Source organism: Pseudomonas sp. MDT1-17 (genome assembly GCF_054898105.1).
On sequence record NZ_JBUBVM010000002.1, the window covers coordinates 55826 to 103154 of the forward strand.

Below are 47329 nucleotides of genomic sequence, written 5' to 3' on the forward strand. Positions count from 1 at the left end.
CACCATCGGCGCCGATGGGAGCAAGACCCTCACTGATACCGTTTTTCTCTAGGAAACGAAGCATGAAAATTTTGATGGTTATTGCGGTACTACTGCTCGTGGTTGGCATCGTCAAAAGTGACGTGATCTTGGGTGTGCTAGCGGTTAGTTCGTTGCTTTTCGCAGGTGCCTCAATGCTCGACGTTCGCAGCCTCCCCCAGCAACCCGCTGCGGCGTAGGAAACTGCGATGATTCCAACACCACGGCAAGAACGCATGCTGTTTGGCGATGAGGCCGACGCTCACGCCTTTTGGAAAGACAAAGTATGGAAGACTTTCGCCGTGGATCTGATCGAGCACCAGGGCAAGAAACAGAAGGTGATCCACACCATGTACGTGCGGGCAAGAACTGGTTCCGCTGCCGCAATTTGTGCAAAAGAGAACGACAGGCAGCGTAAGCCTAAGCCTCGCTACGTTGCTCGCCTTGCTGGCCCTCGCGAGTTGGGCTGCACACCATCGATTCCGAGGAACAATCATGGCTGATGGGACTGCTGATGTAATTGATGTTCGCTCCGCCTCGACGTGCGTTTGCGACGATGAATGCGACTGCCCGGCTCATGACAGCCTGACGTTCACCGTCAATGGCCTAAACGGCTTTGGCGGGGGCGATCTGGTGATGGACAAAGGAGGTAGTGTGTTCTTTGCCTGCAAATTCTTGGCATGGGAATTCAACGCTTCAGACAGTTACGACGCTGCCGACAAGATCAAAGCGTTCTTCGGCGGTTTCAAGCACATCGCGGTGCGTTGCTTTTGACCAACGCCTGAATCAACGGAAAATCGCGCCGTACACCACAGCCCGCTATGCGGGCTAAGTCAGTAGGAGAGGGGCACTTTCGGCCCTCGGGATTGAGCAGGAAAACACATGAAGTCCAAGTTTTTGTTTTTGCTTTTCACTGTTGCTTTGGGGGCTCAGGCAGAGATAAAGCCAGGTTCACCAGAAGCAGCCCAGGCGATGGCCATTCCGTATCTGACCAATCGGTTTATCGTCATAGCCCCACCAGAAGTTAAAGGCGACGAAGCCACGGTAAAGGCGCTGTTCATGGGACAGGAATGCACCCTCAATATGGTTCGAGCTCCAAGCTCGCAAAACGAGTACGGTTGGTCGGTTTACGGATCGGTTTGCGGAGCAAGAACCGCTGCGGAGCAAGAAAAGTGGATGGACGACCTCAATGCCAGCAGTTCGTCGATCCATAAATCGGGCGTGAAACTGACCGGCCCAAGCACGAACAACTGAATCAACGGAAATTCCCATGAAGACCGGTATGAAAATTTCAGAGTTACAGGCTTGGCTTGAGGAACAAAAGGCGTTGCATGGCGACATTGGCGTTGTCTGCATGACCGCGTTCGGCAGCGTTGCGGAGGGGGAAGCGCTTACCAGTGACGAACTCGTTGTGATCACGCCCGGCATGCTTGGCCTGCTCCGCGATGGCCTGGACGAAGACACGAAAGTCATAGCAATCGGTTACGGCAGCGACTTCTAGGAATCTCAGCAGGAACACTGATTCTCGCATGCGAGAAACACCCCAAGCCTCGCCTAGTGCGGGGCTGGGTCAGTAGAAGCGTACAGGGATGGCCTGGACGCTATGAAGGAACGACTCACCATGAAAGTCCGTATCACTCTTGTTGCATCTGCTCTGGCCCTGTTGTCGCTCACTGGCTGCGCATCCCAAGCTCAGATCGATGAGCAGAACAAGCAGCTCGCAACCATGACGCTTGTGCTGACGCAGATTCAGGCAAATCAGTTGAAGTCGATGGAGTTCCAGAAGGCTCAACTCACGTACCAACAGCAGCAGCTCAACCACGATTTGCAGCAGAAGTAACCCACAAGCCCTGCTACGTGCGGGGCCTGTCGGGAGTCGATTCAGCGAGTCGGTTGCCGACAGTCACAGACACAATGGAAAATCACGCCGATCTGCAAAACCCGAATGGCAGGAGTCAAGAAGATGCAGCAGCAAAAAGTGTTTTTTAACGCAGCCGGTCCCGTGCTGGGTGAAGCAAACCGCAATCCGACTGAGTTGAACATTGCGCGAGGTCTGGTTGCCGCGACGGAAGAATTCAAACGTGGCTGCTCACAGGAGGGCAGTCATGGCGAGCCGTGGGCATGTCAGGCATGCACCGAGGCTTACCTCGAAGCGGTGCGCAAGCTGATCCTTGATCCACCCGAATTCAAGATACAGGGGGCCAAAGCGACTTCCATCCTGGACCCCAGCGACCGAAGCTAAATGTTCAAGGAATTGCAGCCCAGGTACATCACAGCCCCTTGATTGGGGCTAAGCCCGTACGAGAGACACGTTTTTCGCGTCGCGCTCATACACTGAAAAAGGACAGCCATGTCATCTGAAAGTACGCCGGATCGTGAACTTTTCGAGGCTTTTGCAGCCGACCGCCGCCTATTGAGTGTTCGCAATCTCAGACAGCAGCACACAGAGCCAATGAGGTTTCTTCGCGGGCAGGTCAATTGCTTTAGGGAGGGGGAGCGAGAGCTTACACCTGCGGGTGTGACGGTCTTGCGTGAATCTGTTCTGCGCATGTTGCAGCTTCAGCATTCAATGATCGAGGCCTGCGCAACTATTCCCGCTGAGTACAGCGCTGTCAAAACACGAATATTGGCTGACTTTGATACTCAGCAGCCGGTTGTCTATCTGACACAAGTGAACGAATGGCTGCGGTTGGTCGAGGGCGTCCCACTCGTTTCGCCATAAGTGGGGAAAACCGTGATCTTCAACGTACGTACAAAGCAAATCGAAATCAGGGCCGCAAAGCGTTTCCGCCTGCTACCTGGCGGCGACTTCTCTGTACCTGGTCATGCGCTAATGAACTGGCTGGGTTTGATGATTTTTATCAAGCCTGCCCCACCTAGGCTGGACGCATAGGAAAATCCGCTGCACTCACAAGCCCGCCGCCGTGCGGGCTTTGGCAGTACCAGGGTACGGTCGTCGTGCCGAAAATGGAGTCGCGCAAATGAAGAAAATAGAGGATTTGTCTGTTACCGAATGGCTCGCCAAAGTTCAGGCAGGGCATGAAGAAGCTGTAACTATCACCCTTCACCCGAACGGCTCGGGCTCTATTCAGGAAGGTCAAGGCAAGCCAGCATATTTTCACGCTCCTGCGGATGCACTTCACTGGCTCGGTGGGCCTGAAACCGAAGTACAGATCTAGATACGAAAGGAGCATGCACACCACCGGCCCGAAAGGGCCTTTTGCAGTAACAGGGCGCGGCTTTCGCGTCCGCTGATCGAGGGAATGCCCATGGTTGAAGTAACCCGCGTAGACGACTTAGCCGCCTTTGCGACTGTGGATGAACTCCGCGAGCTTTTAGCGGGCATTCCAGGCACTGCCCAAGTCAGCATTGACGCGCTACCGGAAGGGTCGCAATTCGATTCGCTGGTTCTGCTAACGGCTCTCGACAACGGCGACTTGCGCCCAGAGTGTGTACTGCCGTCTGCGCTTCATCGGATCACCCAGGTGTCCATTTGCGAAGCTAGTGGCATTTTGGGGCAGTTGATCAAGCGGCACTTGCCCTCGCATTGAGTAGGAAAATCCGCTGCACTCGCAAGCCCGCCCAGTGCGGGCTAAGCCCGTAGGAGAGGCGCGGTTTTCGCGCCCAGGATCGAGCAGGGAGATACCCAGTATGACCAGCACGAAAATTGCCCCGAAAACAACGTTCCTCAACTACCTGCGCATCAAGATCAACAAGATCGCCCGCACCGAGCGCCGTTACATTGACCGGGCCGAGGAACATGTGCGCGCCTATGCCGAGGCGCTGGCAGACGCGAATATCATCACCGATGACGAGCGCGACGAGTTTTACGAGATGGCCAAGCAGGCCGCCGAGGACGCGGTGCGCGCATTCAAAACTGCCGAGCAGGCATAAGGAATCAGACCATGGAAATCAAGGCTAATCAGTTTGTAACGGGCTCCAGTGAGACGGCAATGCTCACCCCCGACATGCTTGGCGTCACTGATGAGAATCCTGATTATCGGGCTACGACCTCTGAAATGTTCGTGACCATCGGCTATCAGCGTTAGGTAGGAAAATTAGCCATGAAACGTCAAATCAGATCAGAGTTAATCGAGTCAGTGCTTGCTGAAATGGATCGTGTCTGGGGGCCAGAGGGGTTTGGCGGTGAGTTGGAAGCCTATACGTGGCTGAAAGCGCACTTTGGTATTTCGGAAGAAGAAGACGTGCAGTGGCAGGACGTACTTTCTGACTGGGCTGGTACGTTGGACGAAGATACGGCGGATCTGGAAGAGAACGACAAGGACCAAGTGAAAGCGTTTCTTCAGGACGATTCCGCCGTGACTACTTTCCTGGAAGCATTGCTCAAACGCTATAGAAGCTCTGCCGCGACATACCCGAGTTAAGTTAAGGGAAAATCCTTCATGAGAGTTTTCAAAAAGCCCCGGAAAAAAGCCGGCAGTATTGCCCCCCCATCAGTCGCAACTTGGCCACTTTGGGCAAATTGGTGCGCGCTCGATCCGCTCGGTTATTGGATTTTCTTCGAAAAAAAACCAGAAATAACAGCGAAAGGTTGGCTGCCCGATGGGGTGAAGTGGGGGGAGCCGCGAGAATCCATAGGTAATATTTCAGATTCTTGGGAATCCTTGCTGTTTTCATCTCAAGACGCAAATTAAGGGAAATTTATGAAGCAGATCATTGGAGCCATTATTGGTGCAGCGCTCGGCCTCGGGATCGGTTACTGGTGGCTGTCCCCAGCGCAGTCGGACGATCAGCTCAGAGCTGCGAAGTTGGTGTCGATTTCTGAAAGCCAGCAGGCAGCGCAGGCTAAAGATGATGCAGCGCTAAAAGGTATCTGTAGTGGAGGGAGCTGGAAGGCGCTCCCTAGCGGGAAAGTTGCTGTTTGTGCCGAAAATGTAGGATGGCACCTGCCAACTGGCCCAAGCGACGCATCACAGTAAGTTCGAGGAAAATCCCATACAGGTGCACCCAAGCCCAGCCGTAAAACTGAAAGGAACTCCATTATGCCCCTGATCCAAATTGAGCAAGACAACCCCGAGCTGCTGGCCAGCACGCGCGCCGAGATGGCGAAATCGGCCGAAGCCGTTCGTCAGTCGTACGGCAAAGCCGAACCGATGGGGATTAGTACCCGCACCCATGAATCGGGGGTGATGGTCGGCTACCTGAACGCGCTGGCCAGAAATCACCTGCTGAGCCATGAAGTGTGGTCGACGCTGGTTGCGGAGTGGGAAGCCGCCAAGAAAGCCTCCATTGCGAGCGCATAGGTGCGGCCTGGCGAGCGGTTGACATGGGTGCAATCGGCACCCGACACCATCATGAGCTGGTCACGGAAAATTCCGCACAGATCCACCCAAGCCCCGGCCTAAAACCGGGGCCAGGTCAGTAGAAGGACGCCGATTTTCGCGTCCGCGAAATCGACAAAGGACACGAATGAAACGCACGCTCTTAGCTCTCACCGCATTTTTGGCATGCACCGCACATGCCCAAGTTGCAGGTCCATCGAATAACCCGCAGGTTTGGCGGGTAGTCGTCACGCAGACAACAATCGTTCGGCCCGAACCTGGCACCGACGCAGTAAGGTCGCTCTCACTGGATGTACCAGACGACCAGTGCCGCATTGGCATCGTGAAAGCCTACGATCATCGCGGCCGCAAGGAATCGGACAAAAACATAAAGCTGTGTGTCGGGCAGATTGATGGGCTGCCGACAGTGACCGGCTGGGTGCTACCAGATCACATCCAGCAAGAACTTGCCGCTGGGAAATTTGAGCCAGACGTCGAGCTGTATGAGTCGTTTTCTTTTGGCTTTGACGGCACGAAAGCTGTTCTCAAGTCACTGACATACACAGTGTCCGTCACCAAGCTCTGAGTTGAGGGAAAATCCCATGAAGATGCAGAGCGCAGATCAAGCAGTGTTCAAGTCCGCTGTGCCGTGTGCGCCTGCATCGCTGCGAACCTTCCGCCTGCACTTGACGGTAGCCAGGCCGGGGCACCCAGCAAGGGCATGGCTACGCCCAAAATGCTCACCCGTTCAGACTCGCTCTGCTCGCTTAGCTGCGGCTTCCGCTTTTGCCCTTGCAGTGCGCTTTCCCGGCCAGTCAACCGGCGTGCTACGGCGAAAGGCACTCAGCGAAGCAATGGTAACTACCTCGGGGGAATCCGATTTGAATCACTCTCAAGCAAATCAAAATCCGGCTCAAGCATCTAGCAAAGCAATGGTTGAAGCGCATCTGAGCGTGGAGCTTCTGCGGAGTAATCCGGACAAAATCTACGTCTTCGGCGACAACCTTTTGCGCCGTGGTACTGCCGGCCAAGCAGCCGTGCGAGGCGAGCCGAATGCTTTCGGCATTCCTACCAAGCGGGCACCGTCTATGGCGTCATCGGCCTTCTTCTCTGATCGGCCTGACGAGTTGCAGGCAGTGCTGCAAGCGTTGCGCGAACTCTACGTGCTTGCGCGTACCAGGACTGTCGTGTTTCCAGCAGCGGGACTGGGTACTGGCCTCGCACGGATGGCGACCAGCAGCCCGCAGGCGTATCAGCAAATGCGCAGCATCCTTTCGGCTCACTTCGGGTTCGATCAGTGATTGTCGAGAGCCGATTCAGTGAGTCGGCTGCCAACAACCACAGTTAACGGAATAACGAAGCAATCCGCGAACAGAATCAAACAGAGGGCAAAGCATTTATCCCAAAAGGCGCCACGCTGAATGGCGATTGCTTCCCTGCTGCAAAAGCAGCAAGAGCCGCAGAGTCGAAGTAGGAAGGAAAAGAAGCCATGAACACAAAAGCGCGGAAAGAGAAACCGAGCCGGCCAGCGGCATCAGCTCCGATTGAATGGCCGCGTGCCGATCCAGCCGCATTGGACAAGTTTGACCCGGCGACGAAAACTTGCACCATGAACTGTGGCCCGCACGCGCATGACCCGCGCAGCCGCAAAGAACGCCTGTTTCTGTGCAGCGATTGCTAGCCACCCAGCGTCACCGATGCCCCGCCAAGTGTGGGGCTGAGGTCGTAGAGGGGGCGGCAACACAACATCTGGTGCCGCTGACCAGCTGATCGACCACAACATCTATTGCTGGAAAGGAAAATCCCATGACCGACAAGGCCGAATCCCCGTTCCAACGCCATCGCGCCGTGCTGCTCCAGCACGACTATTCGGCGGCGCAGACCCTGCAATCGTTCGTGCTGTCCTGCTGGAACGGCAACACTTGGCAGTTCCGTGGCGACCGCCTGACCAACCTCGACCAGGAGCACCGCCGGGCTTTCCTGGAAATGGCCCAGTCGTATGCGATCCGTGGCGAGGGGGACCCGGTGTTTATGGAAGTCTGCCGCGAAATGATCGAGCAGCGCCGCCGCTGGGCGGTTGAGAACAAGGCCAATCTGGACGAGCTGGCAGCGTCGTCGCCCGACGATCACCCTGACGGCCGGACAGAGTATTGGCGGGAAATGGACGAGCTGGGCAAGCAACATACGCTCAACCAAGAGCGCTATTTGATCGACCGCGATTGATCCGGGAAAAGATGATGAGTCCACAGAACCTGTTATCCGACGCCCTTGAGCGCGTCCAACTCGATTCGGCCGTTGCCTCGCTGCCGCCGATTGAACAAGCACTCAAAGCCGCTGCGCTGCTGCTAATGGAATCTACCCCTAATACTGCGAGCAACGCAGTTTTCGACGGTGAGCGTTATACCGCAGGGTTAGCGTACTTGGTGGATGGGCATCTGGAGGCTGATGGGCACGAAGACAAAACCAACGCACCCTTTTACTTCGGCCACTCCGCTATCAAAGCGTTTGAAGCCGGTGCTGTCTGGCAGGTTCAACGCAACACTGAACGAAAGTAGGAAAATCAGCTGCACCCACAAGCCCGCCATTGTCGCGGGCTAAGCCCGTAGGAGAGGGTCACTTTCTGCCCTCTGGATCGAGCAGGAAAACGATCATGAGTCAGCTTATCGAGGCGGTCGCTAAGTGGCGTGCAGCCAACCAGGATCGCCGTGGCGGTGTGGTGTTGGTTTGGCAGGGTGAAGTGTATGGATGGAAAAACAGCTTGCGGGATGCGATTCACGAACGCCCGGGAGCTTATGCCGTTGACGAGGCTGGCCACGTCTTCATCGCCGAGGGTGGTGATGACTACAACGGCGCCAAGTGCTGGGTTGTGGTCGACCCAGCCACCAGTTCCCGTAAACAGCAGCGTTTGGCTGCGTGGGAACTGCTGTGTAGCAAGTCTGTTGCGGCTGACGATCTTGAAAACTGGAACATTCAACTGATGGACGAGGTTGATGAAATGCTCAATGAGAAGCTCATCAACTTGGATGAAGCCGACGCTCTGCGTCTGAGAGCCGAGTTCCGCTGGACCGCTGAAAACTCCAGGCCGGACGAACCCATCCAGTAATCACGGAAAGACCGCCTAGGTACGTCCCAAGTCTCGCCATTGAGCGGGGCTGACCCAGGCGGCTACCCAAATTGGTGGGTTGCTGTTTAAAACGATGCGTCTTTTGCAGAGTCTTGCTCAGGACGTCACTTTAACCCCACCACTCCGGCCTTGCGCGGATCTGCTGACCAACCCCTCACCCCCTCCTGGATCTGCTGTGCCAATCGCTCATGCCGCGCCAATCGGCGCCGGCTTCGAGCACGATCACCTGCAGGTGATGCCGGCGCCGCCGGCAACGAGTTCGTCGAGCAACTGCAGGAGTTGGCCAGCGCCGATCGGCGCACCTGGTGCGCGATCAGCCGCGGGGAACAGCAGGGCAGGGCACAGCCACCTGGTGGTGGCCACCGGCGCCGGCGGGCCTCCTCGAGCACCTCTCACCCACGAACCCCACCACCTGCACGGGGATTCCTGACCCATCCCCTAACTCAGCCCGTGGATTTGTGGATGACGGCCAACACCGGCCGCCGACGGCGACCATACCCAACCCCCCCCGCCCTTCCCTTCAGGAAGGGAGCGCTGCGCTTCTGTCCGCACACGTTCGGTGCTCGCCTGCAAGCAGGCTGCGCGCCGCGTGCGGCTTGCGGGCAGACCCTTGACCAGGCAAAAGCAGGAAAACCGTATGCAGGCGCTAGAGCAGCCATTGAGTACGGACTCGTGCCTGACGAGCATTGAATGCCTGTAAATAGCAGCTTACGTATGTGCGTAAGTACGTATATAATTGTTTCATAATTCTGTATTATGGCTATTATACAGAATTAACAATCTAATTCGGAAGATCAATTGAACAATTCAGCATTAAAGTCCCAAGTGAGGAGCAACGCGCCAGAGCACGCAGCTGTTGGAGTGGATGATCGCGAGTTGGCAGAAATTGTCGCTGCTTTTGCAGAGGCGAAGCGTTGCATGAATTCTGCTGAAGAACGCACGCACCATCTGTTTGACTCGCCACAAGCTTGCGAAGTAATTCGTCTCAAGGACAAGGCATCGGTTTATCACAAGGCCCATGGTTGGATGACACCGGCAGAAGCCCGCGATCGTATCGATGGTTGGAAGGCCCGAGCGGCGACGCAAGGGGACCAGCGAAACAATTCCGACAAAGTGGTGCTGTCCTTTTTCGACAAAACAGGCGCTTGGTCCCGCCCATGGGAGGAAGCGGGGTATCAGGTGTACCGCTTCGACATCCAAGACAATCCCGAAACTGGCGATGTCAATCTGTTCGGCGCCGAATTTTTTGGTGATTGGTTCGGTGATTTCAATGGTTTGGACATTTACGCGATTCTGGCTGCATGCCCATGCACCGATTTTGCAGTGTCCGGGGCTCGCCACTTCGCCGCCAAAGATACCGATGGACGTACCGTTGCGTCAGTACAATTGGTTCACCAAACGCTGCGTGCAATTGAGTATTTCAAACCCTCCATTTGGGCAATTGAAAATCCGGTCGGACGTATTGAGAAGCTTGGGGGCCTTCCACAATGGAGACTGGCATTCGACCCCTATCACGTTGGTGATACGTACACGAAAAAGACCCTTATCTGGGGACGTTTCAATGCTGACTTACCCGTTGCGCCAGTAGAGCCCACTGAAGGCTCGAAAATGCACCGCATGTACGGCGGTAGCAGCCTGGCGACCAAAAACGCGCGTAGCGTCACCCCCGAAGGGTTTGCCTATGCGTTTTTCATGGCTAATAACGCTATCGACCATCCAAAGATGGCTGTTTCTGCCAAGTATGACCGGCTGTGTTCACGCCTACTGGGTGAAGCGGTCGAGTGCGGTTTGTCGCCTTACGAAATTGGTGGTTTGGTCGACGATTATTACTACATGGATCTCAACGATGAAGGTGCTGAAGACACCTTGCGTATGGAGCTGACGGCCCGTGGCGCCAAACTAGCCAGCTACCCCGAAGCCAGTGGACAGTTCGCAATGTGGCTTTGAGGCCCAGATCCACCGCCGAGCCCCGTCTTTCGGGGCTTCGGTAGTACCAGGACTCGGATTTCTGAGTTCGCTCAATGAGGCGGATTTATGGCAACCATTCTCAAGCAGGAACTGCAAGATCGCATCGCTCAGGCGGCCAACTTTGAAACTCCTCCTAAGGATGTCCCCGAGCCAATCAGGAAAGAATCAGACCTTTGCGACTTGTTCATTCGCGAGTTCAACAAAGTTGAAGGTTGGACGTGTTATCCGGAGGCAGCAGGCTTTGATGTTCTGGTTGTCCACCAGGATGGCCGCCAGATCGGCGTGGAAGCGAAGCTGACGCTGAACGCGAAAGTCGCTGACCAGATCCTGCCAGGCAATGGCGATGACTACTATGGAAGACCTGGTCCGGATCATCGGTTGGTAATTGTCAGTAGAATTACTGATGCAAGCGCTGTTATAGCCAAAATGTTGCATCGCCTAGGCGTGAAAGTAATGAGCCCTAGGCAGAATTGGGAGCGCACAGGCTACGAACACACGTTCGACCTGCGACATTCGCTCCTTATCGACGAAACTGGAGATACTCTGTTCGGCAGGGAGCGTCTATTCGACTGGTCGCCGGCCGAGCGCTGCTGGGTACCCGCACTTGTTACCGATCTTCCTGCTGGAGTACCGGCCCCAGTACGGCTGACCCCATGGAAGGAGGCAGCTTTGAAGGTGATCGCGTTGATGCGCAGTCAGGGATTCGTTACTGCGAAGCAGATTGCCGCACACGGCATCGGTGCTACAAGCTGGACTCAACCTGCTGGTAGCAAGCCTGCATGGTTGGCAAAAGGTACAATTCGAGGGCAATGGGTGGAAACTGAGCACATGCCTGCTTTCGATAAACAGCACCCGAGTATGTATGCTCATGCAGTTGAAGCTGTGGCTACTGAGTCAAAGAAAAGCTTTGTTTTGATTTAGGTAAACTTTACCCATTGAAAGGATCCCGGCCATGAACGAACCATTGACCGAACCGCGCTACCCCCTTCACCTGACGGCGGGCCAGTTAAACGACCTGAAGATCCACCTTGAGAAAGTGTCGGCCAGCGAAGCCGACCCGGACGCCGAGGTCTTTACGCTGCTGGACCTGGTGCGCGAAGCGCGCAAGCAGGCCGCAGCTTCACAAGTCACGAACTGAGTAGAAAGGAACCTCGCCATGGCTGAAGACATCAACCTGCCGCCGGAACTGGTCGCCATGCACCCGGACAAGGCGCGCCTGTCGTTGGCCGTTACGGCAATCAAGACGCACGCCCCGGTGTTGCGTGCCGCCTATAAGCGACTAGTCCGCCTGGCGACGGATCGTGGCCGGCGCGTGGTTAAATATGATGTGTGGGCATTCTTGATCTGTGATGAGGCCTTGGAGGCCGGCGGCTCGAGTACCGAGCTAGCCCAGGCGATCGAGCGTCTGGCCGATTACAGCGTTAAACAATCCACGCGCAACTCGTCTCACTGAAAGGAACCTGGGCGCGTCCACTTGTGTGCACCAGGTGCGCGATCAGTTGCGGAAAAGAACAGGGCAGGGCACGACCTTTTGGTGCTGGCCACTGGCGCCGCATACAGCGCCTGGCCTGGGACGTCGCTTAAACCCGCCACGCCGATCGAGCGCGGATCTGCTGCCAACTCCTCACCCCCTCCTGAATGTGCTTCACCGGCGACCGTCGGCCGCGCCATGCCGATCGGCACCAGCCTCGATCGTGATGACCTGCAGCAATCACCGGCGCCGCCGGCATCGAGTAGCTGACCAGGAGCTGGCCCGGGCACGTCGACCGACGTGCACCAGGTGCGCGATCAGCCGCGGGAAAACGTAGGGCTGGGCACGGCCACCCGGCGGTGGCCACCTGCACCGTATGCAGCGACTTATCCGGGACGGCGCCCGATAGCCGGCCGGACAGTGTCGACCAGAAATGACCAGTCCTGACACGGATAAGTCTGGAATCAGTTCATCGGATGGCTTTAGCGGTCAAGTTCGGACATCAATGGCCTGGAACGTTAAAACGCGCCCAGGTCCATTGAGGGTTATACGAATGGAAGTACAAATGCAGCCGAAAGGCCTAGGAGACTGATACCCGCAACAACAAGCCCAATCCTCTTTCCTTGGCGAATTTCATGTCTCGCCGTCCATATGGATGATGCAACCGCAGCACAGCCACAAATTGCTGCGATCCATCCGGCCGGCGTTCTTGCAATCGTAGAAAGAATAATCGCCAAGGGATGCTGACCTGGGTTGATAACTGCCCAAAAAGGCATCCGGCCAGTGCCCAGGACGAATCCCACAAACGTGCATAGAGCGCCAAATGCCACCAGGGCAAGCATGGTGATACCAATGAACTGATATCTGGACGCAGCCACGGCCTTCACCGCGACTGCTTCACTGGTTCGAGCTACCGCTTCCGACAGTGTTCCAAGTGCCTTTTTGGTTTCAACATCCGCAACATCTGCAGCTGTCCTGCGAATGTCCTCCATGACTTGCCCAGCATGCTTGGAGATCATCCCTGGATACTTGCTAAACAGCGTGTCATAGGACTGCAGCGTCATCAGTATGAGCCAGAGCGAATCGTTGTCTCGAATGTTGAGCGCGTTTTTTACACGATACATCGCCTCGATTTCCTTCTCTGACGGTTGCCGACCTAGCAACTTGGCGAAGGCAGAATCGAGGTCAGACATTGATCAACTCCCCGAGTGTTTTCTTGTATTCATTTCTCCAGCGAGTCAGCTCAGCCCTGTTGCCGATCGGCAACTCTTTCATAGCTGCCTCTATCGACAAGCGCTTGCTGTACAAATCATCGCTGACGCGATCTGCGAGGTCTGGAAAGGTAATCGAGTTGCCTCCGGCAGCTTCAACCGACTCCCGCAATTTTGAGCCGTTGTAGAGCTCAAATTTGCCTTCGTCACCGAAATAGCTGTTGCGGACTACGTTCACGACTGAGTCAGGAATTGCGTCCATATAGTCTTTCAGCAATTCCAGGCTATCTCGTTGACGATTGATTACCCAGAACGTCACCAGCTTCCTGTTCAACTCTTCAAGAGTTGAATTCAACGTGCTCCCATATGCGCTAACACCTTTGTTGTTACGTGCAGCGGTGTTGATGATGACGATTGCATCCTTATTTGCATCGCAGAGGTTGACCATATCGATCCAGCCGTTTGCAACGTCGAGATCAATCAGGTGAGTTTCAATCTCGTCTTTGTACATTTTGTAAACGTCCGGATTAGAGGTATCCGATTCAATCAGAATTACCTTCTTTCTTTCGTGCAAAGCGGTATCGATAAGTGCGATGGTAATCATCGATTTACCGACACCGCCTTTGCTACCACCAGATACAAAAATTGGCTCATTCATGTGCTTTACCTAAATCTCTCGACTGTCATCGCGTGGTTGAAATGTTCCGCTTTTAACGGGTTCTTTAGGAATCGTTTTGCTGCCAGTAGGTTCCACAACAGGCGTTGTACTTTTTTGATCAGCAACTGATGCTGTTTTGCCTGCTACAGAATCTTTATCGGTTTGCTTTTTTCCTGCTTCATCGGATGCTTTTTTTCCGCTTCCGTCAATCGGTTTTGTGAGCGGCTTCGTACGTGCTTTGGAAGCGCGTTTCTTCGGACCCTTCGAACCCCTCGCCCTCGTGAGATAGCTTTTCAAGGTTTGCGGCTTTATTTCCAAGCCATGCTTGGTAAATATCTCGGCAATCATCTCGATGGTATAGCCCTTATCTTGCAGCTCGGTTACCTGAGCTGCAAGCAGCTCTACAGCTTCTGGTTTGCTTACCTCACGCTTTTTGACTTCAACCGCAGGAAGGCTTTTCAAGCTTTCTTGCAGGTTTTCGATCGTCTCGATCGCAATCTTCATTCTGTCACCTGCTAATTATGCTTTTCCGCATTCTAGCTTTTGTCGTTGCTGCGTCAACTACTGCGCTATATAGTTGAACACAATAGCTCTTAGAATCTGGGACAAGGTAGGGTTTGTACTCCCGCAATAAATGGCGATCCTACAATCGGCAGCGCTCCAGTCGTTCCACTCCCTCTGCGCAGCCTACCTCCCCTGCTCAGGGCAAGCCCCGAGACCCCAAAACATTTCAGGACCTAATATGAGTGACAGCGAGCAGCGAAGACGCACAGGCCGGTTACCGCCCGTGCGCTGCTTTGAGGAAGAAGAGAAGACGGTGCGTGAAAAGGCCGAAGATTGCGGAATGAGCATTGGTCAGTTCATGCTCAGCGCAGCGCTTGCGCGCAAGACTAAAAGCAAGGTCGACAAGCACATCATTAACGAGCTACGAAAACTCGGCGGGCTTCAGAAGCACCTCTTCAAAGAAGGTGGCGGTGTCTTCTCGAAGGAGTACGCAGCGGTGCTCGTGGAGATCCAAGCGGCGATCAGGCGTATCGAGGAGAAATCATGATCGCCAAGATCCCGGATAAGCGTGAAGACGGAGACTCATCCTTTAAGGATCTGGTTGAGTACATGACGAACAGGGATGAAGACCAGGAGAAACTTACCGATGAGCTCAATACAAGCGACCGAAGAAGACACCTCGACGTTCTTAGGGTTATTGGAATCAATCTCGCTACAGCAGGCGACCATCTGCGCGCAGCTGGACGAGTTGATGTCATTGATGGAGACGCCATCAGAATCCTTCTTGGAAGTGTTGGAAGGCCTGCTCACTCCGATGCAGGAAAGCATGACCGATCTGACCGAAACGTTGACAACCCAATTGAAGGTGAAATAGATGGGCGTGAACATCAACGAAGTATTGCCCGCACTCGCGCAAATCTTAGAGCAGCAGGTCGCTATCTCGGACAAGCTCCTGAAGCTGATAGAGACTTTCAAGAAAGAGCCAGAGCCCGTCGAACCTACCTTGCGGTTGCTACTGACGCCGCTGAACGACGGAATCGACGTAATGCAAGAGACGTTGATGCAGACGAAAAACTAGCGCTGCTCCAACTGATGGGTGGGCCACAGGAGGTAGTCACGAGCTCGGGAGTGGTGTGCCAACACAACTGCCTAACGCTTGAAAGCGCCAGTGCTGAAATGGCGGCGGTCGCCGCTCAGAATGCCCGCGTCAAAGACCCGGTTTATCACGTAGTGCTTTCCTGGGCTCCGGGTGAAAACCCTACTGATCAGGAGGCCTTCGAGAGTGCGCACTACGCGCTGAAAGCTGTTGGCATGAGCGATCACCAATATGTCTTTGCCGTGCACCGCGACACCGACAACGCGCACGTTCACATTGCTGTAAATCGGGTTAACCCGGAGACGTTCAAGGCGGTCTACCCAGATCGCGACTACTACAAGCTCGATCGTGCAATGCGTGAACTTGAACTTGCCAATGGCTGGCAGGAAGTCGAGGGTGTTTTCTCTATATTTGAGCGTAACGGAAAGAAGGTCATCGACTGGACGAGCAAGTCGCCTGATTCAAAAGGGAAGCGACCAAGTAAGGCTTCGGAGATGGAGCGATACGACGGCAGCGAGAGCTTCTTCACTTACGTCCGAAATGAACCTCGAAAAGCCATCGCAGCCGCGCTGAAGCGGGAGACACTTACCTGGCAAGCCATTCACCACTTGCTCGCCAAATTCAATCTTGAGTTACGCGAGAAAGGGCAGGGGTTGGCCATCTATGACCAGGGCTCGGACGCAACCACTCCGATCAAGGCCAGCGACCTCCACGAAGACCTCTCAAAGTCCCGCCTGGTAAAACGCCTTGGTGACTTCCAGGAGCCGCGTCCTGTCGAGGTAGAACCCTCGACAACATACGACAAACACAAACCGTTAAAGCGCGACCCTAAACTTCGTGAGGATCGCCGGCAGGCAAGAGCTGACGCACGCAGAGCTCTGCGCGATCGCTACCAGGCCTATAAAAAGAGCTTTGTCACGAAGCGTCTGAACCCGGCTGACGTCAAGCGCCGTTATGCGGAAATAGCCGAGCAAGCGCGCGATCAGCGATCAAGGGTCAAGGCATCGAAAGGCAGCGCCGCGGCAAAAAAAGCGATGTACAGCGTCATCGCCTTCGAAACCCTACGAGATCGGGAGCGCTTGAAGGCCGAAATTCAGCGAGAGCGAGACGAACTTCGCCAAGATCCACACAACAAGAGTCGGACCTTCAAGGAGTGGGTTGAGGAACAAGCAGCGGCCGGTGACGACGCCGCGATCAGTCAGGTGCGTGGCTGGGCTTACTCCGAAAAACGCAAGCAGAAGGAAATCCAAGACGCTGATAAAGACGATCGGCGTAACGGGTTGCGACACGATAGTGAAGCTGATCCTGTTGCGAAAACGAACGTCGTTGGCATGACCTTCAAGGTGCGCCGGAGCGGAAGCGTTCATTACCAGAATGATCGTGGCCAGGATCAGTTCATTGACCAGGGGCGCTCGATCCATCTGTTGCCAGGCGCTGACACTGAGCGTGCTGTTATCGCTGCTGCTTTGGTATTTGCCAAAGAAAAGTATGGGGGACGATTCGAGCTCACTGGGACGGACGAATTTAAGAAGATCGCCGTTGAAGTAATGACAGAATACAAAATATCCGTGACGCTGAATAATGCAGTGCAGGAAGCCGCTCGAAAAGCTTACGAGGCTGAATACAGGGCTTCTGAGCGTAAAGGAGGCGGGAAGGGACATAGACCATCTTAAAACTGGAATTGCGCGACCTCATTCCGTATAGTACCCTTAATACAAAATTTGGGGGTCTTTATGGATTCGTGGCGTTTCTCTGTTGGGGTTCTTCTTCTCACAACCGGCCTGGCTGGTTGTGCGACGAAGCCGAACCCCGCTGATGCTCAAACCGAGATCGATCGACTAATCCTGGATTCCGCCCGGACGATCCAGGCTGCACAAGCCGATCTTTATCAGGCAGGCGCACTCAGCAAACCTGCAAACCCATCGGCAGCTCGCATTTTCAGCGGGCAGCAGCCGATCACCTTCACCTGGAAAGGTGATGCCTACCTTCTTCTCCAAACCCTTGCGCAAGACAGAGGGTTTTCTTTTTCAACTGTCGGGTTACGACTGCCCCTTCCATTGAACATGGACGTCAAGGATATGCCTTTCGATGCGGTGCTTACTCAGGTGAGCGCACAGATCGGCTATCGAGCGTCTATCGACAGAGGAACTACCAGTCTCGTTCTCCGCTATAGCCGGCCAACGCCGTAAAGGGAGACGTGATGAAACGCATTGCAATCGCAATCATCTTGGCTCAAGCGACTTGGCATTCCTATGCAGTGGCAGATGCCAGAAGCATGAGCACAGATCCGCGACTTGGTAGCGGTGGATCGACTCTTTCACTGGATTCGCTCATGAATCCAACCTCAGAAGCGAGCACCGGCGTAAACAGCTTGCGCGCTCAACTGCTCGCTGACGGCGGGCGTACCGTTGGCTTTCGCGGTGGTCTCGCAGCGCGTGCGCAAGACCTGATCAGTGGTCTGCGCCTTCGTGAGCGGGCTCTCGATGTTCAGTATGAGTTTGGCTCCCTGGTGAGCCCTAGCGGGATGCTTCCACCTGTGATTGTCGAATCGCGTGATGTTGCAGCGTTTACCCCCGACCAGATCCGCACCGCGAATCGCGTCTACAAGAAAGAGCGAGATGAGCGTTTTGTAAGTGTCCCTCCAACATGGCGCGACTATTTGCTGGTTGGCTTGCCAACGCAGACGAATATCGATTTGCCTGTAATGGAAGCGCGCCCGGTCGACTCAGCAGAAATGAAGATTTGGCAGGAAGCTGTAAAGCAGGGCTGGCAGGAGGGTGCAGATCAGGCATTGGCAATCTTGGACGCTAACTTCAATCGACTGACCCGTGACTATAAAGGCATGCTGCTTTACTCAACGTTGCTTCAGCAGGGCATGGTGGGGCAGAGCCAAGTTGCTGAGTCCCAGCAAACTGTCACCGGCGACGGTGGTCAGCTGACTCTTGGCGACAAAATGCGTCGGCTCGTAGGGAAGGCCGAGTTCCAGGTGGACGCAGCACGGTGGCGTCCGACGATCAAAGTTGGGGCCTTGCCACCACCACCAGTCCCCGTTCCAGCGAAATCGACTGTCGCCGTTCCGGCGCAAAGCGCGGTAGCCACGGCGGTACCGCCTGCGCAGAAAATCACTGTTGCCGATACATCATCGAAAATCGCTTCGGCGACTGTCGCCGCACCGGTTACCGCTGCTTCTACAACACCTGCAGCGATGCCGACAACAGCACGAGCACCTATCGACGTAACACCAGTGCGTGCAGCGACCCCGGTTGTCTCCCCGGCAACCCCCCCAGTCGGCGCGACGGCCCAGTCGTTGGTAGCTGGCCAGGCTAAGTCCGCTCCAATCGCACCGGTACTGGCGGTGTCGACGACTACCACTGCACTTCCTGCATCTGCTACGCCGGCTTCTGTTGTAGCCGCTACTCCAGCCAAGCCCGTCGCTGCGGCAGTCCCCGCCAAGAAGCCACTCCCTGTATGGGAAGCCAAAGACGGTTCCACGCTGCGCGCGACAGTTGAGCAGTGGGCAAAAACCGCTGGATGGACCGTGGAGTGGGTGCCAGACGATCTCAACTACGAAGTCCCATACCTGCGTATCGAAGGTTCCATAGAGGACGCCGTACTCAAGATTTTCTCGTACTACCAAAACGCAGAACGTCCATTGCTACCGAAAGGCTCTCGGCAGCAGAAGTTCATCAGAGTCATCGAAGTCACCAATTCCAACAACCCGAGGAAGTCTGCATGAAAATCAGATACGTAGGCAGGCTGACTGTCGCTTTACTGGCTTTTGGCCTTATATCTGGCTGCGAAGTGTTGCGGGTTCACAAAACCGTCGATCGCGTCGACGCACAGGCCGAAGAAGCATCCGATCTTGTTGCCTCTATGCGCGACCCCAAAAAACTGGGGCGGCAACCTTCAGCGTTCCAGGATGAGCCCCTGGTAAATCTCAAGCCGCTGCAGGTAAAGCCAGGCATTCCGACCAATAGCGATTGCAAGATCACCTATACCCAGGAAGGCGACATCATGGCGCTCGCGAGAGCGATCACCAAAAGTTGCGGTCTTCCAGTGCGCGTAACTTCGGATGTGATGGACGGAGGCGCTCCGCAATCTCAAGGGCAATCCGGTGGGCCTGGTCCAGCACCAATGTCTGCTAACGATATTTCCGGTTTGTTTCCAGGGGGCTCGGCTAATCGTTCGGCCAGCGGCGGCTCAGGTTCATCCTACCGTGGCCGCGACACCCAACTCCGGAATCTGAATTACACCGGCGATCTCTCTGGCTTATTGGACGTTGCCACGACCCAACTGGGACTGTCCTGGAAGTACAACTCGCATGACCGTTCGATCACGGTCTTCTATCTCGATACCCGGACCTACAACTTCTACGTGTTTGCCTCAAGCACCGACATGCAGTCGACCGTTCAGTCGGGTACTACTGCATCAGCTGGTACAGGCGGCAGCGGCAGCGGCTCGGGTTCGGGTGGCACCTCAGGCATTTCCGGCTACTCAGGTAGCAGCCAAGCTACAACCTTGAGTCTGAAAACTTCGATCACCGATGATATCGAGAAGAACGTAAAAACGATGCTCAGCAATGTCGGGCGCATGTCGTTCTCCCGATCGACCGGCATGATCACCGTGACTGATCGGCCTGACGTTCTTGACCAGGTCGGATCCTACGTCGCAGCAGAAAACGCAAACCTCTCCAAGCAGGTTCTGCTCAACATCAAAGTGTACTCCGTGACACTGAACGACCAGGACTCCGCCGGCATTGACTGGAACCTCGTTTACAAAGCCGCGAACTGGAACTTCAACCTGAAGAACACCTTCCAGGATGCTGCGACCAACTCCGTTAGTGGTGCTGTCGGCATTCTCGATGGTTCGTTCGCAGGCTCCAACGCTGTTATCAAAGCGCTTTCGCAGCAGGGCAGGGTGTCTGTAATTACCTCGCCGTCCGTTACCACTCTCAACCTCCAACCGGTCCCGGTCCAGGTTGCTCGCCAAACTGGCTACCTGGCGTCGATCCAGACCACCAACACTGCTCAAGTCGGCTCGTCCACCTCGCTCACACCGGGCACCGTGACTTCTGGTTTCAACATGAGCCTGTTGCCCTTCGTCGAGTCTGATAACCAGATGCGTCTGCAGTTCTTCATGAACATCAGCACACTCATTCGTCTGCGCGCGGAGTCTAGTGGCGACAACAGGATTCAAGTGCCAGAAATCGACAACCGTATCTTCAATCAGACAGTGCGATTGAAGTCTGGTGAAACGCTGGTTCTATCCGGTTTCGACCAGACCTCCGAGCAAGGCACGAAAGCCGGTGTCGGTGAAAGCTGGAACTTCCTCCTGGGTGGCGGCGTTAACCGCACTACCGTCCGCGACGTGATCGTCGTGATGATCACTCCGATCGTGAAGGGCTGATAGATGGCGACCATCAATCAACGAGCTGCGACCGAACCACGCAGCCGTCCGCCAGCTTCGGTGACTACGATCAACGGGCAAAAGTTTGTATCGGGCCTGTTCTGGCAAGCGCTTACTCAGCCCCGCGGCTACATGAAAGAAGCCAAGGAAATTGGCAAGCGCGAAGGCTTGGACATTGTTGCCATACGGGACACCGTCGAGGTCAAGCAGGCCGGTTTCGTCAGCAAAGCAGACGGCGTCTATAAGGGCATGTATAGCCTCGCGGCGGCCTTGGCTGGGCAGCTGGGCGATACGTGGATTGGCGCGTTCAAGCTCCCGGACGGCCAGTACGCGGTAGTCGCCGTAGACGGCGGCGCCGTCGTTCCTGGTGCCGACAAAATCGGTGATCTGGAAACGATCAAAAAGCAGTTGAGCCGGCTGTTTGGTCGTGGAACTACGCAGTACAAAAAAATCTACGCGCCTGAAGAAATGAACTTCGGTGGCGAAGTAATGGATATCGAGGAGCTCCTGAAGCCCTCGAACCTCAACAAGTCCTACACCCTGAAGCCGCTCACGTTTGGCCTGACAAAGAAGGAGTGGATTGTCACCGGTGTTGCGGTAGCCGTTCTACTGGCACTCATTGTGGCTGGATGGCAATGGCATCTTGAATCAGAGCGCCAAGCGAAAGCTGCACGTATCCATGCCGCTCAAATCGAAGCCGCACGCCTTGCGGAATTGAACGCGAAGACTCGCGCTGCTCAGGCTGCGCCGGCATTGAAGCACCCCTGGTCTACACAGTCAGGTGTAGGCGATTTTGTCATTGCCTGCCTGAAGGTCGCGAACTCTAAACCTCTTTCGCTGGCTGGCTGGCCAGCGGTCTCGGCGAACTGTAAATCCGATCTGTACGCCGTCACCTACGCGCGAGCGGGATCAGCGACTGTCAACCAATTCATCCAAGCCGCCAAACCCTTGTTCGAACTTGCACCGGCATTCACCAACGGAGGTGATGCTGCGTCGCTGAATCAACCGTTGGAAATGCAATTGGCGGGGGACGAGGAACTCACTGATCTGGATACGGCATTGGCGTTGTTCAACAGCCATTTCCAGCAAGTGCTGATCAAGCCGGAGCTCGCGGAGGTCAAGTACGTACCTCCAGCAGCACCAGAGGCGCTGCCTGGCGCCGATCCAGCTCAAGCGCCGCCCCCACCGCCACTACCTGACTGGATCGAGTTCTCTTTCACTATTGAGTCGCGCATCCCACCCGAAATTCTTGTTCAGGGTCTGCCAGGTCGGGGAGTGCGGGTGACCGAAATCGTGATTAGCCGTGAAGCAGCTCAGCTGCTTTGGACCATCAAAGGAGCACTGTATGCAAAAAAATAACAGCCTGGTTTTCGTCGCGTTGAGCCTGCTGTTTGCAGCGCCTTTGATGGCTGACGAGTACGTTCCCACTTTTGGCGATCTGTCGACCATGCAGGCGCAGCAGATGTTTTACGAACTCAAAGCCAAGCGCGACAAATCTAAACAGGACGCCCAAAGCTATGAAGGCGCTACCGGCGCATCGGCGGCGGCACCGGTTACGGGCACGGGCAGTTCCGTACCGAGATTGAGTGGCGTGATTGGCAGTGATCTGAATCTCTACGGAACGTTTGTGTACACCAGCGGAAGCCAGGTCGAAGCACGAGCCGGTGACATCCTTCCAGGTGGGTTCCGCGTTTCCTCTGTCGGTGTCGGCAAGGCTGCGCTCATCAAAGATGGCAAGACGATCCAGCTGATGCAGCAAACGCAGGGAGTGGATTCGTCTTCACAGCCGTTTCAAATGACGCCCGGTCTGCCGTCCCCAATGGGGCAACCCATTATGCCCGTCATGCGCTAGGAGCCTGATATGACCAGTTTGAATGTATCCAATGTCTCGCCGTTGCCAATCCTTGCCCGCCGGGTGCTCAGTGCACCAGGAGAGCGTTGGGAGGTTTCTGCCGAGCTCATGAAAATGGTGTGTTTGACCGACGACATGCGCCTCTACGTGTCGAACTCTCATCAGAACCATATTCAGGTTATGTCGTATCAGGAGCGGCTTGAATACAACGCCGTGGATTATGAAGTGGTCTATGTACGCGTCGAAGAAATTGATCGCTTGTATCGATCATCTTCCAGCGCTGACAACGTCACCCAACTCCTGGCGAACGGTCACGGCACCAGTGACTTTCAAAAGCTGGTTGTTCAAGTCATCACCAAAGCATCCGAGCAGGAAGCCAGTGACGTTCATTTGATGCTCGAAGAGTCAGCTCTTGAGATCAAGTATCGGGTTCACGGCGATCTTGAAGAAGCCGGCCAGCTGCACAAAACCGAGGGATCCGAGTTCCTCAGCTCAATTTATGCGTCCATGTGCGAGGCTTCGGATGAGTTTTACAAACCGCACGTCAGCCAGGATGCGCGCCTGAAGAAGGAATTTGTGACCCAGTGCGGCCTTTTCGGAGCGCGCGTCGCGACCCGCCCGATGATGACCGGCCCGCTTATGGTGCTTCGTCTGCTGTACGACAACGGGCAAAAACGCAAGCTGGAGGAGCTGGGCTATCTCGCCGAACAAATCCTCCAGATGCGTCGACTCATTCACATCAAAAAAGGGATCGTTGTTGTCTCGGGCGTCACAGGTTCAGGCAAGTCTGTAACGCTACAAGTGCTCTTGCAGGAGCTGCTGGAGCATTTTCAATACAAGATTCACCTCCTGACGATCGAGGATCCGCCCGAGTACAAAATCGCCGGCGCCAACCAGACGGAACTTGGCGTTGATGACTGGGCACTCTCGATCAAAAACGCGGTTCGCCTGGATCCCGATGTGTTGATGGTCGGTGAAATGCGTGATTTCGAATCGGCGCAGGCAGCATTCCGTGGCGCTCTGACCGGGCATGGTTTGTGGACCACCTTGCACACTCAGGACGCTATTTCCAGTATCCAGCGGCTTTTGGACCTTGGTGTTGATTCGACCCTGGTACTGGACCCTTCGCTGGTCAAAGGTTTCATCAATCAGTCGCTGACTCGGGTGCTATGCCCGGAGTGCAAGATTCCCTATCACGAAGGTAAGGCAGGTCTTAAACCTGATCTTCAACGGCGCGTTGAAACGTTCTGTACGCCCGACACTGTGTTCGTAAAAGGCCCGGGATGCCCAAAATGCAAAGGCAAGGGCGTCTCCGGCCGTACGGTCATCGCCGAAGTCCTGTTGCCGAACCTGGAATTTATGAGGGTGTTCAGCGGAAGCAAAGCCGAGGCTAAGGCTTACTGGGTACACGAAATGGGGGGAATTACCAAAAACGCCCATGCCATCCGGCAGCTCAATAAAGGTTTGGTTGACCCGTTCATGGTCGAGGGTGATGTAGGCCCGCTCGATGAAGACTTCATGACGATCGGAGCAGCCAAGCCATGATGCTCAAAACACTCTGGTCTTCGTTAGACGAATGGCTTACCAAAATTCGCTTCGGCTCAGGATCTCGCATTGAGCTGTATCGATCGATCGCGTTGCTGTTGGAAAACAACGTACCGCTCAATGCTGGCCTGCTGGAACTGCACAACGTTTTCAGTGACGACAGAAAGAATACGGGCGAACCCCTGGCGATCGTGGCCCTGGAATGCTTTCAGGCCACCTCTAACGGACGCAAACTCAGCCAAGCACTTTCTCGATGGGCACCGCACCAGGAGGTCACTCTGATCGCCGCCGGCGAGCAGTCCGGCGCACTTGCAACCTCGCTTAAAGACGCTATCCGCATGATCTCGTACAAACAACGAATCAAAGCGGCAGTCTTGAGCGCAACTGTGTATCCGTCATTTCTTTACAGCCTCGCAGGGCTGTTGCTGTGGGTTATTGCGACAATCCTGGTCCCAAAGATGGCAAAACTGAGTGATCCCGATACTTGGGAAGGCGTTGGTTATTTACTCAGCGTCATTTCCTGGGCGGTAACCAACTTCGGCATCTATCTCATAGTTGCGATCGTTGGCGTGTTGGTGTCGGTGTTTTTCAGTCTCCCGCGACTTACGGGTGAAATTCGGATTTTCCTTGATAGAGCGCCCATCTATACAACTTACCGCGTACTCCATGGGTCTGCGTTTTTGCTCAACGTCTCGGTCATGATCCGCGCCGGAATCCAGCTGCACGACGCGCTCCTCTTACTGCACCAGGACGCTGAACCGTGGCTGAAGGAGCGTATCGGTGCCGCCATCCTGGGTACGCGGCAAGGCGGAAACCTTGGTGTTGCGCTTGATCGCGCTGGCCATCGATTCCCAGATAAGCGCGCCGTTCAGTACTTGAAAATTCTGGCCTCTCGTGAAGGTTTCGATGAAGCGATCAATAAGTTTTCTCAAGACTGGGTCGAGCAGTGCATTAAGCGCGTTGAGCAATCCGCCGCACTTTCTCTAATCATCAGTGCCGCTTTAATGGCCGGACTGATGGCCCTGGTAGTACTGGGAACATTGGATATGCAAGACGCTCTTGATCGCTCCGTAAGTGCCCGTACTTAACCTGATTATTAACTGTAAACAACAAACTGGAAGAAACTCTATGAAATCGAAAACTATCAACCGTCTCCACAAACAAACTGGTTCGAGCAACATGGAAATGTTGTTCTACCTCATCCTCGCAGCCCTTGTTGTTGGTGGTGCAATCGCCTTGGGCCTGAAACTGTTCAACAAGCAGACCAACAACGGTGAACAGACCAACGTCGCCAACCTGATCGTGAATACCCGGGCGCTGAAAGGCAGCCAAGGCTATGGCACGAACGGAGCCAACCTGATTCCGCAACTGATCACGACTGATGGCATTCCAGACGGGCTCACGAACTCCAGCGGTGCCATTTTCAACTCCTGGAACGGCACAGTAACCGTCACCTCGACCGGCCCCGCATTCGTGTTGACCTACGGAAGCATCCCACAGGACTCGTGCGTGAGTTTGGCGACCAAAGTGGCAAAAACCCGAGCGTACTCGACGAAGATCAACTCCGGCACAGCTGTCATCGGCGAAGTCGATAGCGCGACCGCAACCACGAACTGCAGCGCCACTACCAACACAATCGCCTGGACTATCAGCCAGTGAGTCAAATTGCCCACGCGACTTTCGTCGATCTGCACATTGGCGATACGTTCTGCGAAGTCAAAGGGCTGGACGGGGCGAGCTCGCCCCGTGTTCCAGCGCCTGAGGAGTGGAAGGACGAGATTCAGGTTCTGCGTGAGCAGTGCAAGGCATGCGCGGAACAGCACGGCGCAGAGTTCTCCGTAGCACTGGATGACATGCTTTTGCGTGTCACAAAAGTTATAGACATCAACTTCCAAGACGTCTTTTTTGTGCGGAAGTCCAGTGCGCAGATCCGAAACATTGAAGACCTGGTCTTCCCTGAATACGTCATCAACACCTGGAGGCAACCCAACCTACGCGGACTGGTCTTGATCGCCGGTGAGATGGCAAACGGGAAGACATCGACCGCTGCCGGATTCGTCGTAGATCGGTTAATGAACTTCGGTGGTTTGTGTATCGCGATCGAGGATCCACCAGAAACCAAGCTGAACGGCGAGCATGGTCCTGGGCGCTGTGTCCAGGTGCACGCTTCCCGTCGCACTGGCGGTTACGCCGAGCACCTTTATCACGCGATGCGGACGGGCGCGGATCTGATTTTCATTGGCGAGATCCGCGACCAGGCTACCGCCTGCGAAGCCCTGACAGCATCAATCAACGGACATCTGATACTCGCAACGATACATGCCGGCAACGTCGCCCAGGCCGCCGAACGCATCATCACGTTCGCAGCCGGGGGCATGGAGAACGCTGCTGACGTCCTGGCAACGGGTTTAAGCATGGTCCTTTGGCAATCGTTGAATCGAATGCACCAAGGGGAACGCGTGATTACCAGAATGTCTGCTCAACCGCTCGTGCTCACGGGCCCGGACGGGTTGGGCATCAAAGAAAAAATCCGCCAAGGGAAGACCCAACAGATTCTGCAGGACGCGACCCTGCAGCAGAACTCTGCTACGTGGTCCCAATAGCCAAGCTTCATCGGAGACAGAAATGAAAACAATGCGTGGCTACAGCAATCAACGCGGTGCAGGTCTGGTTGAAGCACTGATCGTTCTGATCATTTCAGCGATCGCTTTTGGCGCCGGAGCGCAACAGTACTCCAAGTACCTGGACAACATTACGAACAAACAGGCTGCAGACCACGCGACCTTGATTGCCGGTGCAGGAAGCAAATACTTGAAGGACAACTACGCCGCAGTGGTGGCCAGCGCCGGTCCGACGACACCGGCCGTGGTTACTGTGGCCATGTTGAAGTCGACCGGTTATTTGCCGGCCGGGATCAGCGACAAAAATGCTTTTGGCCAGGACTACAGTATTCAGGTGATCGAACCACTGCCAAATCAACTGCAAGCCATGGTGGTGACCACCGGCGGCCAGACCATAAGCGAGTTGGACGGTCGCCGCATCGCGCAGTACATGGGAGCAAAGGGTGGATTCATTTCGACTGTGGACACCACGGTGGCTACAGGCAGCTTTGGTGGATGGCAAATGGCGCTCTCGCCATTTGCGATTAGCCCGGGAGCAGGTCACGTAGCTACCGCTCTGTTCCTCGAGGACGGCGCTCTCGTCAACGACTATCTCTATCGCAACGCAGTGCCTGGCCATCCGGAGCTGAACCGGATGAATACCGCCATCAACATGAATGGCAACAACCTGAACAACGCCGGCACCGTTGCTGCAACCGCTGTGACTACCGCCACCATGACCGCCAGTGGCGACATCAGTGCCGCGAACGCCACCATCGCGGGCGAAACCACGACTGGTGGTTGGTTCCGCAGTACGGGCGACAGCGGCTGGTACAACCAGAAGTGGAACGGTGGTTGGTACATGAGCGACCCCAACTGGGTGCGTTCCTACGGCGACAAGAACGTGTACACGGGTGGTGAAATGCGTGCCGGTAAGCTCACCTCCGGAGGACGCACCGAAGTCGGTGAATACCTGCAACTGAATGCCATTGCGACGGAAGGCGCAGGCTGCGCCCCGAACGGCTTGGTGGGGCGAAATGCTGCCGGTTTAACACTTTCTTGCCAATCCGGTGTGTGGGTCAACAGGTGGGGGGTACAGCCTTGCTATAGGACTGGTTACCGTGACCGATCGACTTGTGCGAGTCTGTTCTGGAACAGCCCGGGTATGGGGCAATTGCGCATGGGATATGGACTCAGGTGTGGGCATCGTGCACCGTTGCGTGGATCACTGAGTGGCGATCATATCGCCATGACTTGGCTAATAGCGAGTACTGGTGCCGCTCAGCTTGACAATAGGTTGCTACGGCCAATCGGAGGTGGGTGGGCAGGCTCGCATATTGCTGGTAATCACTGGGTCCGATGACTTTGCGCAGGTTCTGCATGGGAGTCTGGCTTCAATCGGCTGTGGGATATTGCGCAATCCGCTGTGAGTATAGCTTCTCGGAAGTCGACGTTCTTGAAGCCCGAGTAACTGGGATATTGCAACTGCTGTTTAACAAATGTACTTACCAATTGGATTCGCTTCTTGCCAATCCGGTGTGTGGGCTAAACAGTGGGGAAATTCCATGATCACCGTATCTTCTCCTGCTGCTTCTTGTTCTACACAGATCCCTGTGTTTAACGGAAACTTTGTGACCGCGACGTGCCCGGCTGGTTATCAAGTCACCGGTGGGGGATATCAATTAGCTTGGTGGGGGCCATTTAATGAGAGCTCTTCTAATGCACCTGACTATAGTGCCCCTTCTGCCAATGGCTGGGGAGTTATCGCCGGCGCAAAAGCTGCAAACTCGTGCTTTGTTGCCTTTGCTGTATGCTTGAAATAATTATCCGAACCTAAAAGCCCCGCGCTCGGCGGGGCCCTAATCAAGGTTTGTTATGTTCTTGCGATACAGAGATTACATCCATCTACAGTAACGCGAGTCTCGTTTATATTCGCAACATGACAACTGTGCATTATAAGCTTGGTTAATTACGCGGAGCATAAAGTACGCCGTACAAAAGCATCAGTAAACCTATTTCATTTTAGGCACTGCCAATAAAATACGCCTGCCCAACCGGCTCTGACCGCGTATAGGAACCAGTTTCCAGCACCGTCACGATAAACTTGACCGGACTCGTCTTCACCTACGGCCGAAGCACCAGACAGAGTGCATATTGTCCAAGTTGAGTCAGCAATAGCGCATACATTTGGATTCCACCCACCGTAACCTTGGCACGCGCCGGAGATATAGTTTTTGAATTTTGCTCCGGCACTAGTCCACACACCGGATTGGCAAGGACCGGCTAGCTGGGAGCCATGCCAGCCGGGCCTTTAGCTCGTATCGCTCTGACATTTTGTCGCTAATAAAGTGTTAAGCCACCGCTCGGGGCATCGAGTCATTGGTCACCAACGGATCGAGCATGATCACGTCGAACTCATCGACTTCCTCAAGATATTGATCCGGTTGAGGGATCGGGAGTTTGTCACGGATGGACAGCATGAGCTGCCGAAGGAGTGCGTCTTGTGCGCTTTGCAGAGCGGTCGCGTGACATGTCCCGCGGCCCACTACATCGTCGAAATCGAGGAGCTGTATCTCGACGCCGGTCTCGCTGGGGATCACCCTCGCCGGGTACGGGACCAGGTGATTGATGATCAGTTGTTGACCACGATGTTTGTTACCTTCCAGTTTTTTGACCAACCGCGCAGCCCGTAGATGTGTGTACCGTTTTAGCATCGACAGTGATTTGTGGCCGCTGATCGCTGCGACTTCCATGACGTCCAGGGTGCCGAGCTCGAAGAGCTTGGAGCATGCTTCATGACGCAGATCATGAAAATGGAGGTCTTCTATACCCAGCCTGATGAGCATGTACCTCCACGACGACTTCAAGCCATTCGATGTGTAACTGAACACGCGACCTTTGGTTTTTGGCCCTAAGCGCACAAGTGCGTCCCGTGCTTTTTGACTGAGGGGTACATCTCGCTTGGTACCGTTCTTTGTTTCAGGCAAGTGTGCAACACGGCTTTTGAAGTTGATGTGTTCCCAGGTCAGCTTCAATATTTCGCCTTGCCGCATGGCGGTCTCAAGAGCAAGGACCACGATCGAGTACAGCTCCGGATTTGGGTACTGGTGGCAATGACGAAGAATTTTTCTCTCTTCGCGGGGCAGCAATCGCCTATCCCGGCCCGGGGGCGATTTCGGCTTTCTGACGTTCGAGACCGGATTGGACTCAGTCGCTCCCCATTCAATGCGCGCGACATCGAATAAATTGCTCAGGAGTGACATTTCCAGCCGAACTGTTGCAGCCGAGATTGTTTTTCCGGTGCGAGGATTTACCTGCGCCAATCTCTCGTCTCGGTACGTCGCAATATCTGGACTCGTGATCTCACGCAGCTGCTTTTGAGCGAGGGAGCATCGGCAGAGCTGATCAATGCGGTAGCTTTCCTGCAGGTAACCTTTTTTTAGGATAGAAACCTGTGCGCGATAGCGTTGTAGAGCTTCAGCGAGGGTCAGATTGACAGTCATTTTTCCTATCCAGCTTTGCCTCCACCAGGGCTGAGAGCTGCGTCAAGGAAATTTCCAGTACCTGACAAAGGCGCATCAATGTGTCGAGTGTGGGAGAGCGTCTTCCGCGCTCAAGGAGGCTGATGAAGGACCGGTCCATTTCAGCTTCAAACCCTAGCTTTTCTTGAGACAGGCCGAGGCCCTTGCGCCTTTCAGCAAGTACGCAACCGAATGCGGCGTTGTGGTCAAGAATTTTAGGAGTTGCTTTCAAAACACCGGCCCAGGGATCAAGGCCGGGATTGTCGGGTTGCTGACTATTGTCGTCAGCGGACTATTGTCCGCAGTGGGTCTCATCTGAATCTATGCCGATTTACTGAGGCGTAGTTTACAGACGTGGCACTAAGCTACTACCGAGCCTCATGTCAGCCGAGATCTACCCTTCGATTGAGGCGCCCTTGAATGATGCTTCGCGCCGGCGGCGCCCTATGCGACGCCTGGCCCTGGACGCCGGCCAAACCCACCACCTCGATCGAGCGCGGATCCGCTGGCCAACACCTCACCCTCTCCTGGATGTGCTTTACCGGCGATCGGCACAGGCCTCGATCTCGATCACCTACAGCAGTTGCCGGCGTCGCCGGCATCGAGCAGCTGACCAGGTGCTGGCCCTGGCACGTCGACCGACGTGCACCAGGTGCGCGATCAGCCGCGGGAAAGAGCAGGGCAGGGCACTGCCACCTGGCGGTGGCCACCGGCGCCGCCGGCACCTGCAGGAGCACCGATCACCCACGAACCCCACCGCCTGCACGGGGATCCCCTGACCCATCCCCTAACACAGCCCGTGGATTTGTGGATGACGGCCAACACCGGCCGCCGGCGGCGGCCACACCCATCCCCCCGCCCTTCCCTCCAGGAAGGGAGCGAGTCGGCCTCTGACCCCAACGGCCATGGGGGAAGAGCAACCCCTATGACCGCCGGGGGAGCCTTGATCACCAGCCACCTGGTAAAGGGGACCGCTGCGCTTCAGTCCTTACCCGTTCGGTGCTCGCCTGCAAGCAGGCTGCGCGCCGCGTGCGGCTTCCGGGCTGACCCTTGACCAAACGCGCGACCAATATCGTTCCTGATGCGCTGAAAAATCGCTCATCGCTATCTGTATAATGGTTACAATACGAAATAATGGTAAGCCAAACCTATTGGCAAAACTTGAATTGACCTAGCGGAGGTTAAGCAATGCGCGAAGGGTATTTACTGGCATTAGTCAGCGCGGCATTAGCAAGCGTCAAATATCGAAGTTTTCGTCGCATATATGAGCAATCGCTTTTTATTGGTCCATGGACCGAACTGCCTGATGGATCTTTGGCCCGGATGGGCAATGAGCGATGGAGCAACTCGACGGAAGAAGCTCGTACCACTTTGGCGAAAATACTCAGGGACGAGTCTTACTCAAGGTTTTTATACGCCTATCCTCGCGTTTCTTCAGATTGCCATCCAGTGGTCAACGGGGAAGCACCCAGTGATGTAGCGTCACGCGTCGCTTATGCCCAGGCGCGCGATAGTCTGGTAGTCGCACTGCAGCATCTTGCTGAGATCAGCCTTGACGAAGGGCGTGATCCTCGCGCTTCGGTGCTGTACGAAAGTTTGGATCTTCGTCACGAATTGCTGGCTCTGCTCGATCCCTCGCCTCATGACGTAACTCCATCACATGACCCCGGAGTTCAAGGACTGGCAACCGACCCGATTGGAATCATTCGGTCGCTCTATTTGGCCTGCAAGAGGAAGAACCATGCGTGAGTTTGAAGGTGTCCGGATCCTGGAAACTGCTGATGATCTTTTGACCTTTATCAAAGAAGATCCATTGGATCGACTGCTTGATTACCGAAACGATCGCTTCCTAATCGTGGCGTCCATGAGAGCTCTCGGCGTCACCTCCATAAACCAGTATGTGAAAGCAAGGCGGACCGGACGAGACTCCGATCGTACTCATGACTGCACGCTCGCTGTGGTTGCACTCAAAAACAGGCACGCTACTCAGACCGGCGCAATCCCGCAGGACATCATGGCGCTCTGTAAATCCGCCGAGGACCTGGCACCAGGGCGATTGCTCTCCTGGGCGGGCTATGAAGGCCTATGCGTCCTCGCAACCCACCCTGATGCAGAAATTGGTGAGGCCGATTGGTTCACCGCTGTTGGCACAACCAGTACGATCAAGGGGTAAGAATATGTCAGATAGTCTTACCCTCTTTGTAGTTGTGTTTGTGATCGGGATCCTTGCAGGGACTGCTATCAACGTAGTCGTAGCCTGGTTACCCTTGTACCTTTACCGGCAATGGGAGAGGGACGCCCGGGAGATTCTTGGGCTATCGGCAGATCATCCGGCTCTACCAGGATTCAACAACCCTCACTCAGCGACGCGGCGAACGCTTGTTGTCATGGCCTGCGGTTTACTGAGCGTTGGAGTAATTCACCATTTCGAGCTTACCCTGGAAGGGTTGGCCTTCATCTTGCTGACGTGGTCATTGATCGCAGTGAGCTTGGTAGATGCTGATCACAAGCTCCTACCGGATATGATTGTCCTTCCGCTCGTATGGGCCGGGTTGATAGTGAACAACTTCGGTTTTTACACTACGAGCTCGGCGGCGTTGTGGGGGGCTATCGGCGGTTACATGTCACTTTGGATTGTCTCGTGGCTCTTTCGCGTGGCCGCTGGCAAGGAAGGCATTGGTCATGGCGACTTCAAGTTAGTGAGTGTTATCGGGGCTTGGGGTGGGTGGCAGGTTCTGCCATTCACTGTGTTTTTAGCCGCATTACTCGGTGTCCTGGTTTATTCACTTAAACGATTTGCCATCGTTGATTCCACCACCGATTCGGCAGTCGTTCCGTTTGGCCCCTACATTTCCGCTGCAGGGTGGATTGTGATGCTCTATTCGATGAATGCGGTTTCATATCCTCTCTACTGATCCAATACTCCATATCCCAAACAGCGCGGTTGTACCGGAGAGCGTTTTGTCAGTCACGGCAGGGTGACAGACCACAACAGCTGATGAAGCGCTCTACCAGTGCAACTGCCTCAATCTTTGTTGATTCGATAAAGCCCGCCGTGCCGATCGAGCGCGGATCCGCTGGCCAACTCCTCACCACGCTCGTGGATGTGCTTCACCGGTGATCGCCAAACGCGCCGTGCCGATCGGCACCGGCCTCGATCAGGATCACCTGCAACAGTCGCCGGCGCCGCCGGCATCGAGCAGCTGACCAGGTGCTGGTCCGGGCACGTCGACCGACGTGCACCAGGTGCGCGATCAGCCGCGGGAAAGACCAGGGCAGGGCAAGGCCACTGGCGGTGGCCACCAGCACCGCCTGCAGCGCCTGGCCCAGGACGTCGCCCAAACCCGTCGCGCCGATCGAGCGCGGATCTGCTGGCCAACACCTCACCCACTCGTGGATATGCCTTACTGGCGATCGCCGGCCGCGCCGTGCCGATCGGCACCGGCACCGGCCTCGATCAGGATCACCTGCAACAGTCGCCGGCGCCGCCGGCATCGAGCAGCTGACCAGGTGCTGGTCCGGGCACGTCGACCGACGTGCACCAGGTGCGCGATCAGCCGCGGGAAAGACCAGGGCAGGGCACGGCCACTGGCGGTGGCCACCAGCACCGCCGGCACCTGCAGGAGCACCGATCACCCACGAACCCCACCGCCTGCACGGGGATCCCCTGGCCCATCCCCTAACACAGCCCGTGGATTTGTGGATGACGGCCAACACCGGCCGCCGCCGGCCAAACCCATCCCCCCGCCCTTCCCTCCAGGAAGGGAGCGAGTCGGCCTCTGACCCCAACGGCCATGGGGGAGGAGCAACCCCATGACCGCCGGGGGAGCCTTGATCACCAGCCACCTGGTAAAGGGAGCGCTGCGCTTCAGTCCTCACCCGTTCGGTGCTCGCCTGCAAGCAGGCTGCGCGCCGCTTGCGGCTTCCGGGCCGACCCTTTGACCAGATTGAAGCGGTTAACGCCTCTGGCTGGCCCAGATCGCTTCTCAGCCAGCTGAATAAAAAAGGCCTGGTGCTCATGCAACCAGGCCTTATGACTCTGAACCTATCGAAATCGGTTATCTACGCCACTTCGGTAGCAGCTCGCCATTTCAAATAGGCTTCAACGGTCCAGAACCCTGCCACTGCAGCGTTTCGTTCCAAGGACCAGTACGACTCACCCTCCTGGACAAAATCACGACAGTCTTCGTCGATACGAAGGCGTGGATCCGGAGGATTTCGTTCTTCTTCAGCCTCTGCCTCAATTGCCATTCGTTCTAATTCGGCCTCCTGGTCTGGAGTAAGGTGGTCGTAGTGGTCATAGGGGTCGAAGTGATCCTGTTCAGCCTGCACTATTTCCCAATCTTTCCGTTGCCATGCAGCTCGAACTTCGTCGTCGCCGACGCCATCTAACCAACGGTAGAACAGGTGCAGTAGACCGGGATCACAGAGGACTTGAGCATCGATACCCAAAATCGCACCTATTTCCGCCTGCATGTGCTTTTTCTCTTCCTCCCACCACTCATCGTTCTCTAGCCGCTTTTGCTCCGCTTTAGCTCGATTTTCCCTGCTGATTTCAACCTGGTCGTGCGCAGCCTGTTCCAACACCTGTTGCCAATCCGGAGGTGGAGGGCAGACACCACGCTGAATGAGCCCCGCGTTGACCACGTTGATGAATGCCATGCTTTCGGCTGGAACTTCGGCTTGAACCAAACGATCAGCGGATAGATCTTCGATGGCCGGTGGCAGGCCTCTTTTCACGCGGCCACTGCCCACACGGTCCACCAAGTAACGCTCGTTCCATGCATTCCCACGAGCCTTCTTGCCTTCGCTTTCCATGCTCGACGTATATTTCATGAGCCACATGTGCATGTAGCGCTGACGCTCGGGGCTCATCTGGATAGAAATGTCGTGATAACGCTGATAGAACGCTTCGTCGTGGCCGCATTCAAGGCTATCGCCCTTGTGAGCGATCTCATGCTCCACCAGCCCAAAAATATATGCTGCGGTTTTCAGCGGTTCCGCATTGAGGCGCTTCACAATTCGAACATTGATCGCAAGGTAGCATTCGCCATCCGTCCACGCCTCTGCGGTGTTGGACTCCCCCAGGAGCACGTGCATACGTGGTTCGTCGTAAGCCATCCGGCCATTGGTGTAACGTTTGGCCCCTGTACACGCACCGGCGTATTGCTGAATGCACCAGCGCAGAGCAGTCCATGCCCGACGTGTTTCTTTATCGAGGGCTGTCTTTTCAGAAAGGATCTGGGTTCGTTCTACGAACGCTTCGCGTAAGGTCGCAAAGAACACGAATTCGGGCATAGGGAACTGCCGAAGTACTTCTTCTTTTTGCCATCCCGACCGAGAGCTGCTGTTAACGAACGCGTCACCTACGTTCGAAATCGCCCGCTCCAGTACTTCCTGGAAATCCTCTGGACTGTTGCAACCAAACCGTTCTAGCGTCTGGGGGTGTACAACCTGGATTATTCCATCCCGGGCAATCGCCTCGCCCTTTGGAACATCATCGCCGCATTCGACTACCGTGATTTGTCCTTTGTGGTCGCGCTTAGCTTTCCGAACGAAGTCCTGCAGCGTGACGTGCCTTTTTCCTGGGAGCAGAGTGATGACTTCTTCTCGTTGGAATATGTGAGTGAGCTGCGGATCTCCACTGAGCAGCGCCCGAGCAGATTTTTCACGCCGAGCCTCCGTCTTTCTGTGATCGCCCAAGCGGGCCGACACTTCACTTGCCAGCTTGCCGAATTGCTTAGCAATCGGCTTCCAGACGGGGCACGTTTTGCGCAGGATTTCAGTGCGCGAGACGTTGAGATCAATTGCCTTTTTCGAAACGATCAGCCCGCCGGCACCCCAGACGTGCGAGGAATCATGACGAACCAGAACGCCCTGATTGTAAATCGAAACCGGGCCATCCTCCTTCGCGCGGTAAAAAGCCCATTCGTCTTCAAAGTCCCATTTTTCGGAGCTTGGGTTGCGGGTGATGATTTTGCCATTCAGTTCCACCGCAATGGTCGTATAACGCACCAGGTCGCGGACTTCCTGCACCGCTGACATCAACTCAAGATCATTGAGCGGTTCGTACCAGGAACCCACGATCGAACAGCCAGGCGCCTCGACAGCCAGGTCATCGAGCTCGTAGTTGTAGCCCATGGATCGTGTATCGACGGTCATTTTCCAATTATTGGAAGACCACACTGTGGTCGCATGGGCCATGATTTGGCCTCGTCCCAGGCGGAAGCGCCCGTAGGTTGCGTCGCCTTCCTGGTGTGGCGTGCCAAATCGGCCGAAATAGCGCAGTACATCTTCCCGGCTGGCGAAGCCAGTGCCGTCATCAGAGCAATGGAAACCATCTTTGGCCATCGTCAGGCGCACCGTCGTTGCGCCGGCGTCGACTGAGTTCATCAGCAGCTCAATGATTGCCTTACCGACCGAACCGGCCTGGCTGTAGATGATGTGATGAATAATTTGTGGATCAAGCTCAAATGGCAGAATCACGGTGCACCTCTCAATCAATCATTGCGCAACGATCGGCGGCACGACGACGCGTACCTGCCAATCGTGGGCCAGAACGGGGTTATTAAGGTTCAGGTAGGCTGAATGGATCTGGTGTTTGATGCCGAGCTCGCGGAGCATGCTTCCGGCACCGGCTCGAGCGCGTGCTTGCCTTACATCGTCGACGGGGGCATCCCAGTACAAGAGCTCGCCATCAGGCTCCTGCGTCACCGCAGTGACGCCTTGAGGCCATTCGGCAACCCTGTCGACGACATCTGCCAGTGAGAGCAAACTCGTCGGGCCGCACACGTGTTTGCCGACACCCAGGATCTCAGCAAGCGGATTCATCTCGATGATTCCTCTGCTGCATCGATCCACCACGGCACAAGGTGGACGTTGATACATTCGTCGATCGCCGGCCGATTGGCTTCGTAGAACGCGCGGTATTGATCAATGTGGCGTTCACAGAACGCCTCAAGATCCGCTTTCGACAAGCGGGGTGAGTACACAAAACCTGGTGCCAGGTCGAAATCGGTGATGAGCGCCGTGCCGTCTTCGAACTCCTGCAGGCCGGAGCCAACCAGGTCCATTACTCTGGCGAGGTAGCCGCTGGAAAAATCGATTTGAATGGGGCCTGGTTCTCTTACCTCACCCGGAATGTGCGGTTTCCCATCTTTCAGGTAAGGAGAGGCCGTTACATGGATCAGCTGCTCGGCGTGAAAAATCAGATCACCTTCCAGCAATTCCATTGCTGGTACAGCCGACCAACGATCGTAGCGAAAGCACTGCACTGAATGGTTCATACGCGAGACTCCTTTTGCTGAAAACTGACTTGCCGAAACGCTGCTGCTTGGCCTTTTTCAAGCATGCGTACCGCGCCGGTCTGCTGTGGCTTGAAGTACTTCAGGTCTTTTTCTTCGATGCGCAACTTGGAGGCGGCTTCCTTCCAATCCGAAGTGGAAAGATTCAACAACAACAGGGTGCCGGCGTTTTTTATGAAATCTTGTGAGAAGTGAGCAGGCGACTGTCCGGCCAACAAGATGGCCAGACCGAATTTGCGCATTTCGTTGACGATGACGTTGATCGGGTTGCTGCCGTCTTCGCTGTTGAATTTTTTTGATTCGTCGAGAACGATCATCCGCCGCAAACGGCCACCAGATTCGCCGCGTTGCATCATTTCGCGAATGATTGCTCGCATGCGGAAACGGACGAACATCTTCAGCTCATCTTCGGATTGGGCCAGGGGCTTGAGGATGTAACGCCGGATCCTGGCATTACCGAAGGGCGGCGGATTAGGGTTGAAGATGCCTGTGGAGCTCAGGTTTTCCAAACGAGTGATAACGCTCAGAAGCACGTCTTTGCTGTTGTATTTGATCGCTTCTTCAAACTCACGGCCGGTGTCCATGCTGTTGACGAACGTCGTGAAGGTCTCGATGGACTTTGCCTTCGAGGTCTCCATACGTTTTTCCATTTTTTCCAGCTCTTCGTCGTTGCCCGATCCACCCGAACGATTCATCTTCGTGCGGAGTAGATTCAGTGAGCTCTGCGCTTTGCAGTAGTCATCGAAAGCGCCCAGGGCATTACGCCCGGTTTCTTTATCTTCGACACCCATCCAAAGCGCCTTCAGCTTGCGTCTGGCGAACTGGATCACATCGTCGAGTGATGGGTACACGTCCCGCAGGCCCGACCAGTTCTTCTTTTCGATCATGTCGCGAATTTCAGCCTCGGACGCTTCACGCTTAACCCAGGATCGCGGGTTGTTACCAAAAATTCCCTTGAGCATGTAGGTGTCTGTCAGCAAGTGACGGAGTACACCTTCTTGGTTGCCGCCCAGTTGGCGGGAGGTGCTGTTGATCGCCTCGATCACATCGTTTACGGAACGCCGCACGCCGCCGTAGTGCTGGTCAGTATTGAGGACCAACGGGTTGAAACCGTAGCGAGTCGCCTCGCTGAACATTACGGTGGATGCTCCCGGGATCTCGATATCCCCGTGGTAATCAAAAATGTCGATCTCGACGTCATCAGGCATGCCGGTGACAAATTCACGGATCCAGTGTGTTTTACCGGAGCCCGACGTGCCAGCGACACCTACATGGTGATTCGACACTTGGCTTTCCTGCCAGTAGACAGGAAGCTTGTTACCTCTGCGCTCTTCCCAGAAGTCGTTTCCAATCAAAATCTTGGACATGTTTATTCCTTATTCATCAGTGTCGTAGGCGGATTCAGGGATTTCGTCTTCGTATCCCTCTTCCGGCATCAATTCGTATGGGTCGTCGTGACGAGGTTCGTGCATGTATCCGGTCAGGCCTGCTTCTTCTGCGGCCTTCAATCCACGACGGGCGGCTTCAAAAAGCACGATGCCGCGCTCGATCGGATTCACCTCGAAGCGACGGATGTCGTTCATTTTTTCGGCAGCGGCTATCACGTGGTCGAGAATCGGGTCGACCAGGTTCGGGTAGTACGGTTTTTCTGAGCGCCGCAGTTGGGCGAAGATGTAGTCCGCAGACGTAACGTCATGCTCGTCCAGCTTCACCGCCGAACGAGGAAGGCGGGCATAAACCGGGCGTTCGATCTGCAGGAAGCGGTTGATACGTGCCGAAAGCTTCGCAGTTTTCTTTTCGTCGTCTGGGATGTAGAACGAAGCGCTCGGAATAACCGCGTCTTTGAAGATCACTAGCCCTTGGCCAGAGTCCAACCCTTTCAACTCGCGAAGACTGACCCGGTCACGTTTTTCGATGGTCGCGGTACGGTTATTGTCGTAGGAAGAAGCGAGCATGCCTTGTGTTGATTCATGCCCTGTTAGCACGCTGTAGTAAGCGTCGCCCCCGGCCTTTTTGATGAGCTCGTAGGTGTCTTCCGGGTCTTCCAGCGCCAATGTCCATTTGACTTTCGTGTTAGCGATCATCGACGCGGATTCTTCGCTCGCTTCGCCTCGTTTCAGGCCCTGGATGTCCTGAACAGCTGCGACCATCATGAATCCGAGTGATCGAGCTTGAGCAAACATCACCGCGATGCCGGCAGCGAAGTAGTAAGCCAGCTCATCGCTGATGATTACGTATGGATTAGGCGCGTTGGTTGCTTTTGCATCCAGCACTTCCGCCTTTGTGCCCTCTAAGCGGTAGCCCAGGTTCTGCGCCATCATCAGTCGAATCGACGAGATGTACAGCTTGCCGAGCGCCGCCGCTTCCGATGCTGACTTCTCGAGGGACGGGATCATGACGACAAGGATTCGGTTGTTGAGGAGCACATCGAGCATGTCGATCTCGGGGTACTTGTCCTCGAAGATAAATCCATAGGTGTCCATCATCATGCCGAGCGTCCGCGCGAATTGGCCGGTCAGATACCCGTGCTGGTTGAACACCTCGGGATCCCACTGAGATGGGTCATTTGCAAGGCTCGGATTGAATCCGGGTAGGCCGGTTTCGAAATACGCTTTGATGGGGAGGAAGGCGAGTTCGGGAATCTTTCCCTCAAGACCTTCGATGTAGAACTTCACCAGGTTCTGCAGGGCCATGTAGTTACGGATCACTGCGATGGAGATATCGAGTTCACCCTTCGCTCGCTTGTAGCAAAGCGTGCGGATCTCAGCGTCGATCATGTTGAGTGCTTTGTCTTGCCACCCAGCACCATCACCACCCGCCTTAGGCTGCAAGGAAGCCATCAACTGCAGCAGAAAGTCGGCCGAACCGTCGAAAAACGGGTTCATGGAGTTGGACTGAGACAAGAATGCTTTGCCGGCGAAACGACCCTCCTCGCGGTCCACCATGATCTTGAAGGGGTCCATTCCGCCAGTCAGATAGTTGAGTGCCAGGAAATCGTCTTCACGGCCCCTGCGGCGTGTCAAAGACCACAAGCAGAATGCAAGGTTTGAATCGGCCTTGCCGTCCCCGTAGCAAAATCCGCTCGCCCAGCAGAGGGCGTTGTAGCCGATTCCCATCAGGGTTTCACTTTTTCCGGACCCGGTCGTACCCCCCAGGAACAGGTGCGTCCTGGCATCTGAGTTGTTCAGCCAGAGCTCGCGGCCTTGCTCTTCTTTATCTGCGGTACGGAAGAAACCCAAATAGAGAATTCCGCCTGCCGCGAGGTAGCGACGGACTGTTTTGGATTTGCGTATCAGACCCCACAGAGTGTTCTTTTCAACAAGCTCTTCGTAGAAATCGGTGGTATCGAGACCACCCACATCCTTCGGAAGGCGAAGCGGCATGTTGAACTCTTGGTCCTGGAAGGACATGAGCATGATCAACAAAACCACGATCCAGACCGGCCAGAGTGCGGGAACGAACAATTGCAATCCCGCGAACGCGATCAGGAAGGTTCGGAAGTTCGCCGGCCGGTACAGCCAGATCATCGAGCGTTGCCAAGGCGACCTGGTGTCGCGGGTCAACTGCGACTGGTCAATTTCGTGTCTGCTGTCGAGTGCCATCGTTATCCCCTCAACTCAAAGGTACGCCGACCAGGTCTTCAAACTTCAGGCGCATCGCATGCCGGAACATCAGTGCCTTGGTTGTCCTGGCCAGGATCGCTTTCGCTTTATTGGCAGCGGTGACTTGTTGTTCCGGAACAGAACGGTCAAGCCTGTGAGCAACGTAATCGCAAAGGAATGTGCTCAATGGGCGTGCTTCAGCGAGCGCCGCTTCCCAGCCCGCAAGTCCGTGTGTGCGGATAAACGTGTCGGGATCCTCGCCTTCTGGAAGGAACAGAAACTGCGCGGATTGCCCATCTTTGATTTCTTCGAGCAAAACAACGGACGCAGACAGCGCTGCGCGTCTTCCAGCCCGATCACCATCGAAAGCGAACACAATCCGATCCGTGTGGATGTACAAGCGCCGGATTTGATCTTTTGTGATTGCAGTGCCCATTGGGGCAACAACTCGTTTGTCGCCTTCCTGGTGCGCGCTGATGACGTCGATGTAACCCTCTACAGCAATCGCTAAGCCTGCTTTACGAATTGCAGTCTTGGCCTGGTACAGGCCATACAGCTCTTTGCCCTTGTGGAAGATTTCTGTTTCCGGGCTGTTGAGGTACTTCGGCGCCTTGTCGGGGTTCGCCAACAGGGTTCGGCCGGCGAAGCCAATGAGGTTTCCGCTTTCGTTGTGGATGGGAAACATGATTCGCTGACGAAACCGGTCATAAAGCCCGGTGTCGTTGCGGGCCGCTAGGCCAGCGCCGATCAAAATGTCCTCACCCGATTTAGACAGCAGACTAATGACGCCTTTGGTCACCACACCAAGCCCGAACTCTTGGATCGTCTCTTCTTTAAGTCCGCGCGTTTCGTGCAGGTAAGAGCGTGCTCTAGGACTTTTCGCCAAGCCGCTTTGGTAGATGCGGGCAGCTTCTTTCAGCACCTGGTAGTAACGGCTCAACCGCTGACGCTTCTCCTTGTCATCGACCTCGTCGACTTCAGCGGCCGGGAGTTCAACACGGTACTCCTCCGCGAGCTTCACGACGGCATCGTAAAAGCTCAGGTGAAACCGCTTACGCATCCACTCGATCGCGTCACCCTTGGCTGGGCATCCGTAGCAGCGAAAAGTATTGCGCTCGGAGCTGACGGTGAAAGATGGCCCTTTTTCGTCGTGGAAAGGGCACAGCGCAGTGAAACTGCGGCCCGAGCGCTTCAGTTTGATCTCGCGACCGATCAACTCCGGAAGACTGATTTGGTCTCGAAGGTTCTCAAGGAAGGCGTCGTTGAACCGTATGAACTTAGCCATGACGAAAGCCGCCCTGGATCCGGACGACGGAGACGTTGCTGGGCTTGACCATTAACGATTTGCTCCAGCCGACGTAGCGACCCATTGAGTGATATTTTCGGCGGTCGCTCGTTGATTCGACGGGAACTCACGTCCCTGCGCGTTGATGATCACAGGCGTTCCCTCGAACAACATCGCCCGGAAGAATTCGTTGTTGGCAGCGAGCACCTCGGATGCTTGTTCACACGAAGCTGACTGCTTTTCGCGGGTGCTGCTGACGGCTTGTTTCCAGAGGCCCGCGCGTGCATTTGCCTCACTGCAAAGCATTGGGCCAAGCTGCTTTTGTGAATCGTCGCCGCCGATCACGGATACCGGGAACACATGGATCGTGTAGTCACCGGTCAACTTTTCCAGTTGAGTTTCCAGGCGTTGGCAGTACGGGCACAGGGGGTCAGAAAAGACATAGAGCTCGCCTTTCGGACCGTTCGATAGCTGGGTGCTGTATTTGTTGGTCGCAACACCATCGCGCAGCGCGTTAATAAGGAGTTTGCTGTCCGGTCGAGGTTTTACCGATCGAGGCGCTACCTCTGCGACAGGTGGTTGGATTGCTGGTGGAAGCGCTGGTGGAAGATCTGAATGTTGAACCGCTACCGGCGGCTGGCCGGCCGGCACAGCACCAGGAGCGACTGCCGCCGTAACCGCGGCGTTAAGTGATACGACAAGGATGAAAGCCAGAAGAGGGCTCAGCACCCATTTGATTGCGCCTTTGTACCAGGCCGTCAACCGACGCTTTTTCGCATACCGATTGAGCTGATGCTGCAGATGGGCGAAACCGGCGCTCGCCAATTGTTCCGTGCCGAAGGATTCGATGGTCTGCACGACGTCAGAACCATGTCGTTGCACGGTGATCGCTTTTTCATTCTTCTGCAGGCAGAAACTGACACCTTGAGTCGCCAGATCGATCGTCGAGATCGTCTGGCTCTCACCGGTGCTACCGAAATGAACGAGCATCGAATGCTCAACCACACGCACGTTATCGTTGCTTTTCACAGGTCATTCCTCGGTAGCTTTCGGGGCCAACAGGCCGATCTTGATCAGGTAGTTTTCGATGCCGTCTATGGCGTCATCGATAAAGGGTTCAACAAGCCGGTAGCCTGTATCGAAGGCGTACTCTTCCCAGAGCGTTTGGGTGAATACCGCGCACGACTCAAGGAATGGCCCTTTCCGGCCAGTCGTATTCAGGGCGTACCAGAGCCCACGATCCATGCCTTTGAGCCAATGGAAGTGGGAGGAGGGGAGCTTTCCGCTCAGCATGGCTTTCGCGTGCATGGCATGCAGCATAGAGCGGGGATAGCTGTGCTTTTTCAGCCAGCCGTCAGCTTCTGGATGAGCTGAATATTTTTTGAAGGCCTTGTCCGCCAAAGAGAGATCGGGGTAGCCCTTTTTTCCCTCGAATGTATGTGTGTGGCACGACCGGTTCAGCGCATCGAGAAGGTCTTGAGCTTTTTTCAGATCTTTGCCATTGGAGAGAAGTCGCGCGCCGAACACTGCAAACAGGGCTTTTTCGTGGGGTTTTAACTGATCCAACGAGGTGATCGGTTGGCCCAGATCCTGAATCAACATCGACCTGATCCGATCGCGGTCAAGCTGGCCGTTGACGAGTAAGCCCTTGGCCTCGACCCATTCTTCAGGGTTGACCGAGGATTTGTGTTCTTCCGGATCAGTGTTTAGCAGATCGCCGTAGTACAGCGACGGGATCACACCAGGTGAGTGGTTGGACATGATCCATGGCAGGGTCTCTGCCGTGATTTTCCGGCGCGTTTTGTAAGCAGGATGGGTGGTCGCAAGCTTGATTCCGCGCAGCGTCATCAACAACGGAATCACGATAAAGAAGTAGCCTGTTTTGTTCAGCACCGCGAAAAGTTGTTCGAAAGTCACGAACGATGGCTGACCAGCCAGAATCGCAGCCTCTTGCCGCCAGTGGCGGATGAACTCAGGCATGAAGGGCCAATCGAATACAGCTAGCTGATACCAAGCCCACTTCAAGCCCTGATACGCGAAATAGGTGTGTTCCATGTACCAGACGGCAACGCACACGCCGATGACAATGCCTACCAGCGCAATATTTAGCATTCCGCTGTCGTCGCGTTTGATTTCGCTCTGACCACTCATAGGCTCACCTCAAAAACTCAACGGCTTGGCATTCGAGCGATCCAGATACTGCACACGGATCGTCGGGATGTTGGTGAAGGGATCGGTAGCCTCGACCTGTGATCGGTCAAAGTCCTGCTCCTGGCTGAACCGCAGGATGTAAGCAGTCGCACGGGCACCCCAGCATTGATCGCTTGCGAGCGCTCCAGGTGATGTGCCGAACTGAACTTCAAGTTGTTGCGCCCAACGCAGGCCGATGGGGTAAACCCCGTTGGCCTGCTTCCTTGGTGGCTCAGCAGCCCGGCGGATTACCCGCTCCACGACGGCTTGTCGTCGAGCAAGGAGTGCAGTGAGCGGTACGGAATAATCCCGTGCTGCCTGGATTTCGCAGGCCGCTACCGGGGGCAACGCGGGGGGCATTTCTACCATCACTGATCCTCTCTGCATCGGGTGCATTGGGTGCTTAATTATTTTGTATGGTATATATTCTACAGAATATCCGCAAGCAACCAACCCGTACATACATGCACCCATGGGGCAGCATTGCCCCGCCGCAACGAGAGGAATTCATGGCGAATGATCAAAAGGTTCTCCTGGTCGGAGAGAAGAAATCACTCATAGAGGCCGTGCTGAATGTGTTGCCTGGCCGCAACGATGAGGAGGCGAGAACGCACATAATTCGTGGCAACTACCACTGCATATGGCTGACTGGCCACGCCTATGAGCAAGCGAAGCCGGACCACTACCTGCCGGAAGACCTTCCGAAAACCGCCAAGGGGAATAAGGTCTGGCGCAGCCAGGATCTACCGATCATTCCTCATCAATGGGTACTGATCCCCAAGGATGCGAGACGTCCAACACTGGCGAAACTCAAAGAGTTCCTAAAGATCTGCGACGTGATCTACCACGTCGGCGACCCCGATCAGGAAGGCCAGTTGCTGGTGGATGAGGCGCTGCAGTTCCATGGCGTCGATGTCTTCCGTACTACCAATCCCATACAGCGCGTACTGATCAACGACTACAACCGTTCGAAGGTAGAGCACGCGTTGGCCAATCTCCGCGACAACCACGAGGAAATGTTCCAGGGATGGCACCGATGGGCACTTGCTCGTGGCCGTTACGACTGGTTACTTGGCCTCAACGCGACGAGAGCAATGACACTGCGAGGTCGTGAGCTCGGCTACGACGCAACACTGCCCGTTGGCAGCGTGCAAACCCCTCTGCAATTCATCATGCGTGAGCAGGAGCGCAAGATTGAAGGCTTCGTGCCGCAGACATTTTTTAAACTCAAAGCGCAGATTCAGCATGCCAATGGCCTTTTCGCCGCGCGCTGGAAGCCTGCCGAAGGGCAGGAGGGAATCGTCGATGGTCGCCTGGTCGACGCGGATCGAGCCAAAGGCATCGCTGAACGCGTGAAAGACAAGCCCGCCCGGATCGAGCTCTACCAGGTCGAACCGAAAGACCAGCAGCCGCCATTGCCATTGGCAATGGACGAGCTGCAGATGGAGGCGTTTTCGCAATTCGGCTACACCGGCGCCCAGGTCATGGAGGCAGCGCAACAACTGTATGAAGCCTACAAAGTTGCGACCTATCCTCGATCGGATGTGCGTTACCTATCTGAAGCACAACACCAGGGCGCACCAGAAGTCATTGCAAGCGTCCTCGGTATCCGTCCGGACCTGGCCCACCTTCGCGACAAAATCGATCCTTCGCGCAAGTCCGGTGCCTTCGACGACAAGAAGATGGTGAACTCCAAGGGAGAGCCCACACCTCACCACGGTATCGTGCCGACCATACCGGAGAACCCGGTTACGCCAAGCCAGTGGACTGAAGTCGAGCGAAATGTCTACGACTTGATTGTTCGGTCCTACTTGGCGCAGTTCGCCGGTCCCTATCAGTACCTGAAAACGAGTATCGAAGTGTCGGTCGAAGGCGAGGTTTTCGCTGCTACAGGAAGTACGCCGGTTGAGGCGGGTTGGAAGGACGTGTTCACCGTCGCGGATGATGCAGAGCCTTCGGACGACGCAGAGGACGACGACAAGCAGGTGCTACCTGCCATGGCAGAAGGAGACTCCGCGCATTGCAACGGTTGCGAGGCGAAGACCGCAAAAACCACACCGCCGCCGTATTTCGACGACAAGATGCTGATCGCCGCCATGAAGAACGTACATAAGTACGTAAGCGATCCTGTAGCGCGTGCGCGACTAAAAGAAGGTGACGGCATCGGTACCACCGCAACACGAGCACCAATGATTCAAGAAATGAAAGATCGCCAGGTGATCATTCCGCTCAAACCCGGAAGCCGCAAACTCAGGACTTCGGATCAAACGAGGGCGGTTATCGATGCTTTGCCGCTCGAAGTCAAAGACCCCGCACAAGCCGGCGTTTTCAAGTCGATGCTAGACCAGGTATCGACCGGCGAAGTTGGCCTGGATCAGTTCATGGCTCAGACAGTCGAGTTTGTACGATCGATCGTGCAGCTCGCTGCAACAGCTGAGATGAAACTGCCGATCAAGCCCAGCAGTACCAAAGCTCAATGCCCGCGCTGTCAAGCAGCGTTGGATGAAGATCGCCGGACGATTTTCTGCAAATCATGCGATTTCAAATTGTGGCTGGAAGTTGCCGGAAGGATGCTCAAGCCGGCTGAAATTGACACTCTGCTTCAAGGCAAGGAAACGGCGCTGCTGACTGGCTTCAGTTCCAGCAAAACGCCCAAGTCGAAGTTCTCGGCGAAACTGAAACTCAATGTCGA

59 protein-coding genes and 1 pseudogene (1 of these 60 only partly in view) are annotated in these 47329 nt (G+C 55.3%); 44 read left to right on the forward strand and 16 right to left on the reverse strand.

Translation table 11 applies throughout. The features are described from left to right. The 26 genes and pseudogenes from ACYZTX_RS29815 to ACYZTX_RS29940 all read left to right on the forward strand — a co-directional run. On the forward strand, nt 1–52 hold the 3' portion of the coding sequence (locus tag ACYZTX_RS29815; RefSeq protein WP_462037193.1) for a hypothetical protein. The gene continues 458 nt to the left of window position 1, outside the view; 52 of the gene's 510 nt are visible here — the last part of the coding sequence; its start codon lies off the left edge, out of view; its stop codon occupies nt 50–52. 10 nt (nt 53–62) lie between these two features. Next, nucleotides 63–218, forward strand: a complete 156-nt coding sequence (locus tag ACYZTX_RS29820) for a hypothetical protein (protein WP_462037194.1) — start codon at nt 63–65, stop codon at nt 216–218. 9 nt (nt 219–227) lie between these two features. Then, nucleotides 228–521 (forward strand): hypothetical protein, encoded by a 294-nt coding sequence (locus ACYZTX_RS29825; RefSeq protein WP_462037195.1) that lies wholly within the window; start codon nt 228–230, stop codon nt 519–521. Then, complete coding sequence (locus ACYZTX_RS29830) at nt 514–792, forward strand: hypothetical protein (RefSeq protein WP_462037196.1); 279 nt, start codon at nt 514–516, stop codon at nt 790–792. Before ACYZTX_RS29825 ends, ACYZTX_RS29830 begins: the two co-directional genes overlap by 8 nt. Nucleotides 793–900: 108 nt before the next feature. Continuing rightward, on the forward strand, nt 901–1272 hold the full coding sequence (locus ACYZTX_RS29835; RefSeq protein ID WP_462037197.1) for a hypothetical protein: 372 nt from the start codon (nt 901–903) through the stop codon (nt 1270–1272). Nucleotides 1273–1288: 16 nt separating this feature from the next. Further along, complete coding sequence (locus ACYZTX_RS29840) at nt 1289–1519, forward strand: hypothetical protein (protein WP_462037198.1); 231 nt, start codon at nt 1289–1291, stop codon at nt 1517–1519. A 120-nt stretch (nt 1520–1639) separates the two neighbouring features. Beyond that, the gene (locus tag ACYZTX_RS29845) at nt 1640–1858 is read left to right on the forward strand and encodes a hypothetical protein (RefSeq protein ID WP_462037199.1); all 219 of its coding nucleotides are present in this window, start codon (nt 1640–1642) and stop codon (nt 1856–1858) included. Nucleotides 1859–1981: 123 nt separating this feature from the next. Then, entirely contained in the window at nt 1982–2260 is a 279-nt protein-coding gene (locus tag ACYZTX_RS29850) for a hypothetical protein (RefSeq protein WP_462037200.1), read from the forward strand. A 108-nt stretch (nt 2261–2368) separates the two neighbouring features. Continuing rightward, nucleotides 2369–2740 (forward strand): hypothetical protein, encoded by a 372-nt coding sequence (locus tag ACYZTX_RS29855; protein WP_462037201.1) that lies wholly within the window; start codon nt 2369–2371, stop codon nt 2738–2740. 259 nt (nt 2741–2999) lie between these two features. Beyond that, nucleotides 3000–3197, forward strand: a complete 198-nt coding sequence (locus ACYZTX_RS29860; RefSeq protein WP_462037202.1) for a hypothetical protein — start codon at nt 3000–3002, stop codon at nt 3195–3197. Between the two features lie 90 nt (nt 3198–3287). Beyond that, nucleotides 3288–3569 (forward strand): hypothetical protein, encoded by a 282-nt coding sequence (locus ACYZTX_RS29865; RefSeq protein WP_462037203.1) that lies wholly within the window; start codon nt 3288–3290, stop codon nt 3567–3569. Between the two features lie 100 nt (nt 3570–3669). After that, a complete protein-coding gene (locus ACYZTX_RS29870; RefSeq protein ID WP_462037204.1) occupies nt 3670–3912 on the forward strand; it encodes a hypothetical protein in 243 nt (80 codons plus the stop codon). An 11-nt stretch (nt 3913–3923) separates the two neighbouring features. After that, nucleotides 3924–4067, forward strand: coding sequence for a hypothetical protein (locus ACYZTX_RS29875; protein ID WP_462037205.1), 144 nt, complete (start codon nt 3924–3926; stop codon nt 4065–4067). 15 nt (nt 4068–4082) lie between these two features. Further along, complete coding sequence (locus tag ACYZTX_RS29880; RefSeq protein WP_462037206.1) at nt 4083–4403, forward strand: hypothetical protein; 321 nt, start codon at nt 4083–4085, stop codon at nt 4401–4403. Nucleotides 4404–4421: 18 nt separating this feature from the next. Next, on the forward strand, nt 4422–4673 hold the full coding sequence (locus tag ACYZTX_RS29885; protein ID WP_462037207.1) for a hypothetical protein: 252 nt from the start codon (nt 4422–4424) through the stop codon (nt 4671–4673). Nucleotides 4674–4682: 9 nt separating this feature from the next. Further along, nucleotides 4683–4958 carry a hypothetical protein gene (locus ACYZTX_RS29890; RefSeq protein ID WP_462037208.1) on the forward strand — a complete coding sequence of 92 codons (276 nt, stop codon included), beginning with the start codon at nt 4683–4685 and terminating at the stop codon, nt 4956–4958. Nucleotides 4959–5021: 63 nt separating this feature from the next. Next, a complete protein-coding gene (locus ACYZTX_RS29895; protein WP_462037209.1) occupies nt 5022–5282 on the forward strand; it encodes a hypothetical protein in 261 nt (86 codons plus the stop codon). Nucleotides 5283–5448: 166 nt separating this feature from the next. Continuing rightward, nucleotides 5449–5886, forward strand: a complete 438-nt coding sequence (locus ACYZTX_RS29900) for a hypothetical protein (protein WP_462037210.1) — start codon at nt 5449–5451, stop codon at nt 5884–5886. Between the two features lie 295 nt (nt 5887–6181). Then, the gene (locus ACYZTX_RS29905; RefSeq protein WP_462037211.1) at nt 6182–6601 is read left to right on the forward strand and encodes a DUF7831 domain-containing protein; all 420 of its coding nucleotides are present in this window, start codon (nt 6182–6184) and stop codon (nt 6599–6601) included. Between the two features lie 505 nt (nt 6602–7106). After that, nucleotides 7107–7523, forward strand: a complete 417-nt coding sequence (locus ACYZTX_RS29910; protein WP_462037212.1) for a hypothetical protein — start codon at nt 7107–7109, stop codon at nt 7521–7523. A 14-nt stretch (nt 7524–7537) separates the two neighbouring features. Further along, nucleotides 7538–7855, forward strand: coding sequence for a hypothetical protein (locus ACYZTX_RS29915; RefSeq protein WP_462037213.1), 318 nt, complete (start codon nt 7538–7540; stop codon nt 7853–7855). Between the two features lie 95 nt (nt 7856–7950). Further along, nucleotides 7951–8178: pseudogene (locus tag ACYZTX_RS29920) on the forward strand (antirestriction protein ArdR); the annotation flags it as partial. A gap of 1044 nt (nt 8179–9222) precedes the next feature. After that, complete coding sequence (locus ACYZTX_RS29925) at nt 9223–10371, forward strand: DNA cytosine methyltransferase (RefSeq protein ID WP_462037214.1); 1149 nt, start codon at nt 9223–9225, stop codon at nt 10369–10371. An 87-nt stretch (nt 10372–10458) separates the two neighbouring features. Then, nucleotides 10459–11313 (forward strand): hypothetical protein, encoded by an 855-nt coding sequence (locus tag ACYZTX_RS29930; protein ID WP_462037215.1) that lies wholly within the window; start codon nt 10459–10461, stop codon nt 11311–11313. Nucleotides 11314–11344: 31 nt separating this feature from the next. Further along, entirely contained in the window at nt 11345–11530 is a 186-nt protein-coding gene (locus ACYZTX_RS29935; RefSeq protein ID WP_462037216.1) for a hypothetical protein, read from the forward strand. 18 nt (nt 11531–11548) lie between these two features. Further along, a complete protein-coding gene (locus tag ACYZTX_RS29940; protein ID WP_462037217.1) occupies nt 11549–11845 on the forward strand; it encodes a hypothetical protein in 297 nt (98 codons plus the stop codon). 563 nt (nt 11846–12408) lie between these two features. On the opposite strand, the gene ACYZTX_RS29945 is transcribed toward ACYZTX_RS29940, so the two are convergent. From ACYZTX_RS29945 to ACYZTX_RS29955, 3 genes are read right to left on the reverse strand one after another with little or no spacing between them, the layout of a single operon-like run. Beyond that, on the reverse strand, nt 12409–13056 hold the full coding sequence (locus tag ACYZTX_RS29945) for a hypothetical protein (RefSeq protein ID WP_462037218.1): 648 nt from the start codon (nt 13054–13056) through the stop codon (nt 12409–12411). After that, the gene (locus ACYZTX_RS29950) at nt 13049–13732 is read right to left on the reverse strand and encodes a nucleotide-binding protein (RefSeq protein ID WP_462037219.1); all 684 of its coding nucleotides are present in this window, start codon (nt 13730–13732) and stop codon (nt 13049–13051) included. Before ACYZTX_RS29950 ends, ACYZTX_RS29945 begins: the two co-directional genes overlap by 8 nt. Before the next feature lie 9 nt (nt 13733–13741). Next, the gene (locus ACYZTX_RS29955; protein WP_462037220.1) at nt 13742–14236 is read right to left on the reverse strand and encodes a hypothetical protein; all 495 of its coding nucleotides are present in this window, start codon (nt 14234–14236) and stop codon (nt 13742–13744) included. 238 nt (nt 14237–14474) lie between these two features. Between ACYZTX_RS29955 and mobA the strand changes: the two genes are divergently transcribed. The 13 genes from mobA to ACYZTX_RS30020 all read left to right on the forward strand — a co-directional run bounded on the left by mobA (nt 14475) and on the right by ACYZTX_RS30020 (nt 28558). Beyond that, on the forward strand, nt 14475–14783 hold the full coding sequence (gene mobA, locus ACYZTX_RS29960; RefSeq protein ID WP_462037221.1) for a plasmid mobilization protein MobA: 309 nt from the start codon (nt 14475–14477) through the stop codon (nt 14781–14783). Then, nucleotides 14780–17005: a TraI/MobA(P) family conjugative relaxase gene (gene traI, locus ACYZTX_RS29965; protein WP_462037222.1), complete on the forward strand. Its 2226-nt coding sequence runs from the start codon at nt 14780–14782 to the stop codon at nt 17003–17005. The genes mobA and traI overlap by 4 nt, the downstream gene beginning before the upstream one ends. A gap of 60 nt (nt 17006–17065) precedes the next feature. Next, on the forward strand, nt 17066–17521 hold the full coding sequence (locus ACYZTX_RS29970; RefSeq protein ID WP_462037223.1) for a DotD/TraH family lipoprotein: 456 nt from the start codon (nt 17066–17068) through the stop codon (nt 17519–17521). An 11-nt stretch (nt 17522–17532) separates the two neighbouring features. After that, complete coding sequence (locus tag ACYZTX_RS29975; RefSeq protein WP_462037224.1) at nt 17533–19068, forward strand: type IV secretory system conjugative DNA transfer family protein; 1536 nt, start codon at nt 17533–17535, stop codon at nt 19066–19068. Next, nucleotides 19065–20738 carry a PilN family type IVB pilus formation outer membrane protein gene (pilN, locus tag ACYZTX_RS29980; protein WP_462037225.1) on the forward strand — a complete coding sequence of 558 codons (1674 nt, stop codon included), beginning with the start codon at nt 19065–19067 and terminating at the stop codon, nt 20736–20738. The genes ACYZTX_RS29975 and pilN overlap by 4 nt, the downstream gene beginning before the upstream one ends. A 3-nt stretch (nt 20739–20741) precedes the next feature. Beyond that, a complete protein-coding gene (gene pilO2 / locus ACYZTX_RS29985; protein ID WP_462037226.1) occupies nt 20742–22097 on the forward strand; it encodes a type 4b pilus protein PilO2 in 1356 nt (451 codons plus the stop codon). Then, complete coding sequence (gene pilP, locus ACYZTX_RS29990; RefSeq protein ID WP_462037227.1) at nt 22084–22590, forward strand: type IV pilus biogenesis protein PilP; 507 nt, start codon at nt 22084–22086, stop codon at nt 22588–22590. Before pilO2 ends, pilP begins: the two co-directional genes overlap by 14 nt. 9 nt (nt 22591–22599) lie before the next feature. Continuing rightward, nucleotides 22600–24135: a GspE/PulE family protein gene (locus tag ACYZTX_RS29995; RefSeq protein ID WP_462037228.1), complete on the forward strand. Its 1536-nt coding sequence runs from the start codon at nt 22600–22602 to the stop codon at nt 24133–24135. Then, nucleotides 24132–25223, forward strand: a complete 1092-nt coding sequence (locus tag ACYZTX_RS30000; RefSeq protein WP_462037229.1) for a type II secretion system F family protein — start codon at nt 24132–24134, stop codon at nt 25221–25223. The genes ACYZTX_RS29995 and ACYZTX_RS30000 overlap by 4 nt, the downstream gene beginning before the upstream one ends. 40 nt (nt 25224–25263) lie before the next feature. Beyond that, the gene (locus tag ACYZTX_RS30005) at nt 25264–25794 is read left to right on the forward strand and encodes a type 4 pilus major pilin (RefSeq protein WP_462037230.1); all 531 of its coding nucleotides are present in this window, start codon (nt 25264–25266) and stop codon (nt 25792–25794) included. Next, nucleotides 25791–26738, forward strand: coding sequence for an ATPase, T2SS/T4P/T4SS family (locus ACYZTX_RS30010; protein WP_462037231.1), 948 nt, complete (start codon nt 25791–25793; stop codon nt 26736–26738). Before ACYZTX_RS30005 ends, ACYZTX_RS30010 begins: the two co-directional genes overlap by 4 nt. Before the next feature lie 22 nt (nt 26739–26760). Then, nucleotides 26761–28098, forward strand: a complete 1338-nt coding sequence (pilV, locus tag ACYZTX_RS30015) for a shufflon system plasmid conjugative transfer pilus tip adhesin PilV (RefSeq protein ID WP_462037232.1) — start codon at nt 26761–26763, stop codon at nt 28096–28098. A 202-nt stretch (nt 28099–28300) separates the two neighbouring features. Further along, complete coding sequence (locus ACYZTX_RS30020) at nt 28301–28558, forward strand: hypothetical protein (RefSeq protein WP_462037233.1); 258 nt, start codon at nt 28301–28303, stop codon at nt 28556–28558. Nucleotides 28559–29086: 528 nt separating this feature from the next. Here the strand turns inward: ACYZTX_RS30020 and ACYZTX_RS30025 are convergent. Together ACYZTX_RS30025 and ACYZTX_RS30030 are read right to left on the reverse strand one after the other, a co-directional pair. After that, nucleotides 29087–30238 carry a site-specific integrase gene (locus ACYZTX_RS30025; protein ID WP_462037234.1) on the reverse strand — a complete coding sequence of 384 codons (1152 nt, stop codon included), beginning with the start codon at nt 30236–30238 and terminating at the stop codon, nt 29087–29089. Further along, a complete protein-coding gene (locus tag ACYZTX_RS30030; RefSeq protein WP_462037235.1) occupies nt 30213–30488 on the reverse strand; it encodes a helix-turn-helix domain-containing protein in 276 nt (91 codons plus the stop codon). The genes ACYZTX_RS30025 and ACYZTX_RS30030 overlap by 26 nt, the downstream gene beginning before the upstream one ends. Before the next feature lie 956 nt (nt 30489–31444). Between ACYZTX_RS30030 and ACYZTX_RS30035 the strand changes: the two genes are divergently transcribed. Genes ACYZTX_RS30035 through ACYZTX_RS30045 form a run of 3 tightly spaced genes read left to right on the forward strand, consistent with a single transcriptional unit; the run spans nt 31445 to nt 33171 of the window. Then, a complete protein-coding gene (locus ACYZTX_RS30035; RefSeq protein ID WP_462037236.1) occupies nt 31445–32005 on the forward strand; it encodes a hypothetical protein in 561 nt (186 codons plus the stop codon). After that, nucleotides 31998–32429: a hypothetical protein gene (locus ACYZTX_RS30040; protein WP_462037237.1), complete on the forward strand. Its 432-nt coding sequence runs from the start codon at nt 31998–32000 to the stop codon at nt 32427–32429. Before ACYZTX_RS30035 ends, ACYZTX_RS30040 begins: the two co-directional genes overlap by 8 nt. A gap of 4 nt (nt 32430–32433) precedes the next feature. Beyond that, the gene (locus ACYZTX_RS30045; protein ID WP_462037238.1) at nt 32434–33171 is read left to right on the forward strand and encodes a prepilin peptidase; all 738 of its coding nucleotides are present in this window, start codon (nt 32434–32436) and stop codon (nt 33169–33171) included. Between the two features lie 196 nt (nt 33172–33367). On the opposite strand, the gene ACYZTX_RS30050 is transcribed toward ACYZTX_RS30045, so the two are convergent. Together ACYZTX_RS30050 and ACYZTX_RS30055 are read right to left on the reverse strand one after the other, a co-directional pair. Next, entirely contained in the window at nt 33368–33643 is a 276-nt protein-coding gene (locus tag ACYZTX_RS30050; RefSeq protein WP_462037239.1) for a hypothetical protein, read from the reverse strand. A gap of 17 nt (nt 33644–33660) precedes the next feature. Then, complete coding sequence (locus tag ACYZTX_RS30055; protein WP_462037240.1) at nt 33661–33864, reverse strand: hypothetical protein; 204 nt, start codon at nt 33862–33864, stop codon at nt 33661–33663. A gap of 205 nt (nt 33865–34069) precedes the next feature. Between ACYZTX_RS30055 and ACYZTX_RS30060 the strand changes: the two genes are divergently transcribed. Continuing rightward, complete coding sequence (locus ACYZTX_RS30060; protein ID WP_462037241.1) at nt 34070–34198, forward strand: hypothetical protein; 129 nt, start codon at nt 34070–34072, stop codon at nt 34196–34198. A gap of 120 nt (nt 34199–34318) precedes the next feature. Here the strand turns inward: ACYZTX_RS30060 and ACYZTX_RS30065 are convergent, their stop codons facing one another. Genes ACYZTX_RS30065 through ACYZTX_RS30105 form a run of 9 tightly spaced genes read right to left on the reverse strand, consistent with a single transcriptional unit; the run spans nt 34319 to nt 45006 of the window. Beyond that, nucleotides 34319–36742: an ATP-binding protein gene (locus ACYZTX_RS30065; protein WP_462037242.1), complete on the reverse strand. Its 2424-nt coding sequence runs from the start codon at nt 36740–36742 to the stop codon at nt 34319–34321. Nucleotides 36743–36760: 18 nt separating this feature from the next. Beyond that, the gene (locus ACYZTX_RS30070; protein ID WP_462037243.1) at nt 36761–37087 is read right to left on the reverse strand and encodes a hypothetical protein; all 327 of its coding nucleotides are present in this window, start codon (nt 37085–37087) and stop codon (nt 36761–36763) included. Continuing rightward, nucleotides 37084–37542 carry a hypothetical protein gene (locus tag ACYZTX_RS30075; protein ID WP_462037244.1) on the reverse strand — a complete coding sequence of 153 codons (459 nt, stop codon included), beginning with the start codon at nt 37540–37542 and terminating at the stop codon, nt 37084–37086. The genes ACYZTX_RS30070 and ACYZTX_RS30075 overlap by 4 nt, the downstream gene beginning before the upstream one ends. After that, nucleotides 37539–38927, reverse strand: a complete 1389-nt coding sequence (locus ACYZTX_RS30080) for an ATP-binding protein (protein WP_462037245.1) — start codon at nt 38925–38927, stop codon at nt 37539–37541. The genes ACYZTX_RS30075 and ACYZTX_RS30080 overlap by 4 nt, the downstream gene beginning before the upstream one ends. A gap of 9 nt (nt 38928–38936) precedes the next feature. Then, nucleotides 38937–41162, reverse strand: coding sequence for a TraM recognition domain-containing protein (locus tag ACYZTX_RS30085; protein WP_462037246.1), 2226 nt, complete (start codon nt 41160–41162; stop codon nt 38937–38939). Nucleotides 41163–41172: 10 nt separating this feature from the next. Beyond that, a complete protein-coding gene (gene dnaG, locus ACYZTX_RS30090; RefSeq protein WP_462037247.1) occupies nt 41173–42447 on the reverse strand; it encodes a DNA primase in 1275 nt (424 codons plus the stop codon). A gap of 51 nt (nt 42448–42498) precedes the next feature. After that, nucleotides 42499–43476: a DsbC family protein gene (locus ACYZTX_RS30095; protein ID WP_462037248.1), complete on the reverse strand. Its 978-nt coding sequence runs from the start codon at nt 43474–43476 to the stop codon at nt 42499–42501. Nucleotides 43477–43479: 3 nt separating this feature from the next. Then, complete coding sequence (locus ACYZTX_RS30100) at nt 43480–44598, reverse strand: secretion/conjugation apparatus DotM-related subunit (RefSeq protein ID WP_462037249.1); 1119 nt, start codon at nt 44596–44598, stop codon at nt 43480–43482. A gap of 9 nt (nt 44599–44607) precedes the next feature. Then, nucleotides 44608–45006: a lytic transglycosylase gene (locus ACYZTX_RS30105; protein ID WP_462037250.1), complete on the reverse strand. Its 399-nt coding sequence runs from the start codon at nt 45004–45006 to the stop codon at nt 44608–44610. 140 nt (nt 45007–45146) lie between these two features. Between ACYZTX_RS30105 and ACYZTX_RS30110 the strand changes: the two genes are divergently transcribed. Then, on the forward strand, nt 45147–47329 hold a 2183-nt coding region (locus tag ACYZTX_RS30110), incomplete at its 3' end, for a type IA DNA topoisomerase (protein WP_462037251.1).

Excerpts from the sequence above, each read along its gene's own strand:
- ACYZTX_RS29930 (WP_462037215.1), top strand. The coding sequence starts at position 10,459 with ATGGCAACCATTCTCAAGCAGGAACTGCAAGATCGCATCGCTCAGGCG.
- ACYZTX_RS30080 (WP_462037245.1), bottom strand. The coding sequence starts at position 38,927 with ATGTCCAAGATTTTGATTGGAAACGACTTCTGGGAAGAGCGCAGAGGT.
- pilN (WP_462037225.1), top strand. The coding sequence starts at position 19,065 with ATGAAAATCAGATACGTAGGCAGGCTGACTGTCGCTTTACTGGCTTTT.
- ACYZTX_RS29955 (WP_462037220.1), bottom strand. The coding sequence starts at position 14,236 with ATGAAGATTGCGATCGAGACGATCGAAAACCTGCAAGAAAGCTTGAAA.
- ACYZTX_RS30025 (WP_462037234.1), bottom strand. The coding sequence starts at position 30,238 with ATGACTGTCAATCTGACCCTCGCTGAAGCTCTACAACGCTATCGCGCA.
- ACYZTX_RS29900 (WP_462037210.1), top strand. The coding sequence starts at position 5,449 with ATGAAACGCACGCTCTTAGCTCTCACCGCATTTTTGGCATGCACCGCA.
- ACYZTX_RS30075 (WP_462037244.1), bottom strand. The coding sequence starts at position 37,542 with ATGAACCATTCAGTGCAGTGCTTTCGCTACGATCGTTGGTCGGCTGTA.
- dnaG (WP_462037247.1), bottom strand. The coding sequence starts at position 42,447 with ATGGCTAAGTTCATACGGTTCAACGACGCCTTCCTTGAGAACCTTCGA.
- ACYZTX_RS29875 (WP_462037205.1), top strand. The coding sequence starts at position 3,924 with ATGGAAATCAAGGCTAATCAGTTTGTAACGGGCTCCAGTGAGACGGCA.
- ACYZTX_RS29935 (WP_462037216.1), top strand. The coding sequence starts at position 11,345 with ATGAACGAACCATTGACCGAACCGCGCTACCCCCTTCACCTGACGGCG.
- ACYZTX_RS29975 (WP_462037224.1), top strand. The coding sequence starts at position 17,533 with ATGAAACGCATTGCAATCGCAATCATCTTGGCTCAAGCGACTTGGCAT.
- ACYZTX_RS29940 (WP_462037217.1), top strand. The coding sequence starts at position 11,549 with ATGGCTGAAGACATCAACCTGCCGCCGGAACTGGTCGCCATGCACCCG.
- ACYZTX_RS29860 (WP_462037202.1), top strand. The coding sequence starts at position 3,000 with ATGAAGAAAATAGAGGATTTGTCTGTTACCGAATGGCTCGCCAAAGTT.
- ACYZTX_RS30040 (WP_462037237.1), top strand. The coding sequence starts at position 31,998 with ATGCGTGAGTTTGAAGGTGTCCGGATCCTGGAAACTGCTGATGATCTT.
- ACYZTX_RS30000 (WP_462037229.1), top strand. The coding sequence starts at position 24,132 with ATGATGCTCAAAACACTCTGGTCTTCGTTAGACGAATGGCTTACCAAA.
- ACYZTX_RS29945 (WP_462037218.1), bottom strand. The coding sequence starts at position 13,056 with ATGTCTGACCTCGATTCTGCCTTCGCCAAGTTGCTAGGTCGGCAACCG.
- ACYZTX_RS30105 (WP_462037250.1), bottom strand. The coding sequence starts at position 45,006 with ATGGTAGAAATGCCCCCCGCGTTGCCCCCGGTAGCGGCCTGCGAAATC.
- ACYZTX_RS29840 (WP_462037198.1), top strand. The coding sequence starts at position 1,289 with ATGAAGACCGGTATGAAAATTTCAGAGTTACAGGCTTGGCTTGAGGAA.
- ACYZTX_RS29950 (WP_462037219.1), bottom strand. The coding sequence starts at position 13,732 with ATGAATGAGCCAATTTTTGTATCTGGTGGTAGCAAAGGCGGTGTCGGT.
- ACYZTX_RS30005 (WP_462037230.1), top strand. The coding sequence starts at position 25,264 with ATGAAATCGAAAACTATCAACCGTCTCCACAAACAAACTGGTTCGAGC.
- ACYZTX_RS29970 (WP_462037223.1), top strand. The coding sequence starts at position 17,066 with ATGGATTCGTGGCGTTTCTCTGTTGGGGTTCTTCTTCTCACAACCGGC.
- ACYZTX_RS29825 (WP_462037195.1), top strand. The coding sequence starts at position 228 with ATGATTCCAACACCACGGCAAGAACGCATGCTGTTTGGCGATGAGGCC.
- ACYZTX_RS29830 (WP_462037196.1), top strand. The coding sequence starts at position 514 with ATGGCTGATGGGACTGCTGATGTAATTGATGTTCGCTCCGCCTCGACG.
- ACYZTX_RS30045 (WP_462037238.1), top strand. The coding sequence starts at position 32,434 with ATGTCAGATAGTCTTACCCTCTTTGTAGTTGTGTTTGTGATCGGGATC.
- ACYZTX_RS29855 (WP_462037201.1), top strand. The coding sequence starts at position 2,369 with ATGTCATCTGAAAGTACGCCGGATCGTGAACTTTTCGAGGCTTTTGCA.
- ACYZTX_RS30070 (WP_462037243.1), bottom strand. The coding sequence starts at position 37,087 with ATGAATCCGCTTGCTGAGATCCTGGGTGTCGGCAAACACGTGTGCGGC.
- ACYZTX_RS29845 (WP_462037199.1), top strand. The coding sequence starts at position 1,640 with ATGAAAGTCCGTATCACTCTTGTTGCATCTGCTCTGGCCCTGTTGTCG.
- ACYZTX_RS29865 (WP_462037203.1), top strand. The coding sequence starts at position 3,288 with ATGGTTGAAGTAACCCGCGTAGACGACTTAGCCGCCTTTGCGACTGTG.
- ACYZTX_RS29835 (WP_462037197.1), top strand. The coding sequence starts at position 901 with ATGAAGTCCAAGTTTTTGTTTTTGCTTTTCACTGTTGCTTTGGGGGCT.
- ACYZTX_RS30060 (WP_462037241.1), top strand. The coding sequence starts at position 34,070 with ATGACCGCCGGGGGAGCCTTGATCACCAGCCACCTGGTAAAGGGAGCG.
- ACYZTX_RS29910 (WP_462037212.1), top strand. The coding sequence starts at position 7,107 with ATGACCGACAAGGCCGAATCCCCGTTCCAACGCCATCGCGCCGTGCTG.
- ACYZTX_RS30020 (WP_462037233.1), top strand. The coding sequence starts at position 28,301 with ATGATCACCGTATCTTCTCCTGCTGCTTCTTGTTCTACACAGATCCCT.
- ACYZTX_RS30035 (WP_462037236.1), top strand. The coding sequence starts at position 31,445 with ATGCGCGAAGGGTATTTACTGGCATTAGTCAGCGCGGCATTAGCAAGC.
- mobA (WP_462037221.1), top strand. The coding sequence starts at position 14,475 with ATGAGTGACAGCGAGCAGCGAAGACGCACAGGCCGGTTACCGCCCGTG.
- ACYZTX_RS30100 (WP_462037249.1), bottom strand. The coding sequence starts at position 44,598 with ATGAGTGGTCAGAGCGAAATCAAACGCGACGACAGCGGAATGCTAAAT.
- ACYZTX_RS29885 (WP_462037207.1), top strand. The coding sequence starts at position 4,422 with ATGAGAGTTTTCAAAAAGCCCCGGAAAAAAGCCGGCAGTATTGCCCCC.
- pilV (WP_462037232.1), top strand. The coding sequence starts at position 26,761 with ATGAAAACAATGCGTGGCTACAGCAATCAACGCGGTGCAGGTCTGGTT.
- ACYZTX_RS29880 (WP_462037206.1), top strand. The coding sequence starts at position 4,083 with ATGAAACGTCAAATCAGATCAGAGTTAATCGAGTCAGTGCTTGCTGAA.
- pilO2 (WP_462037226.1), top strand. The coding sequence starts at position 20,742 with ATGGCGACCATCAATCAACGAGCTGCGACCGAACCACGCAGCCGTCCG.
- ACYZTX_RS29915 (WP_462037213.1), top strand. The coding sequence starts at position 7,538 with ATGAGTCCACAGAACCTGTTATCCGACGCCCTTGAGCGCGTCCAACTC.
- ACYZTX_RS29890 (WP_462037208.1), top strand. The coding sequence starts at position 4,683 with ATGAAGCAGATCATTGGAGCCATTATTGGTGCAGCGCTCGGCCTCGGG.
- ACYZTX_RS29870 (WP_462037204.1), top strand. The coding sequence starts at position 3,670 with ATGACCAGCACGAAAATTGCCCCGAAAACAACGTTCCTCAACTACCTG.
- ACYZTX_RS29850 (WP_462037200.1), top strand. The coding sequence starts at position 1,982 with ATGCAGCAGCAAAAAGTGTTTTTTAACGCAGCCGGTCCCGTGCTGGGT.
- traI (WP_462037222.1), top strand. The coding sequence starts at position 14,780 with ATGATCGCCAAGATCCCGGATAAGCGTGAAGACGGAGACTCATCCTTT.
- pilP (WP_462037227.1), top strand. The coding sequence starts at position 22,084 with ATGCAAAAAAATAACAGCCTGGTTTTCGTCGCGTTGAGCCTGCTGTTT.
- ACYZTX_RS29895 (WP_462037209.1), top strand. The coding sequence starts at position 5,022 with ATGCCCCTGATCCAAATTGAGCAAGACAACCCCGAGCTGCTGGCCAGC.
- ACYZTX_RS29995 (WP_462037228.1), top strand. The coding sequence starts at position 22,600 with ATGACCAGTTTGAATGTATCCAATGTCTCGCCGTTGCCAATCCTTGCC.
- ACYZTX_RS30085 (WP_462037246.1), bottom strand. The coding sequence starts at position 41,162 with ATGGCACTCGACAGCAGACACGAAATTGACCAGTCGCAGTTGACCCGC.
- ACYZTX_RS29820 (WP_462037194.1), top strand. The coding sequence starts at position 63 with ATGAAAATTTTGATGGTTATTGCGGTACTACTGCTCGTGGTTGGCATC.